The 57671-nt window shown below is 58.2% G+C and carries 47 protein-coding genes and 5 pseudogenes (2 of these 52 running past the window's edge); 16 read left to right on the top strand and 36 right to left on the bottom strand.

Annotation, left to right across the window (positions count from 1 at the left end; translation table 11 throughout):
• The 4 genes and pseudogenes from AKN84_RS11315 to AKN84_RS11300 form a co-directional block, all read right to left on the bottom strand.
• Nucleotides 1-43, bottom strand: the start of a protein-coding gene (locus tag AKN84_RS11315; RefSeq protein WP_050420777.1) for a 4Fe-4S dicluster domain-containing protein. The gene continues 191 nt to the left of window position 1, outside the view; 43 of the gene's 234 nt are visible here — the first part of the coding sequence; its start codon is at nucleotides 41-43; its stop codon lies beyond the left edge, outside the window.
• A gap of 17 nt (nucleotides 44-60) precedes the next feature.
• Nucleotides 61-1796, bottom strand: a pseudogene (locus tag AKN84_RS11310) (fumarate reductase/succinate dehydrogenase flavoprotein subunit).
• A gap of 9 nt (nucleotides 1797-1805) precedes the next feature.
• On the bottom strand, nucleotides 1806-2099 hold the full coding sequence (locus tag AKN84_RS11305) for a gamma-butyrobetaine hydroxylase-like domain-containing protein (protein WP_050420776.1): 294 nt from the start codon (nucleotides 2097-2099) through the stop codon (nucleotides 1806-1808).
• Nucleotides 2100-2168: 69 nt separating this feature from the next.
• Complete coding sequence (locus tag AKN84_RS11300) at nucleotides 2169-2798, bottom strand: ABC transporter permease (RefSeq protein ID WP_244485030.1); 630 nt, start codon at nucleotides 2796-2798, stop codon at nucleotides 2169-2171.
• Nucleotides 2799-2988: 190 nt separating this feature from the next.
• Between AKN84_RS11300 and AKN84_RS11295 the strand changes: the two genes are divergently transcribed.
• Nucleotides 2989-3306 carry a BrnA antitoxin family protein gene (locus tag AKN84_RS11295; RefSeq protein WP_050420813.1) on the top strand — a complete coding sequence of 106 codons (318 nt, stop codon included), beginning with the start codon at nucleotides 2989-2991 and terminating at the stop codon, nucleotides 3304-3306.
• A gap of 307 nt (nucleotides 3307-3613) precedes the next feature.
• Here the strand turns inward: AKN84_RS11295 and AKN84_RS11290 are convergent, their stop codons facing one another.
• From AKN84_RS11290 to AKN84_RS11215, 17 genes and pseudogenes are all read right to left on the bottom strand, one after another.
• Nucleotides 3614-4762, bottom strand: coding sequence for a nucleotidyltransferase family protein (locus tag AKN84_RS11290; protein ID WP_050420775.1), 1149 nt, complete (start codon nucleotides 4760-4762; stop codon nucleotides 3614-3616).
• Nucleotides 4763-5242: 480 nt separating this feature from the next.
• A complete protein-coding gene (locus tag AKN84_RS11285) occupies nucleotides 5243-5833 on the bottom strand; it encodes a DUF3363 domain-containing protein (protein ID WP_050420774.1) in 591 nt (196 codons plus the stop codon).
• 622 nt (nucleotides 5834-6455) lie between these two features.
• Nucleotides 6456-6917: pseudogene (locus AKN84_RS11280) on the bottom strand (YbgC/FadM family acyl-CoA thioesterase).
• A 379-nt stretch (nucleotides 6918-7296) separates the two neighbouring features.
• The gene (locus tag AKN84_RS11275; protein WP_128970671.1) at nucleotides 7297-9051 is read right to left on the bottom strand and encodes a phosphoenolpyruvate hydrolase family protein; all 1755 of its coding nucleotides are present in this window, start codon (nucleotides 9049-9051) and stop codon (nucleotides 7297-7299) included.
• Nucleotides 9052-9105: 54 nt separating this feature from the next.
• The gene (locus AKN84_RS11270) at nucleotides 9106-9564 is read right to left on the bottom strand and encodes an ATP-binding cassette domain-containing protein (protein WP_050420773.1); all 459 of its coding nucleotides are present in this window, start codon (nucleotides 9562-9564) and stop codon (nucleotides 9106-9108) included.
• The gene (locus AKN84_RS11265; RefSeq protein ID WP_050420772.1) at nucleotides 9536-10363 is read right to left on the bottom strand and encodes an HAD-IIA family hydrolase; all 828 of its coding nucleotides are present in this window, start codon (nucleotides 10361-10363) and stop codon (nucleotides 9536-9538) included. The genes AKN84_RS11270 and AKN84_RS11265 overlap by 29 nt, the downstream gene beginning before the upstream one ends.
• Nucleotides 10356-11126 (bottom strand): SDR family NAD(P)-dependent oxidoreductase, encoded by a 771-nt coding sequence (locus tag AKN84_RS11260; protein ID WP_050420771.1) that lies wholly within the window; start codon nucleotides 11124-11126, stop codon nucleotides 10356-10358. Before AKN84_RS11260 ends, AKN84_RS11265 begins: the two co-directional genes overlap by 8 nt.
• Nucleotides 11123-12064: a ribokinase gene (locus AKN84_RS11255; protein WP_050420769.1), complete on the bottom strand. Its 942-nt coding sequence runs from the start codon at nucleotides 12062-12064 to the stop codon at nucleotides 11123-11125. Before AKN84_RS11255 ends, AKN84_RS11260 begins: the two co-directional genes overlap by 4 nt.
• Before the next feature lie 16 nt (nucleotides 12065-12080).
• Complete coding sequence (locus AKN84_RS48895; protein ID WP_244485029.1) at nucleotides 12081-12329, bottom strand: hypothetical protein; 249 nt, start codon at nucleotides 12327-12329, stop codon at nucleotides 12081-12083.
• 1102 nt (nucleotides 12330-13431) lie between these two features.
• On the bottom strand, nucleotides 13432-14313 hold the full coding sequence (locus AKN84_RS11245) for a pantoate--beta-alanine ligase (RefSeq protein WP_050420767.1): 882 nt from the start codon (nucleotides 14311-14313) through the stop codon (nucleotides 13432-13434).
• Between the two features lie 166 nt (nucleotides 14314-14479).
• On the bottom strand, nucleotides 14480-15970 hold the full coding sequence (locus AKN84_RS11240) for a pentapeptide repeat-containing protein (protein ID WP_050420765.1): 1491 nt from the start codon (nucleotides 15968-15970) through the stop codon (nucleotides 14480-14482).
• Between the two features lie 859 nt (nucleotides 15971-16829).
• A complete protein-coding gene (locus AKN84_RS11235; RefSeq protein ID WP_050420764.1) occupies nucleotides 16830-18545 on the bottom strand; it encodes a dipeptide ABC transporter ATP-binding protein in 1716 nt (571 codons plus the stop codon).
• Nucleotides 18546-19409 carry an ABC transporter permease gene (locus AKN84_RS11230; protein WP_050420763.1) on the bottom strand — a complete coding sequence of 288 codons (864 nt, stop codon included), beginning with the start codon at nucleotides 19407-19409 and terminating at the stop codon, nucleotides 18546-18548.
• Nucleotides 19406-20362: an ABC transporter permease gene (locus tag AKN84_RS11225; protein WP_244485028.1), complete on the bottom strand. Its 957-nt coding sequence runs from the start codon at nucleotides 20360-20362 to the stop codon at nucleotides 19406-19408. Before AKN84_RS11225 ends, AKN84_RS11230 begins: the two co-directional genes overlap by 4 nt.
• 4 nt (nucleotides 20363-20366) lie before the next feature.
• Complete coding sequence (locus tag AKN84_RS48890) at nucleotides 20367-20582, bottom strand: hypothetical protein (protein ID WP_244485027.1); 216 nt, start codon at nucleotides 20580-20582, stop codon at nucleotides 20367-20369.
• Between the two features lie 44 nt (nucleotides 20583-20626).
• Nucleotides 20627-21982: an ABC transporter substrate-binding protein gene (locus AKN84_RS11220; protein ID WP_244485026.1), complete on the bottom strand. Its 1356-nt coding sequence runs from the start codon at nucleotides 21980-21982 to the stop codon at nucleotides 20627-20629.
• Between the two features lie 101 nt (nucleotides 21983-22083).
• Entirely contained in the window at nucleotides 22084-23424 is a 1341-nt protein-coding gene (locus AKN84_RS11215; protein WP_050420761.1) for an NtaA/DmoA family FMN-dependent monooxygenase, read from the bottom strand.
• Nucleotides 23425-23996: 572 nt separating this feature from the next.
• On the opposite strand from AKN84_RS11215, the gene AKN84_RS47270 reads away from it, so the two are divergent.
• Nucleotides 23997-24137, top strand: a complete 141-nt coding sequence (locus AKN84_RS47270; protein WP_157863279.1) for a hypothetical protein — start codon at nucleotides 23997-23999, stop codon at nucleotides 24135-24137.
• A gap of 1360 nt (nucleotides 24138-25497) precedes the next feature.
• Here AKN84_RS47270 and AKN84_RS11210 read toward each other — a convergent pair.
• Together AKN84_RS11210 and AKN84_RS11205 are read right to left on the bottom strand one after the other, a co-directional pair.
• Nucleotides 25498-26850, bottom strand: a complete 1353-nt coding sequence (locus tag AKN84_RS11210) for an amidohydrolase family protein (RefSeq protein ID WP_128970670.1) — start codon at nucleotides 26848-26850, stop codon at nucleotides 25498-25500.
• A gap of 129 nt (nucleotides 26851-26979) precedes the next feature.
• Nucleotides 26980-27873: an amino acid ABC transporter substrate-binding protein gene (locus tag AKN84_RS11205; protein WP_050420759.1), complete on the bottom strand. Its 894-nt coding sequence runs from the start codon at nucleotides 27871-27873 to the stop codon at nucleotides 26980-26982.
• 637 nt (nucleotides 27874-28510) lie between these two features.
• Between AKN84_RS11205 and AKN84_RS45010 the strand changes: the two genes are divergently transcribed.
• From AKN84_RS45010 to AKN84_RS11170, 5 genes are all read left to right on the top strand, one after another.
• Entirely contained in the window at nucleotides 28511-30238 is a 1728-nt protein-coding gene (locus AKN84_RS45010; protein ID WP_157863278.1) for a hypothetical protein, read from the top strand.
• A gap of 456 nt (nucleotides 30239-30694) precedes the next feature.
• Entirely contained in the window at nucleotides 30695-31000 is a 306-nt protein-coding gene (locus tag AKN84_RS45005) for a DNA -binding domain-containing protein (protein ID WP_128970668.1), read from the top strand.
• A gap of 502 nt (nucleotides 31001-31502) precedes the next feature.
• Nucleotides 31503-31736: a hypothetical protein gene (locus AKN84_RS11180; protein ID WP_050420754.1), complete on the top strand. Its 234-nt coding sequence runs from the start codon at nucleotides 31503-31505 to the stop codon at nucleotides 31734-31736.
• A gap of 30 nt (nucleotides 31737-31766) precedes the next feature.
• A complete protein-coding gene (locus AKN84_RS11175) occupies nucleotides 31767-32141 on the top strand; it encodes a hypothetical protein (protein WP_050420753.1) in 375 nt (124 codons plus the stop codon).
• A gap of 115 nt (nucleotides 32142-32256) precedes the next feature.
• Nucleotides 32257-33378, top strand: coding sequence for a type III polyketide synthase (locus AKN84_RS11170; protein ID WP_128970667.1), 1122 nt, complete (start codon nucleotides 32257-32259; stop codon nucleotides 33376-33378).
• Between the two features lie 156 nt (nucleotides 33379-33534).
• Here AKN84_RS11170 and AKN84_RS11165 read toward each other — a convergent pair whose 3' ends face one another.
• Together AKN84_RS11165 and AKN84_RS11160 are read right to left on the bottom strand one after the other, a co-directional pair.
• On the bottom strand, nucleotides 33535-33888 hold the full coding sequence (locus AKN84_RS11165; protein ID WP_283805502.1) for an HU family DNA-binding protein: 354 nt from the start codon (nucleotides 33886-33888) through the stop codon (nucleotides 33535-33537).
• Between the two features lie 292 nt (nucleotides 33889-34180).
• Nucleotides 34181-34444, bottom strand: a pseudogene (locus tag AKN84_RS11160) (GntP family permease); the annotation flags it as partial.
• A gap of 545 nt (nucleotides 34445-34989) precedes the next feature.
• On the opposite strand from AKN84_RS11160, the pseudogene AKN84_RS45000 reads away from it, so the two are divergent.
• Nucleotides 34990-35384, top strand: a pseudogene (locus AKN84_RS45000) (ATP-binding cassette domain-containing protein); the annotation flags it as partial.
• A 639-nt stretch (nucleotides 35385-36023) separates the two neighbouring features.
• On the opposite strand, the gene AKN84_RS11150 reads toward AKN84_RS45000, so the two are convergent.
• From AKN84_RS11150 to AKN84_RS11135, 4 genes are all read right to left on the bottom strand, one after another.
• Nucleotides 36024-36791 carry an amino acid ABC transporter ATP-binding protein gene (locus AKN84_RS11150; RefSeq protein WP_050420811.1) on the bottom strand — a complete coding sequence of 256 codons (768 nt, stop codon included), beginning with the start codon at nucleotides 36789-36791 and terminating at the stop codon, nucleotides 36024-36026.
• Nucleotides 36792-36844: 53 nt separating this feature from the next.
• Nucleotides 36845-37540, bottom strand: a complete 696-nt coding sequence (locus AKN84_RS11145; protein WP_050420749.1) for an amino acid ABC transporter permease — start codon at nucleotides 37538-37540, stop codon at nucleotides 36845-36847.
• The gene (locus AKN84_RS11140; protein ID WP_050420748.1) at nucleotides 37537-38328 is read right to left on the bottom strand and encodes an amino acid ABC transporter permease; all 792 of its coding nucleotides are present in this window, start codon (nucleotides 38326-38328) and stop codon (nucleotides 37537-37539) included. Before AKN84_RS11140 ends, AKN84_RS11145 begins: the two co-directional genes overlap by 4 nt.
• Nucleotides 38329-38539: 211 nt before the next feature.
• Nucleotides 38540-39700: an aminotransferase class V-fold PLP-dependent enzyme gene (locus AKN84_RS11135; protein ID WP_128970666.1), complete on the bottom strand. Its 1161-nt coding sequence runs from the start codon at nucleotides 39698-39700 to the stop codon at nucleotides 38540-38542.
• 205 nt (nucleotides 39701-39905) lie between these two features.
• Here AKN84_RS11135 and AKN84_RS11130 point away from each other — a divergent pair, with 205 nt between their 5' ends.
• A complete protein-coding gene (locus AKN84_RS11130; protein ID WP_050420810.1) occupies nucleotides 39906-40703 on the top strand; it encodes an IclR family transcriptional regulator in 798 nt (265 codons plus the stop codon).
• Between the two features lie 679 nt (nucleotides 40704-41382).
• Here the strand turns inward: AKN84_RS11130 and AKN84_RS48495 are convergent.
• Nucleotides 41383-41631, bottom strand: a complete 249-nt coding sequence (locus tag AKN84_RS48495) for a hypothetical protein (RefSeq protein ID WP_050420746.1) — start codon at nucleotides 41629-41631, stop codon at nucleotides 41383-41385.
• Nucleotides 41632-41647: 16 nt separating this feature from the next.
• Here AKN84_RS48495 and AKN84_RS48490 point away from each other — a divergent pair, with 16 nt between their 5' ends.
• The 4 genes from AKN84_RS48490 to AKN84_RS44990 all read left to right on the top strand — a co-directional run bounded on the left by AKN84_RS48490 (nucleotide 41648) and on the right by AKN84_RS44990 (nucleotide 45527).
• Nucleotides 41648-42316 carry a Fic family protein gene (locus AKN84_RS48490; protein WP_050420745.1) on the top strand — a complete coding sequence of 223 codons (669 nt, stop codon included), beginning with the start codon at nucleotides 41648-41650 and terminating at the stop codon, nucleotides 42314-42316.
• Between the two features lie 601 nt (nucleotides 42317-42917).
• Nucleotides 42918-44195, top strand: a complete 1278-nt coding sequence (locus AKN84_RS11115) for a hypothetical protein (RefSeq protein ID WP_050420744.1) — start codon at nucleotides 42918-42920, stop codon at nucleotides 44193-44195.
• Between the two features lie 343 nt (nucleotides 44196-44538).
• Nucleotides 44539-44736 carry a hypothetical protein gene (locus tag AKN84_RS11110; RefSeq protein WP_050420743.1) on the top strand — a complete coding sequence of 66 codons (198 nt, stop codon included), beginning with the start codon at nucleotides 44539-44541 and terminating at the stop codon, nucleotides 44734-44736.
• A 356-nt stretch (nucleotides 44737-45092) separates the two neighbouring features.
• Nucleotides 45093-45527: an SET domain-containing protein gene (locus AKN84_RS44990; RefSeq protein WP_128970665.1), complete on the top strand. Its 435-nt coding sequence runs from the start codon at nucleotides 45093-45095 to the stop codon at nucleotides 45525-45527.
• Nucleotides 45528-46121: 594 nt separating this feature from the next.
• Here the strand turns inward: AKN84_RS44990 and AKN84_RS44985 are convergent.
• Nucleotides 46122-46445: a hypothetical protein gene (locus AKN84_RS44985; protein WP_128970664.1), complete on the bottom strand. Its 324-nt coding sequence runs from the start codon at nucleotides 46443-46445 to the stop codon at nucleotides 46122-46124.
• Between the two features lie 310 nt (nucleotides 46446-46755).
• Here AKN84_RS44985 and AKN84_RS44980 point away from each other — a divergent pair.
• A pseudogene (locus AKN84_RS44980) lies at nucleotides 46756-46948 on the top strand (ATP-binding protein); the annotation flags it as partial.
• Nucleotides 46949-47398: 450 nt separating this feature from the next.
• Here the strand turns inward: AKN84_RS44980 and AKN84_RS11105 are convergent.
• Entirely contained in the window at nucleotides 47399-50812 is a 3414-nt protein-coding gene (locus tag AKN84_RS11105; RefSeq protein ID WP_244485025.1) for an autotransporter family protein, read from the bottom strand.
• Between the two features lie 224 nt (nucleotides 50813-51036).
• Nucleotides 51037-51186 carry a hypothetical protein gene (locus tag AKN84_RS47260; protein WP_157863276.1) on the bottom strand — a complete coding sequence of 50 codons (150 nt, stop codon included), beginning with the start codon at nucleotides 51184-51186 and terminating at the stop codon, nucleotides 51037-51039.
• A gap of 600 nt (nucleotides 51187-51786) precedes the next feature.
• On the opposite strand from AKN84_RS47260, the gene AKN84_RS11100 reads away from it, so the two are divergent.
• Complete coding sequence (locus tag AKN84_RS11100) at nucleotides 51787-52182, top strand: MFS transporter (RefSeq protein WP_157863275.1); 396 nt, start codon at nucleotides 51787-51789, stop codon at nucleotides 52180-52182.
• Between the two features lie 1696 nt (nucleotides 52183-53878).
• Here AKN84_RS11100 and AKN84_RS11090 read toward each other — a convergent pair.
• The 3 genes from AKN84_RS11090 to AKN84_RS11080 form a co-directional block, all read right to left on the bottom strand.
• Nucleotides 53879-55186 carry a type II toxin-antitoxin system HipA family toxin gene (locus tag AKN84_RS11090; protein ID WP_050420741.1) on the bottom strand — a complete coding sequence of 436 codons (1308 nt, stop codon included), beginning with the start codon at nucleotides 55184-55186 and terminating at the stop codon, nucleotides 53879-53881.
• Nucleotides 55186-55440, bottom strand: coding sequence for a helix-turn-helix domain-containing protein (locus AKN84_RS11085; protein WP_050399954.1), 255 nt, complete (start codon nucleotides 55438-55440; stop codon nucleotides 55186-55188). Before AKN84_RS11085 ends, AKN84_RS11090 begins: the two co-directional genes overlap by 1 nt.
• A 223-nt stretch (nucleotides 55441-55663) precedes the next feature.
• Nucleotides 55664-55864: a hypothetical protein gene (locus tag AKN84_RS11080; RefSeq protein ID WP_050420740.1), complete on the bottom strand. Its 201-nt coding sequence runs from the start codon at nucleotides 55862-55864 to the stop codon at nucleotides 55664-55666.
• A 1196-nt stretch (nucleotides 55865-57060) separates the two neighbouring features.
• On the opposite strand from AKN84_RS11080, the gene AKN84_RS11075 reads away from it, so the two are divergent.
• On the top strand, nucleotides 57061-57671 hold the 5' end (the start) of the coding sequence (locus AKN84_RS11075) for an MFS transporter (protein ID WP_050420739.1). The gene runs 721 nt beyond the window's last position; only the first 611 of its 1332 coding nucleotides appear in the window; the start codon lies at nucleotides 57061-57063; its stop codon lies off the right edge, out of view.

The raw sequence follows: 57671 nt of genomic DNA, 5'->3' as shown, positions 1-57671 counted from the left end.
CGACGACGACTGGAACAGCGGTTGGAGTATGAGCAATTGGCATGAGACGTCCGCTTCTCTCTAGGCGTGCTGCCGGATGCGCTGGCGGTCGTATGCCGAGCGCTCGGATTCGTCGATTGGCACAATATAGGGCGCGACCGGCCGCTTCTCCGCGGTCATCTGTCCGTCCCGCTTGCGCAGGATGCTGTGGCAGAACCAGTCGTGATCATTCTTCTCGGGATACTCGACCCGGTGATGATAGAGCCCCCAACGGCTCTCGGTACGAAACAGCGAAGCAAACGCAGCCATTTCGGCACAATCCAGGATCGACGCCGCTTCCAGTGAACGCATCAGCTCGTGCGCGTCACGCACCACCATCGCGCTCTCCATGTCCTCGCGGATTTCGGCGAAACGGGCCTGCCCCAGCTTCATTTTCGCGGTCACTTTCGGCGGCTGAAGATAGTCATTCACGAAGCGTCGCGTCTTGTATTCAAGCTGGTTAGGCGGAATGCCATCCTCCCGTCGTGTCGCGGCCAGCACGCGTTGCTGCTCGCGCACGACATCGGCGGCGTTGTAGTCGGCGAGGTCGATGTTGGCTGCAACTTCCGCCGCGTGCTCGCCCGCCACCGCTCCGTTGGTGAAGGCGCCGAGCATGTAATTGTGCGGGACGCTTGCCATATCGCCGGCCGCATAGAGACCTGGCACCGTGTACGCGCAAATTCGTCGACATAGACGCCCGAAGCGCTGTGCCCGGAGCAAAAGCCGATCTCGGAGATGTGCATCTCGATCATGCGTTCGCGGTAATTTGTCCCCCGATTCTCATGGAACCGTCCCCTTGACGGTCGCTCGACCTGATGCAAGACCGCCTCGATCTTGCCGATCGTATCGCTGTGCAGGTGATTAAGTTTCAGGAATACAGGTCCCTTGCCGGATTGCAGCTCGTTATAGAACTCCTGCATCATCTGTCCCGACCAGTAGTCGCACTCGATGAAGCGGTTGCCTTCGCTGTTGGTGGTGTAGGCTCCGAATGGACCGGCCACGTATGCACAGGCGGGACCGTTGTAATCCTTGATCAACGGATTGATCTGGTAGCATTCAAGGTTCGCGAGAGCGGCACCGGCATGGTAGGCCATGGCATAGCCGTCGCCGGAATTGGTGGCGTTCTCGTAAGTGCCCCAGAGATAGCCCGATTGCGGCAAGCCCAACCGGCCCGCGGCACCGGCGCACAGGATGACGGTCCTCGCACGCAACACCAGAAACTCGGCGCTGCGGGTGTTGACGGCGATCGCGCCGGCGATCTGCCCATCGCGTCCGGTCAACAGGCGCGTCGCCATGTAGCGGTTCGAGATCAGCACCTTCTCGCGACGCAATTGGCGATAAAGCGCCTTCTTGACGGTATCGCCGTTCGGCATCGGCAGCACGTAGGAGCCGAGATGATGAACCTTCTTGACGTCGAAATCACCGTTCTCGTTCTTCTGGAACTTGATGCCAAAGCCGTCGAGCTCCTGGATGATTTCAAAGCAGCGTGACGCATATTTGTACACCGGCGCCTGATCGCAGATGCCGTCATTGGCGATCGTAATCTCCTTGGTGTACTGCTCCGGCGTCGCGTAGCCTGGGACGACCGCGTTATTTAGCCCGTCCATGCCCATCGCGATCGCACCAGAGCGCTTGACGTTGGCCTTCTCGAGCAGAACGACGCGCGCTCCCGGACTATGGCGCTTTGCCTTGTAGGCCGCCATCGGTCCGGCGGTCCCCCCGCCGATCACCAGGATGTCGCAGACGACCTCCGTCAGGCCACTTTTGATCTCATCCATACCGTACCCTCAAGCTGGCTGCTGTCCGGCGAGCTCGCGCAAATAGGACCACGGGTAGATCCCGCGGTCGTGGCCGTCCGAGAAATAAAGCCGCAGTGCGTAATTCCCGATCGGTTCGAGCGCCGCGATGTGGAGATCCGGCGGGAGCGTCAGTTCGATGCCCTCGATCTGCCGACGGATTTCGCTGGCTGCACGGCTGGCTCGGCGCAGGGCCACCGCATCAACCTGCCGGATCCCGCAATCCGGCCAGGTCAGCGCCAATGCCGTTGCGTCTTCGCATAACTCGACCTGGGATGGTTGCACGTCGCCTCTCCTTCTTGCCACGGCTTGTAGGCCACGCCGTCGCCTCTGGCGCGCAATAAATTGCTTTCGCTATTTTGTGATCAGACGGCCGGAGGCTCGCTCGATTTGCGAGCCCTTCTGTCCTGCCTGCTCGGTGCCGTACCAGGGCAGCAACCTGCGGACCGCGCGTTCAAACAGAAGATCGGCCACAAAGCCCATCGCGCCGAGCACGATCAGCCCGACGAACATCTGATCGACCCGAAATACCTGTTGTGACATCTGGATCAGGTAGCCGACGCCGAATGCTGCTCCAGCCAGTTCAGCCGCCACCAGAACGACCAGCGCAACCGACAGGCTGACGCGAAGCCCGGCTATAATGAACGGCAGCGCGCCGGGTATGACGACGTAGGCGAAGTTGCGCCAACCACGCGCGCCAAGACTCGCTGCCGTTCGCCCGAGTAGCGGGCTCACGTCGCGCACGCCGATATAGGTATTGACCCAGACCGGGAAGAAGACGCCCCAGGCGATCAGGAAAATCTTGGACGTTTCACCAATGCCGAACCAGAAGATCGCCAGCGGAACGAAGGCAAGCGACGGAACGGCGCGAAACATCTGCACAAGGGGATTAATGATACCGTGTAACAGCGGCGGTTGCGCCATCGCGACGCCAAGTGCCACGCCAAGCGCCGCCCCACCAAGGAAACCGATCGCGGCCCGCACCAGGCTCGCGCCGAGATGCCTAGGCAAGCCGCATGACCACCTAATCCCGCACTTCGGTCTTGACGACTGTATATACATATCGTATGTACAATCGCATATACGACCGACGGTAGATCGGATCATCGCAGTGGTCTTTGACTTGGCGCAGGATTCAGCTTCGGGCCCCTTTCACCAACTCGCGCGAGGAAGAATGAAGAGAGAGAAAACCATAAGGAGAAGATGGGGCGATCGCCGAAGTGGCAAGTCCGACTGGACTCGTATTAATGCGCTCACCGACGCGGAGATCGAGGCTTCTATCGAGAACGATCCCGATTCGCAGGACCTCAAAGATATTGATTGGTCCGATGCCGTGCTGGCAGTTCCGCCAAAGAAGAAGGCTATTTCCATTCGCGTCGATGAGGACGTGCTCGACTTTTTCAGGAGCGAAGGCGAAGGCTATCAACGGCGGATCAACGCTGTACTGCGGTCCTACATGCAGCAGAAGACGAAGCCAACGAAGCGCGCGTGATGCGCAACGCTGTAGCCGAGCCGCGGGATTATGCGGAGTGCCGCGGTCAACAATGCGCCGAAAAAACCTGCGTTCACAGGATGCGACCCCGCATAACGCTTTACTCAGCATAATCTCCGCGGCCTTCGCCGGTCTTCGCCGGGTGCTTACGTCGCTCTGCACATTGCGGCTGATGATCGGCACGGTCGTGACGACACCGGACTTGTGCTGCCGCTGCTACTGCTGGTCATGAGGCTCGCCGACGACACACCCCTGGATCGCTGATGCTGGCGCCGGCGACTCCGGGCATCGGCCCCGCGCTCGCCAGTCATTTTGAGCGCGGCTGAGTTGTTTCCGCTTTGGCGAGCTTGTCTGAAAGATCGTAGCCGGCGGGGTCGGAGCCGAGTTCAGTCACCCCCTTGGCTAGTTCGGTGAGGAGCGAGCTCTGGAAGTCATCGTCATAGGTGGCGATGCTTGTGCGGATCGCCGCTCTCCACTGGTCGCCGCGATTCCATGCTTCCGTAAAGGCGGAAGCAATATCGGCATGCTGCCGGTTTGCAGTCATCGCCTCGATGATCGATCTGGCCTGAAGCCGATCCTTCGCGCTCTTTGTGGTCGCATCGCGATCCTCCTTGCGGCGGGATCCGACGATGAGCTTGTGGATGGCGTATCGTTCTGGCGACGGGACAAGGACCGGCACGCCGGCACCATGCAGCAGTACCGCGCGGACGGGCTGATAGATCAGGTAGTCGAGGAAGCGGAGCGGAGACGCCGCCGCCCCGCCGAGCGCCGGCATCGGGACAGGCTTTCCTGCCTGGTCGTCGGACCACTGGTTCGGTGTCAGGAATTCGACCTTGAAGTTATCCCTCGATACGAATTGCGTGGAGACCCTGCCGTCGGCCTGGCTCGGAATCTCGCGAAACGTCGGGTCGACCTGGCGAAGCACCTCCAGGATGGGTGGCATGGAGTCCTTGATGGCCACCGAAGTTTCGTGGAATTGCGCAAAGTCGGCGTCGCCGGTCTGCATCGCGACCGCATCAAGTCGTCTGCCGAGCACAGCGGAGTAGCACTGGTACGCAACGGTGCCGACTAGCACTCCACGCAAGCGAAAGAAGCCAGCCTTCGCTAGCCCTTCCACGACCTGGCCCGCGATCGGCAGAGGGCGCGGCAGATAGGCTTCACGGATCAACGTGGAGACGAGACGGCGACGTCCTTTCAGGTCGGCCTTCAGATCCTTGAACGCCTCGACCCTCTTGGTGATCTCGGGATCATCCACGGGACCGACGTAGCGGCGATCCTGTCCGCTGCCCTCAGGTTTGGGCGTGTCGAAATACCAGTATTTCTTGCCCTTGACCTCGACAGCCACGAACCGTCCGTTCGAGGAGAACTCCGAGGTGAAGCTCTCATCGAGGCTGCGCTGGACCAGTTCGGAATAGAGCGTCTGGTAGGTGATATCGAGGCCGTGGTTCGCCGGCATATCGGAACCTCGTTATACTATTTTCGCTAAAATAGTATAACTCTCGAAACGTTGGCGCAAGCCCGCTATACCATTCTCGCAAAAAAAGTATAACGAGCTTTAATTTCAGTAGCTTACTGAGACAACGCGCAGTTTCGCGCACGCTTCGCCCGAAAAGGAAATGAAAATCACCTGCCCAGTCCCGGGATGATCGGACTCAGGTTCCGGAAATAACGCGTATGAATCCGAGCGCAAGAAATCGCCTCTTTGTACCCGGAGTCATACGGTGCCCGATGACACAATTCCTTGGCCCGCTCCATGCACTCTCATGGGAGCCAGGATTTTGCCACGTCCTTCCTGGGGCCGGACCAACGCCGCATCGCATGTATTTCAAGCGAGCGGCGTTGTTGTTTAAAGACCAACGAAAATGACCAATCCCGACTGTCCTAATTTGGCAGAGCGAGTGTCCTAACTGGGACAGCACCCGAGAGATGTTCGATCTCAACGTAATGCGTCCACCCGTCGGCGCCATCGCGCACAACAACGGCGCTCTCTCAGTTCATCCGAAAAACCCTTCACCGACGACGCGTCCCACCAGGCGCTGGCTGGCCTGTTCCGGATCGAAGATGGTAGCTGCCGGGCCCCGCGATATTGCGGCATGGCGAGCTCGCGATGCATGGTCTTGATGATGTCGCCGCGCTCGCCCATGCGCCTGAGCCTTGTCTCAAGCTCGGCGCTGAGCCGCCAATGGCCGGGCCCGGCCTCTTCCGCCAGCGCCATCCGCTCGAGCGTCCGTAGCCGTCCCGTTCGGGCGGCCCGCCAAGCCGGTCCCTTGCCGGCTGCGCATTGAGTTCGAGAGGACCATTGGGGCGCATCGCGGAGGATTGCCCGGTCGAGATGCGTGAACCGCTCTGCCGTAACCTCCTGCTGCGGCTTGCGCACGACTTCAATTTCGGTCTCTGGAGCAAGCTCCCGCGTGATCGGATCCGCAGTCCGCGCGTGAATGCCGCGAACGATATAGTCGCGGGCGATCACGAGAGTACCGGTGGTGCCTCCGCTGATCAGAACGATCTTGCCGTCGAGCTTGGCCATGAACTAGTTTGCATAAATTGATGCTGAGGTAGATGGGAGCGCGCGTGTCGGGAACGATAGCTTGGCAACTTGATCCCAACCGGACATCGCCTCCGCGCATCAGCGCGCCGCGCTGCGGCTCCGGCTAGACTACGTCGTGCTTCGCCTCATCCGCGCCAAGGCGATAGTGATCACTATGTGTAGCCGCGCAGCAGGAGAGTGAAACCGCGTGTCGGACGGAGCGCAGCGGAGTGACCTCGCGGACGCTGAGACCGGTTAAAAGGGCACCCGATGACGGGGCAGTGATAGCGACGCCGGAATGCAATGACGGCGGGTCCGTTCAGCGAGTGCTCCCGGCGAAGTGTTCCTTTGGTCTTACGCAAGGGATCGAAGCCGGATGGCGTGCGCCGTTGTGGCGTGGAGAAGAAGGGAGTGTTCGAAAGAATGGAGCCCACTGGTTTGGCTCTTACCTACCCGACTTACCGGTGTCGGAAACGACTGAGACCTCGAAAGAAGAACGGGACCAGAGCAAGTCGGGAAACGTCTCAAAATCGGGCGCCGCAGCCCGGTGGGGGCAAAAGGTAAGGTGTCCATGGTGAACTCTGGTTTGACGATATCGCAACAAAAGTCTAACGCCTTGATTTCATTGGGTCGCTGGAAGACCGTAGCATGAACGAGGGGCAGATTTATCTGGGCCCTGTATGCGCTGCGCCTTTCCGCCTGAGATAAACGCCACGCGTACACGCGCCGTGACTAGGAGATCGTCTCCCCGCCTGCATTCCTGCAGCAAGGCGATCGACGCGCCCCTCACCTCTTGCGGGACCGTGACGACGTCGAGCAGGTCGTCCTAGGCCGCCGGTCTTAGAAAATCGATTGTCATCGAACGGACAACGAAGGCAAAGCCGGGCGCGTCGTTCTGCGTTTCCTCGAGCAGCGCTTGCTGATTGGTTCCGAGTAGGCGCAAGTAGTTCGTTCTGCCGCGTTCCATGAAGCGCAAAAAATTCGCGTGATAAACAATCTGGCCGGCGTCGGTATCTTCGAAATAAACCCGGACCTGCATATGATGGCGGCCGTCGCGAATTTCGCCATCAAGAGAGGCTGTCACAGAACGGTCCCCGTTAATGCGCATCTGAGACCAATTGTCTTGCACAGAGGCGCCTTCCTCAGCAAGCGCCAATCGTCTTGGGCTTGGGCGGCGCTATCCGCGCGCGAACCGAAAACTTCAGTTCTTTCTCATTCGCGCGAATAAGCAATGCGGAGAAAATCGTCGCCGAGTGCAGCCGAGCAACTGACAATGTCGATCAGAAGCGCGCTTGGCTCAGCGATGTTGCCCTCGGTGTTTCAGCCGAGATCAGCGCAGCTCCACAGCAGCAATCGGCCTAGCCAAAGAGAGAGCATCTGGTTGGTTGGGCCGCCGGTCGCCACGACAAGTATTCACGTCTCTGGAGGGGATCGCTTCGCTGAGCAGACTGAACGGCCGACTGCTACTCTAGGATCCGCAGCTTCTTGATTTTGTTGTAGAGGGTTTTTCGAGAAAGCCCGAGAGAACGCGCCGTCTTTCCGCGATGAAGCCTGTTTCGCTTCAAGCCTTCGATGATCCACTCCCGCTCCGAGAATGCATTTTTCGGCTTAGTCGGTGCGGACGTATTCAACAGTGGCCTCAGGATGCCTGCGCTGATATGCGCATCCGGAAGCGTCACCAGCTGGTTCACGATCTGGCGCAATTCCCTGAGGTTGCCGGTCCAATCATGGCCAGCAAGCGCCAAAAATGCCGAATTTTCGAGCGCGAGCGTCTGGGCGTTCGAGTCCCCCTTTGCCTCGACCGTGAAATGCTGAACCAGCTGTGGAAGGTCCTCCAATCGGTCTGGCAAGGCGGGGAGCTTGATGTCGAGCCCCGAAAACAAGCCGAGCAGGCGGGGACACAACACCGTTTGAAGGGCCGCTGCGCGTGCAACCGTGGCAGTTGCGATGATTCGAGCGCCAGAGCGCACAATGGATGCGCCGTTCAAGGGCGCGAAACTGCCGGTCTCGAGGTAATCGGCGAGCCGTTCCTGCCCATCACGCGAAAGCTGATCGAGATGCAGCAGCAATACAGTCGTATCGCTTGCACTTTCCAGCAGCGATAGTTGGCGTCTTCTGTTCTGGTCGCGCTCAGCCCCGAAAAGCGCACCGACCGTATCGATGGGCGGACCGGGTCGGCATTGAAACAGCGCTGCGTTCGCGTGCTTGCGATCGCTGAAGGCGTGGACCAGGCTGGCTATCCTTCGTTTGCCCGACCCGGGCTCGCCCCAAACGAGCACCGGACTTGAATGAGAGGCTAGACGCTTTGCGGTCTCAAGAACGCGTTTCATGACAGAGGACTGCGCGATGATGCCGTGCCTGAAGCCGCTCAACTGGAGTTGGCGCTCGAGGAGGTCGACCTTCTCCCGCAACAAGTGAAGAGTTTTAAATCCTGAGGTGATCTCAAGGACCGACATCTCCAGCGGGACGCGATCGAGCGAGGAGCCCCCGATGAAACCCTTGACGCCCGTCTCGCTGCAGATATCCAAGAGTTCGTCCGGCTTCGTTATCGGCCCGCCGCCAAGGAGGCAGATCACGTTTCGATCGACGGATTGAGCCACACGCGCGACTGCGCTCGTGCGCGCGGCAAGCTCCGACAGGCTGATCGATGGGTCAGATGCGCTTTCAACGCCACGGTTGAGATTGAAATTGATGCAGATGGCCTGAGTACCGGCTTCAACCATGCGCCTTGCTTCGGACTGGGTCCGAGTATAGGCGATGGTCATCAGGCCACGTTTTGCCGCCTTTACCAGCAGCTCTATTTCGCGGGCGTAACCCAGGCCGGCCTTCTCAAGCAATGATCTCCTGTAGTCATCAATGTGGATGACGGAAGGAAAATTAGTGACTCCCGCAAAACCCCATCTGCTGATCCGGTCGAGCCAACGATCCATGTCGAGCTGCGGATCAAAAGTACACGCGCCGAAGAATACCGGCAATTTCGTGCTGGGCAGGATCTCGGTCCGACCGAAGCCGGCCACGAAATCGTTGGTATTGCGGATTGGCAGGATTGAAGCGGGCGAAGAGCCGCCCATCGCGCGAAATCGACCGGCATTGAGCGCGAGGACGAAATCCGCTCCTGCTCGCTCGGCCGCTCGTGCGGCCATGCCGGATCCGATGCCCGCCCCCAACACAAAGGAACGGGAGTTCCGGAAGAACTGCTTGATACCGTCTCCCTTCACCTCACCCGCCCGTGTCTAACGACCGAGTTTGCTGCCGGCCAGCACCAGATAAAATTAGCTCCATTTTCCAGGCGCTTGCAACCGTCGCAGGGCTTTTCCGTTCATGATGAACAGATGGCGGTCCGCCGGGGAGGCCGCTAGGCGAACGTTGCCGGATCTATTGAGCAGCTCGGGGGCTGGCGCTTTTGTCACGACAGACTCTTTTCCGGCGCTGCCGTAAATGTGGGTGACGCTGCCGAGTCGAAGGACCATCCCGAGGTTACGATCAGCCGCGTCAACATCGTTGACGACTTCATTATCGATCAGCAACCGCTCACCGCAAATCCGCTCCAGCCCGCCAATCATGCGCAGCAACGTCGACTTGCCGGACCCGGATGGCCCGACGAACACGACGAATTCGCCATGGTCGATTGTCAGGTCGATATTCCGCAGGATCCGGATAGTCGCGTCGGCCTTGCTGACGCCTTCGAGATGACATCGGCCATCACGCTCTCCTCTGTCGCGGGGTTCCAACCAGCGCCGTCGGGACCTCAATCTCTGCCAGGCTCGATACGATGAAATCTGGTCGCGCGAGTGCGGGATCCTCTCGGGGCGGAACACCGGTCGTGACCAGCACGGTCGGAAGACCTGCTCGCTTACCGGCCTGAATATCCGTCGCAATCTGGTCGCCGATCATCAGTGTGGCGCTGCGCACCGTCCCGAGCCGGGAAAGCGCAGTTTCGATCATGTGCGGTTCAGGCTTCCCAACGATCAGGGGCTTGGTCCGGGCGGCAGCGGCCACCGCGGTGATCATTGCTCCTGCGCCCGGCTCGAATCCATTGGCGGTCGGCAAGAGGAGATCAGGGTTGGTTCCGATGAAGGCGGCCCCGTTCAAGATCGCCTCAACAGCAATCCGCATCTTATCATGTGTGATGTGGCGATCGAGGCCCATCACGACGATCTCCGGTTCTCGGTCAGTAACGTCCAGCCCAACCGCGGCGAGCGCATTCGAAAGCGAGGCCGCGCCGATCACATATACCCGTTTCGCGTCCGGGTAATTCGTCCGCGCGAACTCCGCGGCCGCAATTGCGCTGGTAACTACTTCGTTCGGTCCTATCGCAAGCCCAAACCCTTCCAGCTTGCGGACGACGTCCTCCGGCGTGTGAGTCGAATTGTTTGTCACGAAGCAGAACGGCAGCCCGGCCGCTTGCCATCGACGAAACGCTTCTACGGCATCAACGATTGCGGCATCTCCACGATAGAGGACGCCATCGAGATCCGAAATGACCCCCGCGATAGGCGGCCAATTGAGATGAGAGCTTGGGCTAACCATTCATCAGCATCCCGCCGTTCACATGAACGATCTGCCCTGTCATGTAGGAAGCTGCAGGACTAGCAAGGAACACGGCAAGCCCTGCGATATCCTCGGGCACTCCAACGCGTCCCAACGGAATGCGGCCGCTGTGGCGCGCTTCGGTCTCCTCCCGCGGGCGACCGTGCATGGGAGTATCAATAATGCCGGGCGCGATCGCGTTCACATTGATGCTAAGGGGCGCGCATTCATAGGCAAGCAGTTTGGTCACGTCGTGAACGATTGCCTTCGAAAGACAATAGTCGCTTCCGCCAGCCTGATAGTTGAACACTGCGCCTTGCGAGGACAGCGAGGAGCCGACATTGACAATCCGGCCGCCCCTGTTTCTCATGAAGCGCTCAATAACGAGCTTTGAACAGCGCAGGACAGCGACCGAGTTGATCTGGATCGTACGTTCAATTTTCTCGGAGTTTCCACCGAGCAGCGCCTGGGCGGATTTAATGCCTGCATTATTGACCAGCACGTCCAGCCGACCAAAGTGTTTGGCAATGTCTTCCAGGACCCGCCCGATGTCTTCCTCGCGCGCGACGTCCATCGCCATGGGAAGTATTCCGTTACCATAGGGCAGCCTTGGCAGAGTGTCTCTGAGGTTCTCTAAGTTGGCATCGGTGGCGACGACGTTCGCGCCCCCCTGGCGAAACGCATTGGCAATGGCAGAGCCAATACCGCCGCCGGCGCCGGTGACGAGCACCGTTCGGTCGGAAACTGAGAACTGTTCGGTCATTCCAACTCCAAGATCGTTTGAGACTGAAGAAACTCATCGACTGCCTCAGCTGTCGGCATTGAGCTTTGAGCGCCGCGCCGTGTTACGCACAAGGCTGCAACGGCTAGCGCCTTTCTAACTGCTTCCTTAAGAGGCAGCCGTTGAGCGAGCGATGCTGCGAATGCTCCGTTGAAGGCATCTCCCGCGGCCGTGGTATCGACTACCTTGACCGGAAAGGCTCGCAGAGAAAAGGAGCCTGTACCGTCGGCATAGTAAGCTCCCTGAGCTCCGAGGGTGATCAGCGCGGCGCCCGGCCCGAGATCAAGCAGCTTTTCCGCCGCGCGTGCAGCGCTCTCGAAGTCGCAAACCTCAATGCCGGTTAACTCGAAGGCTTCCGTCTGGTTCGGCGTGACGAAATCAACGCTTCTCCATGCAGCCGATGGAAGACCTGGCCTCACCGGGGCCGGGTTGAAAATAAGCTCGAAGCCTTTCTCACGCTTCATCTCGAACAGTCGATTGAGTGCGGCGATCGGCATACCCATTTCTGCGACGACGATTGCATCGCTCTCTATGAATTTGGTTGCGCTCTCGATCATGTCAGGCCCCACCTTCGAATTGGCGCCCGGGTCTATGACGATCATGTTGGAGCCGTCGTCAGCGACCATAACCACGGCCAAGCCCGAGACTTCGCCTGCACAGACCGTAATTGCCTCAGTGCGAACGCCAGCTTCCATAAGCGATTTTAAAAGCGACTGACCGGCATCATCATCACCGACATGCGTGTAGAAGTGTGGTTTTAGGCCGAGCCGGGCGGCCGCGACGGCTTGGTTGGCGCCCTTTCCTCCGGGGTGACGGGTCAACGCACCCATCAGGCTTTCACCCGGCGATGGAAGCCGCTCGACATTGAAGCACAGATCGAGATTCGTCGTTCCAAAGAACATCAATGGCCTGGCATTCATTTTACCGCACCGAAGGTTAGGCCTCGTTCGAGGTGATGCCCGTCAGATTCTCGAATTCCGGCAACTGGACTGCCACCGCGCCGGCATACGGATGAGTGTTATAGGCCCAGACAATCGCCGCGACTTCAAACTGACGCCAGCTGATCTCGTCCGCCTTGACTTGGGTGACTCCTATGACCGTTCCGGCCAAAGGCGCAACGCAGATGAGAACGTTACGGGCAAGCCCCATGTAATAACCGCGAAAGGCGGCGAGCTTCCTTGTCATCATTCCCTCCTCTGGGCTCGTTGGCCCACAAACCCACGCGCCCTCCTCGTCCAAGGCCGGGGCGCAGGGATGCTAATCCGTCATTTTTTCGCCCTGAGCGGCTTTTCAAACGAACGTTGGGTAACATTGGGTAACCATCCAAGTTCACGCTTGATGCCGACAATGGACCCACCTGGGGACGTTCGGCATCATGGTCGCGTTCCGTGATACACGTCTCTTGCCGGAGCCGGGCCGCCGAGACCATTGTGAGACCATCGACTTGGTATGATACTTCGTGGCGCCGAGCCCTCGCTCGAGGTCATGTTGCGCGTGCCAATGATAGCGCGCACCTTTGCCGCGAGCCGCTCTCTTGCCTCGACAAGACCGCGCGGCTAAGCCGACCCGAGGTTGCCGCCACCTCCACCTCACCTGTGCTCACCGGCAGGACTGGAGAACCACGTATTCCCAAGCATTCTCGAAGCTTTGGAAGCCGACAACAGCGCCATCGCAATTCTATCTTTTTGGCGTACTGAGATATCTTGGGTAGGACTAGGCTTCCGCGAACATTCCTTTCTCGGGGTGGGCGACTTCGATCGGAGCGCTTAGGAAAGCAGCAGACATGGCCCAATTGTGCCGAGACGTAGAATGTCAGTTGGCAACGAGCGCTCTACCTATCTTCGCCGTCGCGAATTGACCTTCTGTTCATAACCGCTCGAGCGAATCCATATACTGCCGTCGTGAACGCGTTTGGCCTCGCTTACACCCGGCTGCTGGCGCGATATGGCATCCATGCTCGCTCATGAACGCTCGTTCCGCACAGATTACTGCTTCTCGATTTCGATCCCAACAGGTCGCGATTCAGCGCTTAGAGTTGCCCCCCGGGGACAGGGCTACGAGCGGATCAATCGAGAGCATCTCCAAATTGCAGCTGAAGCATTCCCACAAGATCCAGCAGCAAAGATCACATTGGCTTCCCGAACCGATGATGTTCGGCGGATGGCGATGGCTTAACCTTATGGTCGACCAATGCGCCTGGGCTGGAGGCGACGTAAACCGAGGTAATATAAGGCGCCTGCGTCCAGTACGGCGCAGAGTAACTAGTTTTTCCCATACGTACGCGTGGCTACCGCTGCTCGGGCAAATCAATCCAGATGTCCGGAGGACCATTCAGGAGCGTATCTTGATCTGGAACGTAAATGCTATCAAAGACCCTGAGGTCATGAGCCATTGCCGCCGCGATCATTATGAATGGGAGCTTGACCTGCTCCAGATCTTCAAAGCTGTCAGTGTCAACGATCCGGATGAAATCGAGTTTGAACGTTCGGAACGCTACCAGAGATGCGGCCGACGTTATCAGGTCCTTGACGAGCGAGACTCCTCGGGCGACCTCTTTCCTCGAATGGTCGAGCGCCATGAAGAGACACGACAGCTCATCAAGCTCGGAGCGGCTAAATCGCCTCAAGCGTGACGAAACTGGCACTCCGTTCTTGTATCTCACCGTCGGCACAAACCGTATCTCGCTGTCGAGAAGTAGGTCTGCGACGGCGCGCTTCACCAGAAGCGCCTGACCGATATCCTTAAGGCCGAAGTAGCTGCGAGTTGGGCGCGCATAGCAGATCCAGCGGATTGCGCCGGTAACAGCTTCCTTCAAATACGCGTCAGGCCCATCTAAGCGCAAATGATAGTCTCCTTGCGATATAAACGTTCGGTAGCCAGTCGGAAACATTTCGGCGTCGTTCGAGGAAACCACGGCTGTTGCTCCCGCACGCAGGGCAAGGCCAATATCATCATCCAAATTGAAATCGTAGTTCCCACCCGGCCTAAGCTGGATCTTGTTCGGATACACCGTGACAATTGCGACGTCATTCTCTGATGCCGCTCTTCTGATTAGTTCTGCATGCCCAAGATGCAGGGCGCCTAGAGTGTGCACTGTCCCAATAGTTTGACCCGTTCTCGCCACCTCCCGGATGAAGGCTTTGCCTGCTGAAAGACATGCCAGATGCATTTTCTCGCTCCAATTTCTGCAAACGCACAAGCAACCCTCTGACCAGTCAGATCGCAGAAGGTCAGCCCTTGGTGTCCATTAACCGCGGATGCCAACGGGTTGCCAAAGAGGTTAACGCTCTCTCACTGCGCGGACCACGCGGCAATCTATTCCAAGCTGCCGGACATCAGGTTGAGCCTTCGCGATCACGTCCCATCAACGCAGAGAAGTTAGCCAAATAGCTTGATGACTCGCGCAGCTGATCACCCTTGAGACCGGCGTGAAGTCCGGGACACCGGTCTGCAAAAAACGGTGGCTCGAATGTGGTTATCTCGGCGCCCGAAAAGTCGACCTTTACGAAGCTCGCCTGGAACGGGGATATCCCGCTCAGGTTCGCGTCGCGTAAGGACGATTGATTCATGCGAATGTATGCGACGCGCGCTGCCTCCAGATTGCTATTGGTCAGTCCCGCCGCCAGATATGCCTGAACGAGATTGGCTCCTTCGAGATTTGCGTGATCCAATGCCATTGATTGCGGAGGATCACCGGTAATCATCGATCTGTAGAGGTACGCTTGCGATAAGTCTGCATTCTCAAGGTCGCAGTCGCGCACAAACGCGCAGCGGCCACGAAAGCCCATGAACTTGGCGGCTCGCATCGTGCTTTCTGCGATCGAGATGCTTTCGCCTGATGCCCCGGACAGGTCTGCTCCATCGAGCTGGCAGGAACGAATAGATGCACCGTTCAACACGGCACCGACGAGGTTCGCGTCGGACAAGTTTACGAACAGAAGTCGCGCATCGGTCAAATCTGTCTGTTCAAGTTCCGCCCTTGAAAGATTTGATAGGTGCAGATCAGCGAATGGGGCGCTCAGTGCTCTTGCCGCAATCCGGCCGCTCACCTTTGAGAGTCTCAGATACGGAAGATGAGCGCCTTCCAGGACAAGGCCGTCGACCGAGGTGGGACGCACGATCGATAAGCAGTCACCCTTTGACTGCAAGAACGAGCAAGCCGCCAGATACGCCTTCGTGATCGTGACTTGGCTCAATTTGGCAAAGCGAAACGAAGCGGAGGGAAGGAAACACTCATTAAGAGTCGAGCCTTGCAGTTCCGCCCCATCGAATACAGCATGACTCGCGTCGCACTGATAGACGAGAAGTCCACTGAGCATCGCGTTGTCAAAGCGCGCTCTTTTCATGCTGCAACCATGGAACAGACCGCCGCTCGCATCAACTACGTTACGCAGACTGGCATCATCAAAGTTGCACACCTGTGCCGCGATCGCGTGCATATACGCAAAGTCCAGCTTTGCCCCACGGAAACTTGCTCGCTCTAGCCCAGGACAGATCAGGTTTGCTCCAGAAAGGTCTGCCCGATCCAGCTTTGTTCCGTAGAGTTGCGCGCGATTGAGAGTACAGCGCCGCAACGGAAAATGAGATAGGTCGAGACCGCTGAAGTCCTCTGAGGATAGCTGCAATCCAATCCCCGTCCTCCTGATCACATCCTCAGTTCGTCTCCCCACCGCCGCCACCGCACGCAGCCGATCAGCAGCCCGGCTCCAGTATCGAACGAACTCTCCATCCGATGAAAAATTGTCTGTCGTCCCGCTCTGGACTTGCGATGCTTGCGATTCTTGATTCGCGCTGCCCTCGCAGTTAGCGTCGATGGTTTGCGACATGTCGACGATTTCCGTCTTACCCCGATTACGAGTCGGCTTATTTAGTACTTGTTACTCGGCAAACGGCGGTACGCCACGCGATTGGTGCCACCGCCATCCGCCAAATCAAAGCCTCGACGTGCCGATGACGTAGCAGGTTCGCGGCGAGCCTGCGCAGCCGTAGGCCGTGTGCTCGTCGACTCAATTTATCATGGCCGTCCACCACCGCCTTGTTGCGATTGTTACTCACCGGGGCCGCCGAGGTCGGCGGCGCAAGCTCGTTGACTTTGCTGCTGCCCAAACGCGCGATCCGTCTCGATACGCCTCTCCCAATCGAATTCATCCGTCAACCGAATGCAAGAAGCTCTCAATCTTGCTTCTTTCTCAGAATGAAGCCACGGCTTGCGGCCGAAAGCGATCGCTTATGTAGTGCCGTACTCGGCATTTACCTCAGCAATGACCGTGCCAGCCAATCAGCTGCAATAAGGGGCTGAATAAATGCGATGAAGTCGAGATCGTCGGATCGACGCCAAGTGTTTTGAACCGGACAAAAGCTGTCTCTTGTCGGGGATCGCACCAGGTTTCGCAAGGACATCGTAAAAACCAAATTCCAAGCTCGCTCGCGAGACGGCGAAGGCCGAGAAGGCTAAGGCACATCGCCAAGGAATTCGGCACGTTCCAATCGTCGAGTTCGCGAACAGGGAGTGTACGAGCTCGACTGGCCCGCTCCGCGGGCCGGCCGACCTACCGCGAACCACACAGTTGCTGGCGGGGCGATGAACGAGCGCGCAATCTTGACCAAACCGGCGCTCAAAAAGGGTGATGCTTCCGCGACCAAAGATCAGCTATTTATGATCCAGAAAGTCGAATTCGGCAGCATTCACGCGACGCCTCTTTCGAAAATCGTTGACGAACGACTAATCTCAGGATCGCACACAAAACGGGGCATGGCAGCGATAAGGCTCCTGGTATATTCGGATCGTGGATTGATAAATATCTCTTCAGTCGTGCCACAGTCGACAATTCTCCCCTCGCGCATCACGATGATGCGATCGCTGATATGACGAACAACAGCGAGATCATGGGAGATGAAGAGATAACTCATGCCGAGGTGGCGCTTCAGATCGCCGAGCAGGTCCAGGACCTGGGCTTGGATCGAGACGTCGAGCGCCGAAACCGGCTCATCGCAGATGATCACGGCAGGATTCGGCGCAATCGCGCGGGCGATCGCGACGCGCTGGCGCTGACCGCCCGAGAGCTCGATCGGTCGCCGGTCGAGCAGGGTCTTGGATAATCCGACTAGATCGAGCAACTCGAGGACGCGCTCCTGACGCTTGCGCGAAGTCTGGACGTTGCTCGAAAGGCTGTCGGATAAAATGCGACCGACCGTCCAGCGTGGATCAAACGAGCTAAGAGGATCCTGGTAAATGATCGATATCGACCGCCGGCGAGGCTGCCGTTCGCGCTCGGCAAGCGTGGTCCAAGCCCGGCCCTCAAACTGAACGGCTCCCTCGTCGGGTGCCTCAAGCGCCAGGACCATGCGCGCCACTGTGGACTTTCCTGACCCGGACTCGCCGACGATGCCCAAAGTCTCGCCGGATCGCAATTCAAAGGAGACTCCGTCGACAGCCGCCCGTAAAGTGCCATCTGGACCCTTGAAGCGCTTCACCAGGTTTGTCGCTTCGAGCACGATGGGGCGAGATGTCGGCGGGGATTGCACGGGTGGTGGCTCCGTTTGCTCGCCAATGGTCGATGATGAGAGACGTGAGCCACGCGGCCGGCGTGACGGCACGGCGTCCAGCAGCTGGCGAGTATAGGAATGTCGCGGATCTCCGAATATCTGAGCGGCGGTACCGCGTTCGACGACCTCGCCTTGACGCATGACAAGGACCTCATCCGCCACGCGGGAGACCACTGCCAGATCGTGACTGATCAGGATCAGAGCTTTACCTCGCGTTTTGGTTTCCTCGAGCAGTGCCAGCGCCTGAGCTTGCGCTGTCACGTCGAGCGCGGTGGTCGGCTCGTCGGCGATGAGGAGATGTGGATCGAGCGCAAGTGCCGCAGCGATGAGAGCCCGTTGTCGTTGACCACCGGACAATTGATGCGGCATTTGCTGGGCCTTGATTTCGGGCTCAGGGATGCCGACGAGCTTAAGGAGAGCAATCACGCGCTGGGTGAGCTCCTGGCGTGATGACACGGCACCATGCAGGCGTAATCCCTCGCCAATCTCTTTGCCGACCCGCCGAAGCGGGTCCAGCGAGACGAGTGCATCCTGCAGTACGAAGCCAATCCCATTGCCGCGAACGCGCTGCCAACCACGATCGTTAAGGCCGATCAGGTCCGTTCCGTCGAAGCTCAGTTGGCGTGCATGGACCCTGGCGTGGCGACCGGCGAGGCCTATGAGAGCCCGCGCGGTCACGCTCTTGCCTGAGCCGGACTCACCGACGATCGCAAGGCACCGCCCTGGTCGTAAGGAGAAGGAGACATTGCGCACGACCGTTTTCGCGGAGATGTCGAGCCCGAAGGAAACACTCAGAGAATCGACCGTGAGGAGATCTGCCTGCTGCCAGACAGGCTTGAGATGAACCTGCAGCATTCAACTTTTCCCTTCCAGGCGGTCCTGCAGATGGCCTCCGACAATGGTGAGGCTGAGGGCAAAAATCGTCACGGCCAGTCCGGGTATGATCTCCAGCCACCATGCATAGATCACATAGTTGCGGCCGGCATTGAGCAGGGCGCCCCATTCAGGGGCCGGGGGAGCGACGCCAAGACCTAGAAAGGCCAGGCCGGACGCCCAGATAATCGCCTGACCGACGCCGATCGTCACCATGGCTGTCAGCGGGCTCATCGCGTTCGGAAGAATATGCCTCCAGACGATACGTGGAAACGGACGTCCGAGGGACTTGGCTGCCTCCACGTACCCGGTCCCCTTGATAGAAAGCATCTGGCCCCTGATCATGCGCGCATAGCCAGGCGCCGTTCCGATTCCGACGGCTATGACCTCAGTCGGCACCGACGGCCCAAAGACGGTCACGAACACCAGGGCGAGCAAGAGCGTGGGAATTGCGAAAAGCACGTCGAAAATCCTGGTGAGAATGCTGTCGAGCAGGCCACCGGCAAGTGCGGCGGCGACGCCGAGAATGAGCGCAACGGACATGCTCAGCGCGGTCGCACCAAGTCCGATGGCAAGCGATTGTCCAGCCCCCTCAAGCACACGGGAATAGAGATCTCGGCCCAATTGATCTGTACCCAACCAGTGGACGATCGAAGGCGGCTGCAATGACGAGCTCAAATCGATAGCGAGCGGGTCGTGCGTCTGCAGCGCCTTTGGCGCGATGGCCGCGAGGAGGAAAAAGCCAATGACGGCAAGCGCGGCAGCAACTCGGAAGGGAATATGGTAGAGGAATTCGAGGAGTTCTCCGAGCGGCCGAGACACCGTGAGTTCTGCGGATCTGCTCATGTCAGCTCCATCCTCGGATCGAGCATCCGATAAGCCAGATCGACAATCAGACTGACAAGGACGAAAAGGCCGGCAGAGATCAAAACAGCTCCCGAAACGATCGGAACGTCCCGCGAGGACGTCGCGGCGACGAGAACTCCACCCAGGCCTTGACGGGCGAAAACGACCTCTATCAAGATCGCCCCCGAAAGAAGCTTGCCAAGAGCCCAACCTGACAACGTAATGCCGGGCAATGCGGCATGACGCAGGACATGGTGAAGCCTGACGCCTAAATCACTCATACCTCGAGCTCGCGCGGACGTAACGAAGGGTTGCTCGAGCACGCGCGTGAACTCGTTCAGAACGACTTGTCCGAAAAAGCCCGACAATTCGAGCGCCAGAGCAAGGGTTGGGAGAACGAGCCCCATCGGCGAATTTTCCCCGACAACGGGAAAAATCCGCAAGTTCACCGCAAAGACGACGAGCAGAATTGTAGCTAGCCAGTAAGGCGGCACGGTTGCCAGGAAGATTTGCGCGCCGCTGAGCAGCTTCGACCATATGTTGTCTCTGCCGGCGATCAACAGGGTGGTCAAGATGGCAATAATCCATGCCATCAGCAGCGCGGCGAGCGCCAGAGCAATAGTCGGACCAATCTGCTCTGCGATGATCCCTGCGACCGGTCGATGCTGCTGGTATGACTCACCAAGATCTCCGTGCAGCATTCGCCATATGTAGTTGGCGTACTGAACCACGAGCGGTTGATCAAAGCCGTATTGTGCATTGATGGATGCGAGCTCTGCCGGAGCCGCTGATCCGACGTTACCACTCCGTACATTTATGATGATCTGCGCGCGATCGCCGGGCAGCAAACACTGAATCAGGAACGCAAACGTCGCTGCAGCCCAGACGACAGCCGCGCCGGAGAGTATGCGGCGCGCGAACCAAACAAGCGGATTGCGGGCTATGCGCTTCACGGCCTCATTTCCGTTCATCAAAATGAGCGTCGTAGAAGACGGGCTCGCCCACTGACCCGTGATCCAGCCACACATCTTTCAGATTGGGGCTGGTGGCCAAAGTCACGTCCAGCACCGTGAAGCCAATCACAGGAGCCTCATCCACGATCTTCCGTTCCGCCTGCTGATAAAGACCGGTACGTTTAGCACTACTGAAATCCTGCTCCGCCCTTTGGATCACCTCCCAAAGCGCCGAATCCTGGAAGCGCGATGGGTTGAATCGATTTAGTTCACCATTCTGGTCCGGCTTCCATGAAATCCGAAATATCTCGCGCCGGGTGCAACCCAATAGAGCAGCACGATTTCATAATCATCGGGGCCAAGATTTCTTCCGGCGAAGAAATCAGCGGGATTAGTGGGTTGAAGACGTACGTCAAAACCGGCCGCCCTTGCCTGTTGCTGGATTACTTGCAAGGCTTGCTCGCCATCGGGCTTCAGAAAAGCGCTCGAATAGGAAATGCGTACCGTCAGTGAATTGCCGTTCTTGACACGGACGCCGTTACGGTCGCGCTCGGTCCAACCCGCCTGATCAAGCAGCTGATTGGCTTTCCGAATATCGTACGCATAGGCCCGCCCGAGTTCGTGCAGGTATTCCGGCGAGCTTTGACTTAGCGCACCGTTGCCTTCAAATGGCAAAGAGCCAAGGAAGGATGTGTCAACCGCGGCCTTTCGATCGGTAGAATAAGCAAAAGCCTTGCGGACGAGTACGTCGTCAAACGGCGGCCTGGCCGCATATAACGCTAGGCGCAGAGGGGTCCCGCCGGTGATATGCCGCAATACTGCGAAGCGGGAATTGGCGTCTTTCCATGCAATGGCCGGGATGTCATATATGGCATCGGTCTCGCCTGTGATCAGCGAGCCGTATCGGACAGTCTGATCTGGCAGAAACTTCCAGCTGATTCCGTCAACGTAAGCCGGGCCCTGGTGTTTCGCGGTGGTCGGCGCCGAATTGTAGTCAGGATTACGGCGGAAGGTGACTTCCCGCCCATGGCGCCACTTGTCGACGATGAAAGGACCCGAGCCGACCGGGTTCTCGCAATTCACCGCAAGCCCACGTTTGAGGGCGGTTGGCGACAGAATGCCTTGTGACGATTGGGCGAACACGTTGAGCAAGGGCTCGAACGGCACCTTCAAGGTTACCTGCAGCGTCAGGGGAGCGATTGCCTTTGCCGATTCGAAGCTGTCGCCAAGATAGGGAGCGGCAGTGGGATTGCGAAGATCGGGATTATTGCTGAGCCACCCGTTGATATTGTCAGCGATGGCCTGCGCATCGAGAGCAGTCCCGTCCGTGAACTTCACATTTGGCTTTATCTCGAATGTGTACACCTTTTTGTCGTCGGAGATGGTCCAGGACTCGGCCAACCATGGTGCAATCTTGCCGTCGTCGCTGCGAGCAACCAGATTGTCGCTGTACTGGCGTTGCAGGTACCATTGCTGCACCCACCCGCCGAACAGGCAGGCTGGCTCTTGAAAATGCCCATAACGGATAACGCCTCCCCGCTTCACCGTTCCCCCTTCTTGAGCATGAACGCTGGGTACCCATTGAGACAGGCCTGAGAGCACGGCAAGAGTGGCCGCCATCTTTCTTGCCAGACGGTTCGACGGGCCAGTGAATCGCCTCGAAGGTCGCGCAGTCAGTAAAAGCATATCCAAGCTCCGGAGCATTTGGTGTTGAGGAAACGTCACAGTGGTGAGCTAGCTGCGGCTCTTGCCAGCTCGAAAGGAATCGAAATCCCGAAATGCTCCCGCAGTGTCTGCCCCCGATATTCTTTGCGAAACAGTCCGCGCTTCTGCAGGATGGGCACGACATTGTCGACAAAGGCCGGCGTGCCATCCGTCAGCACGTCCGGAATGATATTGAAACCATCGACCGCGCCGGCGCGGAACCATGCCTCAATCGAATCCGCGATCTGCTCGGGTGTGCCCACGATCAAGCGATGCCCAAACGCCTGAACGCCACTGATGATCTCGCGGACCGTCCGGCCTTGGCGTGCGAGGACTTCAATCGTGCGATGGTGGCCCACTGAAAACGGAACCTTATCCGCATCGGGCAAAATTTCCTGCGGGATCGTCCCTTCGAGGCTGAGCTTCTCGACCGCCACGCCCATGCTTCGTGCAAGAGCGGCCATGGCCCGCTCCAGATCGAGTAACTCGTCCAGTTGCTCTTTGCGGCGAGCCGCCTCTTCCTCGGTTCCCCCGATGCAGGTGACCAGCCCTGGCAGGATGAGCGGAGCCGCGGGCCGATGGAATTGCCGAGAGAGCGCGCGCAGCCGCGCGGCCTCCTGCAGCGCCGTTGCCAAGTCCCCGGCTGCCGCAAACACGACATCTGCACTGCGGGCACCAAGCCGTAATCCGGGCTCCGAACCGCCTGCCTGAACAATGACTGGATGACCTTGCGACGAAGCGGGATGCGTGAGTGGGCCTCGGATACCGAAGCTGTTCGTAGTTGGGTCGAGTAGCCGGAATTGCCTCTGATCTGCGTACACTCCCGTAGCCTGATCGGCGATCATCATCTTGTCGCCCCAGCTCAACCAGAGAGCACGGACGGTTTCAACGAAGTCCTCGGCGCGTCTGTAGCGATCCGCTCGCGCGATCTCTTGACCGCCAAAGTTGGCAACCGTTGCCGGGCTCGAGGTCGTGACGGCGTTCCAGGCGACGCGGCCACCGCTGATGACATCGAGAGATTGGAAGCGCCGGGCGAGATTGTATGGCTCATTGTAGGTCGTCGACGCGGTCGCGATCAGGCCAATCCGCTCCGTTTCGCGGGCAATCACAGAGAGAACCAGCGTAGGCTCGAGCCCATTCAGCGGCGGCTGGTGCGTAATGTCGTAACTTATCGCGGGCGTGTCGGCGAGGAATACGGCATCCAGCAGGCCGCGCTCCGCAAGCTTCGCAGCCCCGACGTAGTGCTCGATATCGAAAAAGGCGTTTGGATTTGTGCCCGGCCAGCGCCACGCGGCAGAGTGCCCGCCAGCCCCATGAAGATTCAAGCCCAGATGAAGCATGGAGTTCAGCGAAGACATCACACCTCCGAATGCGACGGCCTCTGAGCCGATCGCCTGGTCTTGAAGACAAGCCGATCTTCGTCTGCGATTTCGGCGCCCTCCCCGCGCTTTCGCGCGGGGCCGCCCGGAATGTGGCCGAGCAACCTATTTGAGAACGCTGATAACAAGCCGCCAATTGGTGCCAGGCGGGTATCAGCGAAGAGGCCTTGGCCAGGCCCTGTGATGTTCTCGGAGCCGGCGCGCCTCAGAACCGCTTCGGCGACGATAGTTGCCGAATGACGGCGAACCCTGTGCAGCTTTTTTGCAATCCCGATTTGATTCCACACTGCACTCACATCGGCTCTCCACTACTCATCAAGAAGGGCGCTTCGTTCTCAGGAACGTGCTGTCGACGCGCCCATTTGCGATCGTAATATTTGGACCGACCGAGCGAGCTCAAGCCGGACGATCTGTAGAGGTCAAGAGTGGCCAAGCGCAATAGTTGAGTATTTCAATCTAACATCCTCGGCTGGCATCCTCTTCTATTTCGATACTTATCTCATTGCTAAACCAGATTGGTCTCTGGCCAGGTCCGCCGAGCAAGTCGATGCATGATTACAGCGACTTCAAGCGGCAAAGCCGGTGCGCAGCTAACAACACGATTCGATGCGTTCGACGACACTGAGACATTCGCAACAACAATTTTGACCAACCGCTTTCTGCCGCGCTTCAAAGTTAAAGCCGGCCAATGAGGTGAAGCCGAGCCAATCATCCAATAATGCGATTAAATATTCCAAATTATCGATGCCTCTGTGACACAACCCTGGCAGCCGAGATTGCTACTGGGGTCACGCGCGCCCCAGGCCGCATTCCTTTGGCGGGCTTAATCAGCGGTTTCAGGAATCAGCCTCAATCTGCACTCGGCCGACGCGTGCTGAACCGGTACAAACGCCGGTGATGAGGTCGAAAAGAAACTGTGCAACACCGGGCCTGCAATTCCGCATGAAACGTCGGCAGGCGAATGGCGCTAACGTTTAGACCAGCGGCAACGCCCGAACGAGATTGAAGTTTGTTGCTGTTCGTCGGGTCAAGGGTCACATTAATAGTGAACTGAATCGCGTGCGGAAAGACAGAGTTGATATTGCACGTAGATGCTTCTGCCGGCTGCGCGATCTCAATCTCTGCCGTCTTGGGATCAGGGGTGCCAGTTGGCCCCCATATCGAACTTGATGCGCACGCGCCGCACTGCGCGCAATTCACGATAGGACATCGCCATCAGACAACGAGCGGCACCTCCCCTCTTGGCCTTGGCGCCGGCCCGGGCGCCCCCCGTGCGCATCGGAGCGTCCCGCCAGCGCATGATGGGACGAAGGCACACGCAAATCGTTTACGTGACAGACAAGCGGCCTGTCCGCGACAAGGCCGACGCCTTGCTGACGTTCAACAGGATAATGGAGGTGGACCTCCGGCGTCGCCGACAACAAAATGGCGAGCAGGCGCTGGGCTCGTCGCGATGAATGGCCGCTGTGGAGACGTTCTGAATCTGGCCGGTCGCGACCAGTTTACCCAGTTCATCCTGATGAACGGCTCGAAGATGGATGCGCGCCTCGGCGATCGTGTGGGTCTACCACAAACTCCCGGCCGCGGAGATCTCAAATCCCGGTAGCTTCGTTGGCCTTAGACTTCGGTCAGGTATTTGCGAACAAGGGCCGCGGCAGGTGCTTGATTGTGCTTGAACGAACTGGCACTCACGAAATGCGTAGGGCGAAAACAGTCTCGCGAACTCGCCGGGAGTAACGCCCGCCAAGGTATCGTTGCCTGGATCGTCATCATGCTTTTATCGGAGAAGTTTGCCGAGCCCGCAGGCTGTGATTCGGGTTCAGGCCCAGCGGGTCGGATATTATCTACTTCGCGCGAACGTAGAGAAACGCGTCGCGGCGATCGATGGGCGTCCGCTCCCCCTTCTTTACTCGCCTGACCGTCCGTACATCCAGGCCGTTCACCGAAAACCGAACATCGGCCGCCCAATCCCCCTCAAGCGCTGGGCGCGCTACCACCTTCGCATCGCTGATGGTCATGGACGTTGACAAACTTCAAGGAAGTGTCCGCCGATCACCGCTGCGTCGTATCTACCCGATGCGCTTTCTGAAAGAACTGAAGCGCGTTGCCGCGCATGATGCGGTCGATCAGGTCACGGGTGCCCTCGAGCGCGATCCAGCCTTCGGCCACCAATTGCGAGAGAGCTTGTGCGATTCCACGGCGCGCTACGCACGCATGGCCATAAATTGGCTCGACAGAGACATAGTCGCCGCCGAAGGTGAATATCTTGTTGGACGGAACCGCCATCAAAAACTCCTTCAAGAAGCGAACGCCCGCCACCGGATTGATGATCCATGCCCAACACATGTCGATCGCCGCGTTAGGATAATGTTTGGCCAACGCGATAAACTCGTGCTCGTACGGGTAGCCAATATGCATGAGGACGAATCGGGTTTCGGGAAAATCCTGCAGCAGACGGCACACATCTGCTGCATTGCTGCGAGTACGCGCGAGTTGCATCACGCCGTGGCCCGCCAAAATGCCGGTGTGCAGTTTCACCGGCAAGCCGTACTCGCCGGCCTTGCCGACGCAATAGCGGAATAGATAGTCTTGCAGCGCCTTAAGATCCTCAGGACCGAGGGCGTGCAATGCGCCTACCCTGTCAGCATGGTGCGGGAATAGTCTTGCGGCATGCGCCTTGGTGACCGGCTCGAAATCGAGAGCGCGAGAATAGGCGATTTGCGATTTTACAGCCACGGCCTTGGCGCCGTAAGTCGCGAAATAAAAGTCTATAACCCCGAGCCATTCATCGAGAGTGGTCGGGCGTCTGCCCGTCTCGGCTTCCACCCACGCAAAGTCAGCAGCACTACACCGGCTCAATTGAAGGATGCTTATGTCGTGGTCCAGCAACCCTGGCTGCTCAGTCTCCATAAAGATGCGCTGTAGCGAATTGACGTGACAGCCTTTGATGTTTGCCAGTTGCAGTATCCGTGCGTAAAAACCCGGCTGTACGGTTTCACGGTATTTCTCGGCGATCCGGGGCAGGCTTTCGGCGGTCAGGTCCTCTTCACCGTAAACGCCACGAAACGTATGGCGCAGCGCCTGGGCGTAACCGGTGTGGCGGATGCGTTCCCAATAGGGCGCGATCAGCCGATATTTGTCCTGGCTCGTAAGGTCAGGCCCGAGAAACGCCCGTAGGTCGGTCGCTGGCAGGCCCGCAACCACCAGGTCCTCGGCAGCATAGGATCTGAATAGATAGGCCCAGTCATTGCATGGCAATGTCCGTGGATGGATTGCTCCGGAAAGGCGCTGGCTTTCCTCGATCAGGTGTTCATGGGTGTCCACAAATGGCGTCTGCTCTACCCATTGCGCGATTTGTCGATCCGCATCCGTCATCGATTCCCAGCCAACCGCTCCGCTTGTCATTTCACGCTCCCTTTAGGTGACGATAGTCGCTTGCGTCCGCATTCGCGATCATAACCAGCATTGGACCATGCCGTAGATCTGGCGTTGACGTCCTATCGCCGCGGCGGCTTCGGCTCGCCGCGCTCAAGCTCAGTAATTGACGACATCACTGGGGTGAGCGACGCGCTCCTTGAGCGCATCGGTCATTGGGAAGTTCAGATTGATATTTTTCGGCGGGATCGCAGCCACGAACCATTTGTCGTAGATTTTGGTGAACTCGCCGGAAGCCATGAGTTTGGAGAGCACGTCGTCGACTATCTTCTTGAAGTCGGGATCATCCTTCGAGAACATCAGGCCATAATAGTAAGTGGTACCGTAGTTTGCTTTTAGAAATATGAGGTCGGTTGGTTTCGAATAATCCGCCTTCATACCGGCCAAGAGAATGTCGGCTTCCACCCACGCCGCCACGCGACCGGTCGTGAGCAACAACAGTGATTCCGCATGGTCTTTGGCTTGCGCGATAGTCAGATTGAGATCGTCCTGCTGCGAAATGCCTTTGGCAATGCCGAGAGCATCGGAACCCTGTGTTACAACAACGGTCTTCCCTTTCAGATCGTTCGGCGTCTTGAGCCCGCTCGAGGCCTTTGCGAGCCAAGCCGTTTGACTGGCGAAGGTCGCAACGCTGAATGAGACCTGCTCTAGACGCTGCTTACTGCTGGCAGTGCCACCGCACTCGATGTCGATCGTGCCATTCTGGATAAGTGGAATACGATTGGACGAGTTGACGGGCGTAAGCTTTGTCTGAATGTTCGGAGTACCGAGATCAACTTTCAGACGATCGACGACGTGCGCGCAAAGGTCGAGAGAAAAACCAACAGGCTTCTGGTCAGCGCCGAGATAGGAAAAGGGTATCGACGCTTCGCGATACCCAATGGTGATTGCCTTTTTCGATTTGATGTTTTCGAGGGTTTGGCCCGCTTGGGCCGTGGAGATCGCGATTAACGTGAACGCAGTCGCTGAAAGCAGCGCAAGCACTTTAGCCATGGGAATTCCTCTGCTTCATATAAAACGCGGCTTTTGCGCTTTTGATCTGGGCAGCGCGTGCGCTGCCAGGCGACACGTGCGCGGTCAGCCCTCGCTAAATCACCGCTTCCAAACGCCGGCAGACGCCTGGTCCCCGAGCTAGGCAGCGTACCGTGCCTCCGCACCGCACATAAACCGGGCAATATCCAACCATGAACAAATGATAGGCCGAGGGGCTCATCGGCACCACATAAATGTCGATTTGCGAGCGTTTTAATTTCGAAATATGATAATTCATCTACAGATAGGACGCCGAGCGCGACGGCTGGCTTTCCCACCCGCGATACGTTCCAGCGCGTGAACATGGCTAATTTGGAAACACGCGACCCACCGGCCGGCTCGTTGAACTCCTCGGCGTCGTGAACCACCTTGAGCATGGGCGTATCTTCCCGAGCCGTCGCTCCAACGCCGACCTGATCGGAGTGACGGATTGCAGATCTTGTTCGGAAGGTGCGGCCGCTTCACGTCACCCCGCCGATGGCCAGCCACAGGTTCTGATCATTGCTCCATCCTGCCGCGGCTCTACGTGGCCTCGTCAGCTTCTCGAAAGCTCACGCGACTAGGGGTCTGCTCAGGTGATCTTGGACGTGAGGCTAGCGTGGACCAGCAGAACTTTGTCCCATTCAACGTAACACCTTGGTCGCAGGTGCAGCACGAAGTCTCGAATGAGCCACGGGCGGGCAAGGCCGGGCAAGAAGGCTTTGAGCAGCAATTGGCGGAGGCAAGTCAGGCCGCTCCTGCCGCCCCTAAGCGGGCTAATCGCGATTACCATCCGCATTTGTCTCAAGATGACCGGGACCTTATCGATAAAGCGATTGCTCAACGGGCGGCTCAGAGGAATCTAAGCCCGTCCTCGGCTTCTATTTATATTCAAGCACTTCGCAAGCTCGTCAATGATCTCCGCGCTCGTGGCCAAACGACTAGTTTAAAGGACCATCAATCCCTGATCGATCACGTCAACACTTACTTTTCTAATCCCAGCACCCGAAGCACTATGTTGGTTGGGTTGAACGCCCTTGGTGCGTATCTCAATCCGGCCCGTAGTCGCTATCCACATTTGTCTGAAGAAGAACAGGACCTTATCGATAAAGCGATTGCTCAATGGGCGGCTCAGACGAATCTCCGTCCAAAAACAGCTGGCAATTATACTTCTGCACTTCGCCAACTCGTGAATGACCTCCGCGCTCGTGGCCAAACGACTGATTTAGGCGACCATCAGTCCCTGGTGGATCACGTCAACACTTACTTTTCCAACTCTCCCGTCGGAAAGACTATGTTGGCTGGGTTGAACGCTCTTGGTGCGTATCTTGATCCGGCCTATGTCGCTTGTCGCGCCGGACGGCCGACCATTGCCCCCTCAGCGGCCGACGCGCAGCTCTTGGATCGGCTTGATCTCAGCGGACTCGCCACGAACAGCGTTGCTCTGTATGATTCAAGTTTTCGCAGATTCTCTAAAGCGCTTAGCGTTGCGGGCCATACGATATCCGGGCTAGACGATGCTGCGCGCGTGGAATTCGCTCGGAAGTTGTTCCCGCGAGACAGAAATCTAGTGCCGGCGCTAAAAAGGGTTCGGGATGCCGAGCACGATTCCGGTGCGGGCGCCTCTCAGGAGCCGGCCGGCCATGCTGTCCCGTCGCCCAGATTAGATGGGGTCCCCGAGGAGCTCTGGCTGCTGTTCGATGATGAAGCCCAGGAGTCGGCGACCGATCCATCGGAACTTGAGCGGCTGGAAAATGAGCTTCGCGGGGAAATTCAGAAAGAGCGAGATGACCGTCCCGTTCAGCCGCCCTTCCTCACGTTTAATTCGGAGGAGTTCCCTCCTGTGAAAGTTCGCCGATTGCTGGATGATCAACCCGCCCAGCCAGCAGTCCCCGTCAGCCCAAAGGACCTCAATACAGGCGCTGGCGTGCTGATGCATGCTCCCCTCCACGAATTGGAGAGGCAGTCTACAATGCAGCAAAGCGGGCACGAACAAACTGCTGCACTGAGCAGGAGCAGCGTCCTGCCGAGCGAGGACAGCCGACCGACCAGCTTGGTGATCGACACTGACCATTACACGGCGCTATTTGTGCCCGCGGGGATGACCCGGCAGAGCACCCCACTCTATCCGCCTAACGCCGCCAGTGAGTTCGGATCTCGATCGGAAAACGCTTCGCAGCCTAGCGCGCTGTCGGGGAAACAGGCCTCCCCAGCACTGCCTTCACGCAGGATGGAGCAAGCCGCCCCTGCGTCCGACAGGGCTGAGGCAGTATCCCCAGCGCTCGGCGAGACTTTTGATGCGTCTTTGTCCGTTGATCTTCCTCCGGCTTGTCAGCGGCGAATTTGAGGCTTCACGACGCTCGCGCTCGCGAACCTCTCGGCACTGCCCGCAAGCATCGGGTTGGCTTTGCGATCGCCCACCACTCTTCCATCAACTCGAACCAAATATATCGCATGCTGTTCTCGGCAATGTTGCGACGATCATTTCTGCCGGGTCGGCGCCGGGACGGCGCCAGACCTTGCTGGCGAGTTTCACTCCCTTTCATTTCGTTGATTTCCCCAGCCTCGAGAATCATCACATGTATCTCAAGCTCATGATCGATGGCATGCCACGTCGGCCATTCAGTGCAGTGACAATAGGGGTGTAACAGTGAAGCGTTTCGGATGTCGTTGCGTAAAGCGAATCACCTGATGTGCTTTAGGCATCACCAAAACTATTCCACAATCGGAGGATACTGCGACTGCGCACCAAGCTCGCGACGATCCCCTTCGTTGCCCCTAAAGCTGCCCGGGAGACCCATCAGTGCAGGAACCGCTGCTCGATTTGACCGTCGATGACGTTGCACCATCGGGCGCAAGTCTGACCGTCTATGACGAGGAGCACTTGGCTACATACTGGCGGCTGCTTGACGCTGATGCTGAGGGTACAGATTGGCGCGAGGTAGCGCGCGTTGTTCTTCACGTTGACCCTGCTCACGACTGGGATCGGGCGCGTCGCGCTTTTGACAGTCATCTCGCTCGGGCAAAGTGGATAGCAGATGATGGTTATCGGCAGCTTCTTCGCAGTGGCGCTCGGAGCCAGACGAGTGTATCAACTCGCAACCCATGATGCGTCAAGCTGGCTGAACCGCAACATCGGCCTTTAAAGAGCCTAACCCAATCAATTGAGCTCCAATAGGAAGAACGATCGCTGTCTCCTAGGTCCGCCCTAGCACGGCTCGGAATGCCCTTACTGTGAGCCCTTGCGGCCTGCACTAGGCACCTGTTCCGGCGGCTTTGCGGATGACTGGATCCTGACAGGCTCACGGCTCGTGGCGGGCATCGCCAAAATACTTCACGACGACCCGAGCCGATTTGATCCGACTGTCAGCTATGCGAAATCCCGTCAGAATATCCGACGTCTGCCAGGCATATCGACGATGGCAACACGGCTTGCCGCGACAAACTCATATGAGTCCGCACAGAAGAAGACGGGCTATTCATTCGCTGAGGCGGACACGTTATTTCCAGTCACCTACTAACCTTATCAATTGATCAAGAAGACAGACGCATGGCATGCATCCGCGTCTGTGAACCCTCAAGAACGTTGAGCTCGGATTGGGTCGAGAAGAATGAAACTGCTGCTCCTGGGCACGATAGTCGTCATCTTGCTGGTCGCGGCTGTCGGCGGTCTGGCCGTGTGGCTCCGCGAGCGAAGCGGTTCTGATATCGGCCGCAATCGCGGCGATGGCCGTCGATGCTGGGAATTCGTCGACGCCGGAGATGTGGTCCGTGCGCCACTTCCTGCCCTGACGTGCCCTGGTGCAACAGGAAGTCCGCTCGGCGGTGAAATCGGCTTCTGCTAGCAGATCGCCAAGTCGGTGTCTGGAATCGCGATGAACGGCAGCTGCGCCAGTCCCGAAGGCTCTAACGCTAGATTCATTGTGCCGGGCCTTCTGGCTGCACGCAAAATTGTTACCCGCGGCCCCGTTGAGGACCCGCTCGGTTACGCCTGGAAGGACGTCCTGCTCTACGCAAAAGGCGCCACTGCGGCCGCCCGCAATAAATATCAGACCTACGACCTTGCGACCCCGCTGCCGCTCGTCAACGCCAGCGACGGCCAACAGCGCTGTCCAGCAGGCGTGGACATAAAGGCTTCTTTTCTGCCCAGCTGGCCGTCAGCGCTGAGTACGATTGCGTGCTCATCGGCCCTCCGATCGATGGCTTTTGCTCAATCGGAAGCGCAGGCTTTTCAACGAGCGGCCTCGTAGGAACTGCCCGCGTTGGGCCGAACATCAACGTCGGCTTGGTCCACGCGAAATAGCGGCTGGATGTCGCGGGCGTCCTTGTTCGGTGTAAATCCATGTCGAGCGACAAGAGTCACTGATGTCCAGAATTTTGGCTGTTGGGACGGCTTTGCCACCGTGTCGGTTCTCTCAGGCCGACCTCAAGGCTCTAGCGGGTCACCACTTTGTCTCCAGAATGGAGAAGCTGAGGAGATATCTTACCGTATTCGATCATGCGCTGGTCGATCAGCGCTTCTTTTGCGTTCCGCCCGAATGGCTTCTCGGCGAGCATCGCATAAGTGAGACCAACCAGATATATTTGGATTGGGCGAAGGAGCTCGCGTGCAAAGCGACGGTGAACTGTCTCGACCGGGCTGGCGTTAAGCCCGAGCAAGTCGATCGGGTTTTGTTCGTCTCGACGACAGGGATAGCGACGCCTAGTCTCGACGTGGACCTGATCTTCAAGGTCGGGTTGCGACCAGATGTGGGACGGACGCCGATTTTTGGCCTCGGATGCGCTGGGGGAGCATCAGGAGTTAGTTTAGCAGGAGCCCTTTGCCGAGCAACGAATGAACGCATTCTCCTCGTTGCTGTGGAGCTGACTTCCCTTACATTCCAACCGAATGATCTCACGCCAAAGAACGTCGTCGCCTCAAGCCTCTTTGGAGATGGCGCTGCCGCGTTATTAATCGCGCCAGCTGAAAGCGGTTCTGGCAAGCTGGATATCGTGAGAAGTACGAGTTTGCTTCACCCGGACTCGACTTCTCTAATGGGCTGGCATTTTGGCGACGCGGGATTTGAAGTCGTGGTCTCCGAGCGCATTCCGTCAATGATTAGGGAATTGATGCCACGTGCTATGAACTCGTTGCTCGCGGAGGCTGGCATCCTTCCTGGCCAAGTAAGGGGCTTTATCTTTCATCCTGGCGGGAGAAGAGTATTGGAAGTTTGTGAGCGGGGCCTTGGCAGGCCCTCTGAGAGCTTTTTTTCCAGCTATGAGACACTTCGACTTCATGGAAATATGTCCAGCGCAACTGTGCTATTCGTGCTGGAACGCGTGCTGGCGCATGAGGAGCAAGCGCCTGGATTATACGGCATCTTAGGCGCCTTCGGACCAGGCTTCTCAGCCGAACTGACGCTACTGAAATGGGCTGACACGGAAGCAGCACAGCCAAAGCCCGCCCACCTCGAGCAGCCGGGCAACCAATTGAAGCGGGTTGCCTAGTCGTGATCGGCATCATCAAACTGACCGCTTGGTGCTGTCGAGCGCTCGCGTGGCCGAGATGCTGCCGCTGATCAGCTCTGTTCCACGGCACCCAGCAGCGTCCGCGAGACCGCTTGCAGTTACAGCGTCGCTGCTGCACCGATCCGGCTCTCCCTCTTAGGTAACCTCAGACGGCGAGTTGATCAATATCGAATCTTCGCGACGGTTTAATCGCTCATGCACTGCCCTGCTGGCCTTGAAGACCGGAAAGCGCTTTTGCTCGATTTTCAGGTACTCGCCCGTTCTTGGATTACGGCCTGTGCGAGCCTGCCGATGGCTGACCGAAAATACTCCGAATCCCCTCAATTCGACCCGGCCACCGCGCGCCAACCCCTCGACGATCTCATCGAGGATTGCGCTCACAATATTGTTGACGGCGCTTTGATAAAGATGCGGGCAGTTCTCGGCAATACGTTGAACGAGCGTGGACTTGATCATTGACACCCGCTGTTGCCATTGGGAAGTCGCCATTTGCTCGAAAGCATTGGCAACTGTCAAGATAACCCTATGCCGGCACTGAGCAAGGAATGTCATCGCGCGACGAAGAACCAGCGTTTGCTAGCTGCCTCGCAGACGAGCACGACATGTCCTCGACCTACGTCTGATCGGCACACGGACATTCAATGCCGCCCCCGAAAGATCCATAACGTTGCGCGGCGGCGGGGCACCTGTTGCGACGACCCCACTATCGACTGCTCAAGCTCAAGCCATTCGCCAGCAACGCTGCATGTCTTTGTGTTGGTCAGACCCCGGCGCGGGTTAACTAAAACGATCCGAGCACCGAACCCAAAGCGATGACGATGGCCAAGGCGATGATCGGCCCAACGATATTGGCCATCACCATGTCGGAGTAGCTCTTGCGATGGGTCGAGCCGCAGACCGCGAGCAACGTCACGACGGCGCCGTTGTGCGGTAGACTGTCGAGGGTGCCGGAGGCGATCACGGCGACCCGGTGCATGAGCCCCGGGTCGACACGGGCAGTCTGCGCAATTCGCAGGTACGTGTCACCAAGGGCATCGAGCGCCAACCACGCGAAAGAAACCGAAGGGGCATCCTTGCAGGTGCTGACGTCTGCCGAACTGCTGTCTGAGGGAAAGCTCTCGACTGAAGCACGAACTGGACAGCTTCCTAGTCGGGATTCAAGCCGCTTAGGTTGACGCGTCAATATGTAAACTATCGCTGAGTTACCCGGCAAACGAGCTCGAAAAGATCGCTTCTAACCGATTGCTTCCGATTTTCGCACGAAGTACAGCATGGACGTAACGAGCTCCCCTCTGCAAGATGCGAAACGGTACGTTTCGTACGAGAGCGAAGACGCCACTGCCGTATTCTTAGTTTCGATGCACCCGGCGTCGTGCCACGAGCGGCGGCGCGCCACATAGACTTGCCAGTGTTCTTCGCTTGCGCCATGGTGCTGGCCTACAGCCGCGGGCACACCGAATGGGCCACGCTGATGCTGTTTATCGCCTGTTACGCCTCATCCTGCATCATGAACGCAATCCGATGTTCGCTAACGTGGCCACCGCAGAATAAAGTGAATTTCGGACAATGGCGCGCTCGTCCAGTTCGACGATGGCACCCGCAGCGCTAATTGCCTACGTCCATGTCGGGAAGAGCGCTGCCGGCGGTCACGACGCTGGACGCATCACAGCCGTCGACGATATCTCGCTCGATATTGCCGCGGGCGCATTCCTGGCGATCGTCGGCGCATCCGGCTCCGGCAAATCCGCCTTGCTGCGGCTCGCCAACCGCCTGCTCGACCCCGACAGCGGCCGTGTCATCGCGGGGGCGAGGATGCGCACAACGTTGATCCGGCGCGCTTGCGCCGGCGCATGGGCTATGTGTTCCAGAGCGGCGGGCTGTTTCCGCATCTGCGCGTCGTCGACAACATCGCCGTCACGCCGAGTCTGCTGGCCTGGTCCGCCGCTGCCGATATCACTACGCGGGTCGATGAGCTCCTCGACCTACGAGCGGACGTAAATGGGATGGATACATTAAACCAAATCCTGCCCAGGATCGAAGTCGGACCGGTTCGGACCAAAGATCGCACCCGCCGTAAGGTTGATGTCAGCTAGAAATGTCTAGATTGGTTGACTGCAACATGGAGACGACAGTTATCGCCGGCGGTCTGGTCGCCGCCGGGCGTTCTTCGTTCGGTGTGCTAATTCCCCTACAGCAGTCAACCGTGACGGTTGCGAAACGCCCCCTTTATGTCAAGTCTAGGTACAATGGATCAAGACAATCATGAATCAATGATGCCAGTGCTGCGCCGCAGCTATGCTCGCATAGCGAGTTGGATTGTGCGCGGCAATCGAACCCCAGAGCCGAGCCGTCAGCCAGAGCCAACGCGCACCGAACCCCCCAACCGATTCCCGCAGGCCTCGCGGCAAACAGAACCGCCGAGGCCGTGATAGCGCCGCCAAGGGCGCGGTCAGTGAGTTTGACATTCTGTCAAACCTAGCTCTGCGCGGCCGGCGAGAACGATCTTCTCTGCAACTGTTATGGGTCGCCCAAATTGATCGGCCGCGACAATGCACAACGCACAACATCGTCGTCAATGGGTATGCTGACGCGGCATTTCAGGGACGACGGCGCGGGCCGGGATCTCAGTGAATGATCCGGTTGAGGAAGGCCTTCGCGCGGTCCGTGTTCGGCGCACGAAAGAAGGTGCTCGGATCGCCCTCTTCCACGATTGAGCCGAGGTCCATGAAGACCACACGATCCGCGACTTCGCGCGCAAAACCCATCTCGTGCGTGACGCAGACCATCGTCATCCCGTCCTGCGCGAGCTCAACTATGGTCTCGAGCACCTCCTTGACCATTTCCGGATCGAGGGCAGACGTCGGCTCGTCAAAGAGCATGATCTTGGGCTGCATGCACAGGGCACGGGCTATAGCGACACGTTGCTGCTGGCCGCCCGACAATTGCGCGGGATATTTGTGGGCCTGATCATGGATCCGGACTTTCCTCAGCAGCGCCACCGCCCGCTCATGCGCCTCAGGCTCAGCAAGGCCTCTCACCTTCATCGGAGCCAGCATGCAATTTTCGAGCACCGACAGATGCGGAAACAGATTAAAGCTCTGAAAGACCATGCCGACTTCAGAGCGAATGTTGTTGATGTCGCGAATCCGGTCTGTCAGTTCGATTCCATCGACGACTATACGTCCCGAATCGTGCTTTTCGATATGATTGATGCAGCGGATGAGAGTCGACTTCCCGGAACCCGATGGCCCGCAGAGTACGATCTTTTCTCCTTTTGCGACTTTGAGGCTGACGTCGCTCAGGGCATTGAAACTGCCGAACCGCTTGACGAGGCGCTCGACGATAACCATCGGGAACGGGTCAGCTGGGCCGACGGTGCACTGTTGTTGCATGCTGATCTCCAGATTGTAGCCCAGGGAATGACGGGCCATGGAATTATGATTGACTATCGGCGAGCGCCCGCGATCGCGTACTTCTTTCGGAGCGAGGCGACGAATTGGGACGCGGCGCAGCTTATGATGAGATAAACAACGGCCACGGCGAGGTACATCTCGACGAGACGACCATGGAGCTGTGCAAGCTTCGAGGCCGCACCAAGGAGATCAGTGAGCGATAGAACGTAAACAAGGGACGTATCCTGAAACAGGATAATGGTCTGGCTCAGTATTATGGGGCTTGCGACCCGAAACACCTGCGGAAGGATGACATGGCGATACGTGTCGAATGTCGACAGGGCGAGAGCCTGGCAAGCCTCGAATTGTCCTTTGTTCACTGCGCGCAATCCGACACGGATGATTTCCGAATAGTAGGCGGCTTCGAATAGGCCGAACGTGATGAACGCTGTATAGGTGGCACCGACTGGAACCGGGCGACCGTTGCCTGACAAGTGCCCCAGAACGATGGGCACCAAGAAGAAGAACCAAAACAGGACTAGAATGAGCGGAATCGATCGCATCAGGGCGACATAGCTACGGACGAGCTGGCTCAGAACGCGGAGCTCAAAGTGCTGTACGAGGGCGAAGAGCGTTCCAAGAAACATCCCAACCAAGAAGGCGGCTGCCGTCAAGGAAAGCGAGAACAGCAATCCTGACCACAGATAAGGCCATGCCTGTAGGACAATCGAGAAATCGAGACTGTTCATTTCACGATCTCCATACCTTTAGGCACGGGGTTTTCCAGCTTCACAGCGTCGAAATCTGACCCGTCGGCCTCCCGACCGGGTGCGGCACCGGGTATGCGCACGGCTTTGTCGATAAGCATCATCGCCTGGTAGGCGATCAAAGCCAAAGCGAGATAGATGAGTGTGGCGGCACCGAATGCCGCGAAGGTTTGGAACGTCGCATCGCTGATTTGGCGCGCTTGGGCGGTCAGCTCCATCAGACCGATGGTTAGAGCAACGGATGTATTCTTGTAGATGCCCATCACCTCGCTTGTCAGGCTTGGCACGATAAGGCGAAGTGCCTGCGGCAAGATGATATGGCGATACGTTACATAACCGCTCAGGCCGAGTGCGGCAGCGGCTTCGTCCTGCCCCCTGGGCAAAGCTTCGATGCCTGCGCGAACCTGTTCTGCGATGCGTGCGGCGGTGTAGAGGCCCAGGCACCACAGGGCCGGAAAGAAAGTGCCCCAAGGCGGAGGTATCTGCTTTATCCAATCGCCCATGGTCGTTGGAAGAAGCTCGGGCAGGACGAAGTACCAGAGAAACATCTGCACGAGAACGGGGATGTTTCGGAAGATCTCAACGTATAATCGAGCTAGGGCCCGGAAGAACGGGTTCTGCACAGTTCGACCTATGCCGACGACGACTCCGACTGCGAATGCAATCCACCAGCCGAAGAAGGCAAGCGCCAACGTCCAACCGAGACCCGAAACAAGCCAGTCGATGTAACGCTGGCCATCCACGGTCTTTTCAAGAAGAACTGTGAACATCGCGAACCTCACGATTGCGGGTGTGCACGACGACCACACTCGGCATGGTCGCTCATCGTGCGCGTTGTGTCGGTACTAATCGACCGCGTCATCTTAATGCACGATCCTCTCCTTCAGCGTATCGGCAAGCGGAAAGCCATGACCTTCGCGCTTTGACCGATCATACCGTCCGCTTCGCGCGCTTTTTCTCGAACTTCTCCCATGCTTAATCCTACGCAGCCTTGAATGATTTTTTTGACAGCCGTCCGCGGATAAGATGCACTAAGCGATCCACATCATCGATCGTATTGAACATGCCGAACGAAATACGGATGCCGTCACGCTCTGGGGACACACGCACGCCATTCTCTTCGAAGTAGCTGAGCCATTCTGTCGCAGGAAGACCGACGACGTAGATGTGAGGCGATCGATGTTGCCGCTGACGCGGACCGATGAGACTGACGCCGAGATCGTCCAGCTGGGCGAGCAGATGATCACCTAAATCGAAGCAATGGTTCTGAATGTTCTTCACGCCGATCTGCTCGATCATATCGAGCGAGGCTCCGAGCGCATGAATTGCAGGAAGGTTGAAGTTGCCTAACTCGAAGCGTCGCGCGGTCGGAGACGACGCCAGGCGATCGGGACGGGCGATAAGGTCGTCAGGAATTTCTGCCAAACTGGCAGCGGCAAGATAGGCGGGCTCCAGCTCCTTCAGAGTCTGGTTCCAATAGAGCAATCCGAGACCTTGAGGGACGAGCAATCCCTTGTGACTTCCGCAGCCCACGAAGGTTGCCTGAATGGCCTTCACATCGATCGGAACCACCCCGATTGCCTGCATGACGTCGACGACGAAGTAGAGCTTCTTATCCGCGCAAAGAGCGCCGATACTCTCGATATCGAAGCGATGTCCCGCGTGGAAGGTCACGTGCGACAGCGAAATCGCGCGAGTCGTGTCGTCGATGTAGGGAAGAAAAGCCTCGGCGTTTACGACATCCGTCATGGGAAGGAAGTCGATCCGGACACCCTTCTTCTTCAAATTGAGGAAAGCATAGGTGTTGTTTGGATGATCGCCATGGATCATCAAAACGCTATCGCCGGCTCGCAGAGGCAACGCGTTCGCCGCGATGTTCATGCTTTCCGATGTGTTCTTGGTGAAGGCAATTTCGTCGGCCGACACCCCAAGGAAACGGGCCACTTTGGCACGCGTTTGCTCAACCCGATCGAGCCACACGCTTTTCGGCCCGGCGGTCTCCAAGCCTTCACGAAGAAAGGTTTCGATGGCGGCCATTACGGGACGGGCGAGCGGCGCCTGAAACCCGGAGTCGAGGTAGACTATCCTTTCGGCAGCAGGGAACTCCTTGCGCACAGCTTCCACGTCGTAATGACGAGACATTCCCACTCCCCTTTCAAAACGCGTCGCCCGGACTGCCAAATTTCCTGGGCTTGATCGCCATACCGAGCCCGTGCAGCGCACAAAAACCGATCAACGCCCGACGGCGCCCACGATATGAGCAAACCTGAGCCCGATCCAGATAATTTTCATATTTCAGTAGCAATAATTCCAAATAATGATAATTTGCCTCCACCGGGAGATTGCGATGGCCGACCAAAAAAAGACTGCTGGGCCCCTCGACCGAGCGTTCGCCATAGTTGGCCACGTCGCTCATCAGACAAAGGCCGTCTCGGTCGTTGAGATCGCGAACGCCCTTTCGTTACCCGTTCCGACGGCCCATCGGCTTGTCGGAAATCTGGAAGAACGCGGCCTTCTTCAGAAAGCGCTTGGATCAAAGCGCTACGTGGTAGGCAATCAGCTGGTGATGCTGTCCGCCAGAGTCATCGGCGCGGCTTTCCGCACAGCGCGGCGCCATGCGGTGCTGCGCGCGGTTGCCGGCGAGATCGGCGAACAGTGCGAGATCGGCGTCGTGCGCGACAACCTCGTCACTTACGTTGATAGCGTACGCGTGTCCCAACCACAGGGGCTTCAATTCAATCCCGGCGAGGCGGCTCCACTTCACTGCACCTCGACCGGAAAGATCTACATGAGCCGACTACCCAAGAGGCCGCGTGAAAAGCTATGCCGCTCACTCGCTCTGACCCAGTACACTGATAACACCATCGTGGATTGCGAGACGCTTCTGAAGATTCTCGAGGAGACACGCCATCATGGGTGGGCCAAGACCAATGAGGAATACGTGAAAGGCGTGGTCGGCTGTGCGGTCCCCATCGTTTCTCCGGACCGCGAGCTGATAGCATGTCTTGGCGTCTCGGTGCCCGCGGCGCGAGTCAGCTTCGCAGAGCTTGACCGATTCATTCCTCCACTCCAAAGAGCCGCCGCACTCCTATCGCAAACCATCCTTCAAACCGACAGCGAGGATGAAACGCTTGAGGATACTTGAGGAAAAGGATCCCTCGGCTTCGCCCCTTCTGGTCGGGAGAAAGCATGAATATCTTGGGAAACGATCACCGTCTCCTTCGGTATAAGTCGTTGCGGCAGCACTTCTAGTCTCCACAAGATTGGAGCCATCAGAGCTCGAACTGCGCCGCAGCGCCATCGTCAACTAGCATGTCTAGTGGTTGATTGAGATGGAGGATATGCGTCCCGATGCGGAGCGCGCGCCGAGGTTGACGGTCCATTCCCGGAACAGCGCCGCGTCGGCGAGCGTCTCACGCCAGAGGCTAGTGCCAACGCCGGTCGAGACTCAAGGGCCCGATCGAGCGCCTTGTGATTTATGAAGCAAGCCGCGAGTCTGAAAGTGTCGTCAGGTCGTGGCCATCCGCTTTAGTGCCAATCCCTAGAAATCGGGCATGTCGCCCGCGATGTGGAGGGAGAGAATTTGCCGCTTGACATTTTCGAATATTTTTTTGGAGCGGCAGGCAAAGCGGCTCATGATTGAGCAACATTGGGTGCCGAGATCGCCTTCGCGAACAATGGTCGGCCGCTTTCACGCACAGCCTGCCCGAGGGAGTTCTAATCTCCCTGGCCAGGCTCGTACGCTCGACGAATTGCTACTACAGCAACCTGATCGAGTGGTACGACACTCACCCGGTCGATATAGAACGCGCGCTCAAGCACGACTACAGCGCCGCCCCAAGAAACGCGACCTGCAAAAGGAAGCCATCGCCCATATCGCCGTACAGAAGTGGATCGATGAGGGAGGCCTCAACGGTCGCGCGACGACGCAAGACGGCATCATCGAAGTCCATCACCGCTTCTGCGAACTGCTCCCGGCAGAACTGCTTTGGGTCGAGAATCCGGACACCGAGGAACGGATCGAGGTCGTCCCCGGCAAGCTGCGCGACCGCGACGTTGCGGTAGGCCGCCATGTGCCGGTCAGCCCGGGTGCCCCTGCCGCGCTTCCTCACCCGCTTCGAAGAAGCCTATGCAAAGCTCGGCAGGACCGACGCAATCATCGCCTCGGCCTGCGCCCACCACCGCCAGCTCTGGATTCACCCGTTTCTGGATGGGAATGGCCGCGTTGCGCGGCTCATGTCCTATGCTATGCAGCGGGAAACCCTCGACACCGGCGGCATATGGTCGATCGCGCGCGGCCTTGCCCGCAACGAGGCGGCCTATCAGCAACACCTTACTGCCTGGGACATGCAGCGCCGCAACGATCTCGACGGGCGCGGCACACTGAGTGAAGAAGCATTGGCGGAATTTTCAATCTTCTTTCTGCAGACCTGCATCGATCAGGTCGCCTTCATGCAAGCTCTGGTGCAACCCGATCAGCTCCGTAACCGCATCCTGATCTGGGCCGAAGAAGAAGCACGGGCCGACCGCCTGCCCCAAAAATCAGGAGCCGTTCTGGAAGCGATCCTCTTCCGTGGTGAACTTCCGCGTCGCGATGTTACTGCTTTACTTCAAATAAGCGAGCGCAGCGCCCGCAGGGTTACATCGGCCCTGCTTGAAGCGGAAATTCTAACCTCCGAAAGACCGCGAGCGCCGCTACACCTCGCCTTCCCGGCAAGGCTCGCGTCCCGTTGGATGCCGGGACTGTTTCCCGGGTAGGATTGCGCGGCAATGGCAGCGATAGAAATCAGTTACCCCGCATGTACCGACTACCGCAAGAAAAACGGGCTCGACCCGCTAGGCAAGCAGGACAGCAGCCTCGCTCTCGCGACGCGCAACATGCCGCACGTCGGTCCTCCTTTACATCGGTCGCGGCTGAAAGAATTCCTGCACCGTCCGCACCGCGACACGTGCCAAGATTGGTGGATCCGATTGACCCTCTGCGGCCAGAGTCAAGACCTTCGGCAAGGCATGCCTTCAACAAAGAGGTCCGCCTCAGTTCGGGCACCATCCCGACGGCATAGTCAGAACATTTCCCGGCTCAGTACACACTTTATTTTAGGACGATTTTGTAGGTCCCATCACGCTGCTCAAAATAAATCTGTTCGCCGGCTCCGACTCACCCAGCCAGTGTTTCCGAAAAATGCAATCCGGCATTCCTTCGCATCCTCGGGTGAGTGTCGCAGTCAGTCAGGCTGGCCAATTTGGCTCTCTTAGGTCTCTAAGCGCGTCAGCTTGTCGACAGCTGATCCCAGTAGAGCGAGAACCAGTGAGCGACACTATCTGTTCGGGATTGCGAACCGACTCAAACGGAGGGGACATGGACCCATTTAGCAGCATCAACTCATTCAACCAAAATCGCGCTGCTCACAACGCCGCGGAGCTGCAACAGCAGCAAGTGGAGTTTGAGCCGTACTTGGATGAGGTGGCGCAGCTTGATACCAGTGCGGTCGCAGGGGTTGGCGCCGCTGCGCAGCACAGCGCGCCGCAGGAAGCTTTAGGTTGGCCGAACGAGCTGACTGCGGAACATCACGGTCAGGATCCGCTGCGAGGGATGATGGGCGAAGCCATCCTAGCATCGTCTCTCATGCCAACCGCGCGCGATCACCAGGCACCGGATCCCGGAGCCGTGCATCACTTCAGCTGGAGCGATAGCTACCAGCCGGCTCCGACCGAATTGACCGGGAGCTCCCCCCTTTCAAGGCTCGAGGTCCTCATGGATGAGGATTACGCGGGGCAGTTGAGGCCTGCGAAGAGGCAGAGGACGCTAAATCAGCTGGAAGGGGATGCCATTGAGCGCCAGCTGAGCGAGTCCGGCAATTCAGTCGCTCGTGTGCTGATGGAAGACGCCGGCGCACCGTCGCCTTTCGGGCCAGCGGTCGGTTCGCCGTTCGTCCTTCCCGCGGAAGATTACGATCAGGATCTGCCGTGGGCGATGATGGAAGACGCCGCCCCATCGTCCTCTCGCGAGCCGACCGCGCGCCATCACCAAGACCTGGATTTAGGAGAGGCCGTTCGTTCCTTTAACTCGCGGCAAGGCGACCAGCACGTGCCGGCTGCCCTTGACGGTAGCAGCGTGCCGCCGAGCCAGGACAGCCGGCCCACCCGTTTCGTGGTTCACAATGACCGCTACACCGCGTTGTTCGTGCCCGCCGCCGAGATGAGGCGAAGCACACCAATCATTCCGCCAGGCACTGGCATTCGTCTCGGATCTCGGCCGGGAAACGTTCCGCAGCTCAGCGCGCGGCCGGCAAATCGAACCTCGTCAGCGCGGCTTGGACGGTCGATGGAGCAAGCCGCTCCGTCGTCCGCCAGGGCTGCGACGACATCTCCGGCGGCCCGCGAGATTTATGCTGCATCATTCGCCGTTCCCGAGGATTTTTCGCACGGCACCCAACCCGCCTCGGCCACGATGCTCTCGAAGCTCGGCCGCTGGGGTCTCTTGCCGGACGCGGCGCAGCCGGTAAAACAATACGACATTCGCGGCGAGCGCTACTTCGCCATCATGGGGCCGGGAGGGCCCAATGACGTTCGGCTCATCCATGAACCACGAATGGCGCCGACGGACACTCCCGACGCTAGGAGCCCGTCCAGATAGCTCTGGTATCGGGCTTGTTAATGGACGATAGCTTGCTCCAGCGACTCTTACGAGCTTGGCGACCTTATGGGCGGTGTAGATGAGCGCTACCCGTCCCGATGAACTTGCGCGCATCATCGCTCAGCGACTCCTCGTTCAACCGAACGGCCATCGTCTCTTGTTATCGAAGAGCCGGCCGCCGAAGCTGCGAAGAAAAACCTACGGTGTTCTTGACCGCACGTTTGGCGGCATTGCCCTTCGTAAGCCCCTCCTCAAGCCCCGAAATAAAGGAAGCATCCTCGGAGTAAAGAGGCTGCTTCCTGCGTCCCATTGAAACCCCAGTCGACTGAATTGGTGCCAACTGATGACGACGGTTCTGGTGGTCCATCAACCCCAGATGCACAACCTGGTCGTGGCCTTCCGCAACTCCTCTGGCCAACGCCGTGCTGCGGCGTCGTCGATTCGCCTCGAGTCTATCAGTGCGGTATCTTCGGGATCAGCAATGGTCGGGATACCGGGTGCGATCGCCGTCGCTTTTGCGCCGACTGACTTCCGCAGCTGAGCCAGTGGTGCGCCGACGTTGCCGCCAACGCCAGTGTCCTGGTTATAGCTCTTGATATCAGTATCCAGCGCCTCTGCGGAAAGCCGGCCAGCAATGCCCTTCCTATTTTTTGAGGCAGATAGTCGCTGAAAGCTCTGAGAGCAGTGCATAGATCCTCCCAACTACGCCACCGACGCTCGCTCAGTTCGTTGAGATCCTGATCCGACAATAGGAGCACCGAAAACAAAGCAGAGATCGAAGAAAAATCGAACTTGTGGCGGAGGCGCGATTAAACGACCCTGCCAATTCTTGCAGGAGATTTGCGGGACTTAGGTCAGTTAGCTTGCTGGGTGTTAGTCACTTTTGGAGATATTTCAGTGTTGATTGTTGAAACCATTTTGAAGCCAGACCGCTTTGGCGGCATCGGACTTTTCTCTGCTACTCTTTTACCTAAAGGCACATTGGTTTGGATTCATAATCCAATCGTTGACATTGCCGTGACGCCTGAACAGTACGAAGCCCTACCTCCAACATTTCAAGCTCTACTTGACAAGCATGCCTATCCGAGAGACCGCGATGTTGATGATGGTGTTGTAGAGTACAATGCTGACAATGCCCGCTTCATGAATCACAGCAGTCAGCCAAACACATATGAAGACGATCATTGCCGAATTTTCACGGCCCGTGACGTACAACCTGGTGAAGAACTGACTTGCGATTACTTGTCTTTCGATCCAAGGTGCGACTTATCGTGGGTTAAAGAGCTAGCGCCGAATCCTGGGGCTGGAAGGCGCCAGGCGGCGTTGGATTGACTTTGCGGTCTGGCGACGTTGATTCCGTCGGCGAATTTGCACCGGGGAGAGTTTCGGCAGCGGTTGTCCCCATCGAGACGACGCAAGTTGAAGATCATCGTGAGCGCGGTCTTTCGACGTCCCTTGGCGCGCACGAACGCGCTTTCGATGACGTTGGTAGCGCCTACGTGGAGTTCACTACATCTGTTGCGCGAACCAAAGGCTTCGCCACTGACTCGCTAATGTCCGCAACGCGTCCTGGCAGCGAAAACACTGGCTGCTGTTACGATTCCCTCCTGAGTCTTTAAAGGAATTGGTGAGGCGCTCATGAAGAAGCAGATCGTGGGAGCGGACGCTGCTGCCAGAATGCCTCGACGACTTGATTGACGAGAGCAGCCCGGTTCACGTGATCGACGTATTTGTCGATGCGCTCGGCTGAAATAGGCTTTGAGGTTGCGGAGCCGGCGGCGGTTGGCCATCGTACCATCCCTCGGTGCTCCTCAAGCTTTACATTTACGGCTATCTAAACCGGGTGCAGTGGGCCGGCGGCTGGAACGAGAGGCCGGGCGCAATGTCGACGTGATGGATGTGGCTGCTGGTTCGGCTCGCTCCCGATCACAGACGATTGCGGACTTCCGCAAGGACGACGGCCTGGCGCTGCGCAAGGCGGTTGCGAGCTTCGTCGAACTCCGCCAAAAAACGGGTCTTCTGGCGGCGGCCAGCCGTCGCCATCGATGGTAGCAAATTCAAGACCGCGAACAACCCGGACAGGAACTTCACGCGCGCGAAGATGGAGCGACGGCGTGCTCTGTTGGAGGAGAGCGGCGCGCGATCTGAGCCAAATTGACACGGCCGAAGCCCGGAGCCGACGAGCCGCTGACCACGAAGGTGAGGAGACTTACCCACAAGCTGACAAAGCCGAAGGAAGGAAATGGACATGCTTGCTTTCTGCGAGAGCTTGCTTCACCAAGTGACCTGCCACTGAACTTTCATCCAGCAGCGGTTAGGTACGCCAAGTGGCTTGCAGTGAGACCGAAGTTTGGACCACCCAGAACTAGAGTTTTGCGCTTTGCTCACGTTGGCGGGCTGGTTGCGCCGACATGGTTTTGCAGCAAAATCGGCGGTCGATTGCCGATCGCCCCGTGAGCGACAGGTCCGCCATTGCAGCCACCGCACTTTATTGGCATCGGCGAGGCGTTGATATGGAGCTTTGAGTGCAAACTCGGCGCTCCCCGCCGCAGCCCGCCACGACCTCCTCGAGGACCGCTACGGCCGCCGCTCCACCACCGTCACCAGCCAGCTCCCCGTCGAGCAATGGCACGCGCTGATCGGCGATCCCACCTACGCCGATGCTGTCCGACCGCCTGGTCCACAACGCCCACCGGATCGATCTCAACGGCGAGAGCCTGCGGCGAACCCGCAAACCCGATCGAAAGGCCTGAGCCAGTGGGGCTGTGGACATGCCCTGCGCTTGGACAACGCAAAGAGCGTTGCCCACATGCCCACAGCAGACCAACAGCAGACGAAGAAGGGCCTCAAGCCGCGATTCAAGTTGACCCCGCGGCTTCACCGATGCCAGAAACCAAACAGCCAGAATGCCTCGCGCCCCGGGCGACATCAAATCGGAATGGTGGGCGAGATCATCTCGGAATCCTGGGCGAGATCAAATCGGTACACCCGGGCGAGATCATCGGAATCCGCAGTCAGCGTTGATAAAAATGCTGCTTGCCCTCAAGAGAGTTCGCTCCGACATCCCGCGCGGACGTCAGCACCGGCGTTCAGGCAGGCTAGCTTCGATCGTAAGCGCCCCCCCTCTTGTCGAGGAAACCTGGATTGAAATAACGTGATCTCATTGCTGTGCAGTACGCGGGCCGAAATGCATTGCGTGCGTATCAGAACTTCACATTGAAGGTGGCATTCAGTCCGTTCTGGGTGATGCCTGAACCGAACTGACCCTGGTAGGCGATGCCAAGGGTGCTGTTGCTCGAAAGCTGGAAGTCCAAACCGGATTCGACGAGTGCCACTTCCTTTCCAATGGATAGGCCTGAAGCTGCAAAAGGGCTGGATCCCGCAGCAAAGCTGGCTGTCGACAGCGGAATGAGGTCGCCTATGGCACGACGCCAGCCAATATCGGCTCGCGCAGTCGTGGCGATCTGGCCAAGTTGAAAACGGGTGGTTGCGTAGACGCCGAGAGTGGAGAGCGTCGTATCCATCGTGTCAGCGCGAACATTAAGCGCCGCCCCGTTCAATCCCCTTTCGAAAATCCCATCGGTCGCGACTCGAAGATGGGCGAGACTGGCATAGGGCTCGATGACGGAAGACTTGCCGAGATGGATTTTGTAACCCAGTTCTCCAAAGATCTGGAAAGTGCCGGCATCGTAATCCGAGATCAAGTTGTCGTTGAACCCTGGGAACCTAACGTTGCGGGTCATCTCGAGATCGTGCCATGTATAGGCAAGGCCTGAGCGGAAGGCGATGGCTCCTTCCGGCACGGTCCACTCGGTGCCGGCATAGGTCCCGAACGTGTAATTGTCGCTGCGGCCTGACGAGGAAGCAGCGCCAACCTTGAAGGTGGAACGGCTATAGCCCGCAAGGACACCGACGCGCCAGTCATCAAATATCGGCGTGTCGATACCGGTCATGAGGCCGCTAATGGTGGATCTGGTGCTCGCACCATTGCTGTCGCCCGATTGGGTCGTCCATCCGCCAAAGGCAGAAGCCCACGCTGCATACCCCTGCAGGTCATAGGAGGGCGGGCCAGAAGAAGCCGGGCCGACCAGGCCTGTGGCAGAGGCAGAATTGCCGCGCGACCTCCTCTGCTCAGGACCATAACCCATCACCGCCATCGCCGAGGTTGGCGCGCCGCCAAACGCCTGTTCGAGACGGTTGTAGACTGCCGAACGCGCGTAGAAACTGTCGTTGACACGTCTGCCCTGCTCCGACGCATAGATGGACGGCGAAAGCTGACGCAGCCCAGATGTCACCGCCGTGCCGTCCGGCGCGGAAAAGTCGAGCGCCGCGACGAGTGGGTGCAGCCCTATAGTCGCGTTGCCAGCTACTCGATCGAGCGCCGCGCCAACCTGGCGGCTGTTGGCGTCGGCCCCATAACGCGAATAGGCATCGGATGGGCGGGAGAGTGTCAAGGCGTAGGTGTTATCACCTTGAGCCGTGGCACTCGCCAGCAAGGTGGGCGATTGCAGGGCTGTCGTCACGTTCGCGAACGAGCCTGTGAGATTTGTTGCATTCAGCCACTGGTCGGAGGAGACGTTAAAGCCGTTACCATACCAGCCACGCTGCGGGGTGATCGTGAGCGTACCATCGAGCGTCGCATTGCCATTCACCACAAGATGGCTGAACGCGCCAGCATCGTTTACGGCGACCTGCAAGCGACCGGTCGAGGTTTGCAGATAGTCGCCATACACCTTGATGCTGTTGTCAAGGCCGCCGATGAGGGGCGCGACAGCACCGCTATTGGTGAAGCGACCACTAGCATTGAGCAGATAACTGCCGTTACCGGACAGGGTTGCAGCTTGCGCGACACTTGCGTCATACACCTCGTGATTGCCAGTCAACGTCGTGGCGCCACCGCCGAACTGCAGCGAAAGATTGTTACGTCCGACGATATTACCGTCGTAGCGGGTTGCAAAATTTGCGTCGGGCTCCTGCGTTGAGTGACCGTTCGCATCAGGCTTCAACCCGAACGTCAATTTGGTCAGACGCGGAGCACCATTCTCGTCAACCTGGTTGTAGTCAGACAGGACGTGCCCCGACAGCATTGCGCCACGCATCACATTGATCTCGCCGACGTAACCATTGTTCGACATGTACATCGCTGCATGATTGCCAGCCAGGCGCCCGGTCAGATCGAACTTGCTGACGAGCGGACCGTCGATTTCGCTCAGCATCGGGGCCGGTTTGGTGCCAATCGTGCGAATATACGAACCACGATATTCATCGTCATTGCCCATCGCATTGTTACCAAAATCGAAACTTGCCGCGATGCCATGCTCACCGAGAGCCTGCACATCGCCACGCTGAGTCAGCGTGTGATCCTTACCATAGGCGAACATGACGCCGCGCCCATAGGCGCCGTCGGCGTACACGCGGGTCCCGGGCGGGACCATGATGTGATTGTTTTCGCCGTCGACGCGGATGCCGGCGCCCTCTGCTCCTTTCGAAAGCAGGTCGGCGCGCTGGACCACAGTATTGCCGCTGCCATAGACGTGCAATCCCAGTCCGCGCGAAGCCGTATTGTACGTATTTGGCAGATAGGCGGTACCGTCAGCATTCCGAGCGAAGAACGGATTGTCGTTGATCAGATTCTGGCCGTTTCCGTAGATGGAGTACCCGAACAAATTGCGCCGATCGATACTGTAACCTATATCTTGAAACGCGGCGATCTCCGCTTCCATTAGGGCGGTGTAGTTCCGGTATTGCTGATGGCTCATCAAACTGTTCTTCAGTTCGCTATGCGAGACAAAGGGGACATCCAGCCGGCCGTCCTCAGTCATCACTCGAACCGGAATACCTGGCATGGCACCGGCCAGCACTTCACCCACATGCTTCCCGGCAAAATAGCCCCGATCGTGGCGCAGGTCGAAAACGTCCTCAGCCGCAGGATTCAGGCAGGTGGAGCAATAGATCACCTGCCCCGGCCTGGCTTGCTTGCCGTTGTCGTCATACAAATGGTTAGTCCAGGCATTCATCGCTTTAGGGAAATACGGTGATATCGGCTCGGTGCGCCCACCATCATAGCCGTCAATGGTACTGGCCATTCCCAGCTGATGAGCGAACTCATGAATCATAACAGGTGCCAGGCCGATCTTCGGCGTCATTGGCAATTGCGAAGGAATGTATGCTTCGGATGAAAATCCCATTTCGCCGATCGCAATCATACCGTGTGCGCCATGGTTCAACTCGCCCGGATTCTGACCGGTGACTGCCGCCTGCACCTTGTTCTCGCCATCAGGCGACGTCTGGACTGAGGCCCATGCCGTGTTGCCCTGAATTCCGCCGATGTTGACGACGGCCGGCGACTGCCCGGGTTTGACCCTTATGATTTCGGCCCAATAGCGGATCGCTGCGAGCGAATGGTCCTTTTCCCATTGCGGCAGATCCCGAACTGAATACGCCGGCTCGTCACCTCCGTCACAACAGAAAGGGCCATCTCCGGGACCGAATATTCGTGCTCGGATGAAGGACACGCCGTTCGAATCCCTAACATCGTAAGTTTCAACCGCTCTACTGGGAGAATCCAGCAAGGCACTAGCCGCAAGCACGATGGTCGTAATTGTCTTCGTCTTCATTTACAGATTCTGTTCGAGGTCTTGATTGCCGGCGTGCTTCGCCGTCCAACTTGGGGTGCGCGTGCACGCAGATGCGCCAGCGAAGCGCAGCCGTCATTGATCGGACATCGGCCTTGCGCCTTCGTAGCCCGAGTCTGACGGTAGAACTTCAATTCAAAAGGAAGGCTAGTTCTCTGCAGGGAAGTCAGCCTTGATGAAGTCGAGTCAACTCACAAGTATGTCCCTCATTGCTGGTGACTTTTGATTTCAACTTCCTCAAGCTCAAGCTCTGGCACTTCACGCTTGCCATTTGCGATCCGCCGAGCCGCGGCTCGCCTGAGCGTAAGATGACCGCCCAATGCTTCGCGGCCGTGGCCGATGTCGAGCGTTTTCATGGGCCCCGTTAACAATGCGAGCTCCTATTGTCTTTTGATCGCAGACAGATCCTGCATTCCGCAGCGCCAATCCCGACAAAGCAGGCGACTGCACGCAACTAACAAGCAGCGGAGCAAAAGCCGGGCCAAATCGCCTGATGCCTTCGCCGTGCGCAAACAGATGAACGCAGCAACGCCGCGCGGCGGCCCTTCTGCGTGAAAACGGGCGATGCCTGTTCGTCGCCCGCCAATGTTGTCGCAAACTCGCCATTGCACAGGAGCAAAACGACAGCCCCGCTCGACAATTGCAGCGCGCCCCGTTCATCTTTGCTGGCGATCGCCGTGATCGGTTCAAGGTTTGAATGGGGCGCAAGAGGCAGGCATTTTTGTTGCACTTATCGTCGTGAACTTCGCCCTGGCATGCGTCAGGCAGATGTAGAGCACCGGGACGTAAGCCCGGCCACCTCAAGCTAGACGACGCGTAGGGCAACTGAAATGCAGCGTGCGCGACCTGACTGGTCGAAATGCTCGGCCGGCGATTGAACTCCAGACGGATCGAGGATGGCTAGGCAGTTTACTGGGGAGAAGCCGGAGCCCGTCCTCTTTCCGGCAGACGAACGCTTGACCGGCCGCGCCGTGTGGGGAGCAACCATCGGCAATATTCTCGAGTTCTACGACTTCGGAACCTTTAGCTTTTTCGCCATCCAGATCGGTCATGCATTCTTCCCGGCAGGCGACCGGCCGATCGGGGCCATCCTGCTCGGCTCGTACTCGGATCGGGCCGGCCGCAGATCCGCGATGAGCGCCAGCTTCACCTTGATGAGGGTCGCCGTCCTCGTGTGCACCTACGCCCTCGTACGAGACAATAGGAATTGCCGCTCAGCTGCTGGTCATTTCGCGCGTTTAGTGCAGGGCTTCGCGCTGGGCGGGAAGGTTGGTCCGACAACCGCCTATCTGATTGAAGCGGCCCCGGCCGAAGCGCGCGGTCATGCCCAGGCTCTCGTAGCGCTGGGCTAGCGCGTTGGCCGGCATACTTATCATCTGCGCGACCGCTTGCTCGCCGACCTGGGGCGTCTGCCAGACCTGCGCCAGATCGTGCCAGACGTAATCTGGGTCGAAAGCGCCCAAAATATCGCTCGCCCAGGATCGTATAGGAGCGGGATAGTCCATTGCGACTCGCATGACATGTCCCCGCGCCAGTCTCCACTCTGAACTCAACAGTCTGTGACTTTGACGACCTCTCTACGTCTCCCAGAGCATCTGTGGAGCTACATCTTCCCAAAAAGCCGGCCGCGGACGCTTGCCATTAGAACAATTCCTGTTGATCCTCCGACGCACGGACGCGTCACGCTGGGGCGAAGCTCTCGTTCAGCCGAGCCGCTCTTTTGGGCCTACATGTGAGCCGGCGCCTTCCACGATGCGCACTGCGTCTCATGGCTTGAAAACATCCCGCCAGAAGGATGCTTTGAAGGCGGCTTGCAGCGTATCCGCCGACATTGGCGCGATCCAGGGCAATCGCCCGAATCACCGCACCCGACCGATATCGCAAAATTGCTCTAACAACATCCGAACTAGTTTCGACAACGAAAGCCATAGAATGTCGATCTGGCGTCGTCGGAGCGCGTCTATGGACAGCAGTGAACGATTGATCGCTCCCAAGTTGTGCTCGCCCAGAGCACGACAGGAAGTCGCCATCTCCCCAAGACATCAATGTAAAGCGAACCGCAATTGAGCGGCCTCCATGAGCCCGCCGGTCCCCTCGATCACTAGCGGCTGCCCTCCAGGGTCTCACACATTCTATATGCTGATGACGAAAGCAAGACGGCCGACGGCGCTCACATGCGCGTGAGCGCGCCTTCGATCTCGCCTGCCTCGATAGCCAGGGATCTCGCTCGAAGAAGCCCTTGCCGAGATGCGCGTCGTACTGGATTCGGTTCAGTGCTGCTGCTCCCAACGCGACCGGCGCTTCCAATAGAACAAAGCCGTCCGCCATTGTCTTGCACGAGCATGGCAGAGTCCTTTGGCAACTCCTTTACTGTTGTCGCCGTGACGCCAGACAATGTCTCGGCGGACGGGCCAGAGCAGCGAATCTGGATCGCATTCGCCAAACCGAGCCAGGCCTCGACATTAGTGCTCACCGCTGTCCCCGAAGGCTGGACAGCGGAGGTTGTGGACATGGAATTGACGGACAAACAGCGATGAACGTTCGAGGAACTTAACGTCAAGCTCGGCGATGTTTACAGATTGAGGAAGTATAGCCTGCTGCATCGCAGCTACCTATTCAACGCTTACGCCGTTTGCTCTCAGCCTGTTCGCGGCCTTAGGCTGGTCTACGATGTGATCGGAGATGTCGCCGATTTCAGCTTGCAAGTCGGCCTGGATGTTCGGAAACCGAGCCCGCAATAGCGAGACTCAGCCCGTTCGTTGAATATCTCAAGTGCGGCCCGAATCGAGCTCCTCTGGAGCGATCGGGCCATCATAGCGGGAACACCCTGGAGCGCGCGGGGCTGGCGTTGCTGGTGACCATGATCATCATCGGCGCGCCGATCATCGCGTTCCGGCAATTCTGGCGCCGGCGCCGCCGACGGCGATCATGGGCGCGATGATCGCGCTGTCGACATTGATACCGACGCCGACGATCCTCATCCTGCTGGTGCCGATGTTGGTGCCGCCAGCGCTGGCCCGCTCGCACGCAGCCCTTAGGCTGAAAGTGTCAACGGTCGTTTATAAGACCGATGCGGCGAATAGCGGCGACTCTTATCGAGTCTGCCAATTTTTTGGGAAAGCCCTTCGGGAGGCCCTTTATCACTTTTGCAAAGGCTGCCTCGCAGTTTTCGACGAGATCCTCAAAGATTGCGTGGACTACGGCCGGCCCAACGCCGGAGATTTCGGCGGTCTGTAGGAAATGACGCGGCAAAATATCAGTCATTCCATAGTGGCGATTTTTGCCGACCGACATTGCAAGTTTAAAAGCTTTGCGCTGAATTCGTCCGGCGTCGAGGCTTGGTTGCGCGCTCAAGACATCATAAAGCGGCGTGAGTCGGAAGCGGCCGCCGGGGCTCAGGAATAGGCTAAAATTCTTGGCGTGTCCGTCGGTTGCGCCGATGAGCCAGAACACGATGCTGGCCCGCAAAAATGTCGCGATGTCTTCGGTCGGTTCATCGCTCCCCTTGAGCAGTTGCAGGATGTCTTTCATGCCGGGGCCGCCATCCGATTGATATTTCCGGGTGGTGGGTACGGATAGAGCCTGGCAGCAATCTTCCTGAGGAAGGCGCAGCAACCTTTTATCATTGGTCCAGCGCCTATCGAAGCGTTCGACAATCAACGTGCGGCGACCACCAAAATCGGCGATCTCGACGTTCGCCGTTGGCACGCCAAGCGCGGCCAGCAACTTAAGGCAGAAATATTCGTTCTCGACGCTGTTCGAGAGACCGATCCCGTTCGGCAAACGACCGATTTGCGGTTTGAGAATGTGCGTCGTCGCCGTGGTACCAGTCGGCTTGTACCATTTGCCATCTCGCCGCAGCAGGGCGGTCTTCTCCTGGGCACCAGCGATGGAAATCCGGAAATCGTCGTCTTCCCCCATCCCAAGTGGAGCGCTCGCAAGGTTCTTGATGATGGCGGCGACATCGCGGTCGGTGACAGCCTTCCCTTCGATCGTACCGGCAGGTGCAGGATCGACACGCTGTGGAAGAAACTGGAGTGCACCAACGCAATCATGCCCGAGTGCAGAGAGCATGCTGTAGGCGTCAGTACCTTTTGCCCCCACCCGCTCCGCGACTCGTTTGCGCATCTGTTCGCTATCGGGCAACAGGTTGTCAAACACGGCGATTACAGGTGCGCCGATATAGCGGTCTTCGCGCAAGGGCAGCGATAGCGAGATTGGGAAGGTCGATTCCCAGGAGAGCCATTGCGGAGTGTAACGAAAATCGATCGCACCGCTGGACTCGCGCCGGAGCATGCCTGCCAGGCGTGCGTTGACGAACACATTCAGGGGCGCGTTTGCTGGAGGCCGGCCCATCAGAAAATGTCCTCAATGTCAGTCGAGGTGGCCTTGCTGCGGGTACGGACCACCAGTTCAAGATTGAGCGCGGCCAGCGCCTCCATGAGGGTGTGGAGCTGAATGGCAGGCTCGCCCGCTTCCAGTCGGGATACGGTGCCCTGACGCAGATGGATCTGCTTTCCTAAGCCTGACTGGGTAAGTCCGGCCTGTCGGCGGGCCCGCCGTAGAATGGCGCCGAGTTGCTTTTCCGTACGAGCAATATGCTGCGTCATGGGAATCTCCGCGCTCAATATACGCGAATCCGTATATATTGTCAGTATACGCAAATCCGTATATCAAAGTAATATACGCGCATGCGTATATAAAACAGATATACGCGATCGCGTATCAGCTATTCTCGATTGCGGGCCGTGCGGGGTGGTGCTTGGCAAGCCAGTGCAACATTCCAAAATGTCATCGATCGCCGCCATCAATGCTGCCGTACTCGAGGCGTGCTTATCCGTCGTGCCAGATGGTCGCAAAGACGCATCCGCTGTTGGGATCGGAAAATGCGGCTTGCTCGTCCTTCTTGATCTCCTTGCGCTTGGCCCGAAGCAACTGAGCGAGACAGCGTCCCTCACCCACATTGACCAGAAAGTAGCCGGTCGGTTTGTCCTTGGGGACGCGTACGGGTTCGACGACAGGAATTTGCAGCATGCCGAGGATGCGATACTGGCGGCGAGAGCTTCGACTTCAGCCTTTCGAATTTGGCATCTTACGAGCATTCTTGGGCGACTTCTTCAGTTTGCCGCGCGGCACCATCACGACGGGCTGCGGCGGAGGTCTTGGTTCTGTTGTTTTTCTCCTTAAGGCTGAGTTTGTGCGCGGCAAAAAGCCGCCATAACCCCTTCCTCGCAGCGCGTAGCGAGGTGTGCAAGGCGTAAGGGCTGAAGGAAGTTGGAACAACTTTTTTGGGGCACCGCGGACCGTGGGGGGAGCCAAAACCGAAGGCCTGTCCTTGCGCCGCGCTGAGGGGCGACGCCCCTAAGCTGCTGCCGCGGCAGCGGCGATACAATGCTTTATACAACTAAAGGCGCGCAGGGCTTGGGAATGGAAGTATTTCCAAAGCCTCGGGAGAGTGGCGCTCCGGCGGCACCGGCCTTTGAGCGGCACCCGTCTGACGCGGCAGCGATAGCGACGGCGGCTGACCGCCGGACCGCTTCAGCGAGTGCCCCGGCGAGGAGAACCTTATGTCTTGCGCGAGTAATCGTGACCCGAGGCCGAGACAGCATACTCGGTGAGCTGGCGCATAGACGAGGTCGTCACCGCGTGTAATGGCGATCTGCGCAGCGCCCTCAAGGTTCTCTTGCTCGTCAATGAGCAGTTTGAGCACATTCTAAACTGTTTGAACGCCAAATTGAACGAGCATATGCGGCGGCATCATCGACAGCAGGCGTTGCATTGCAGCGACAATCCCGACAAAGTAGGTGGCCGCACACAATTGGTAAGCAGTGGAGCAAAAGCCGGGCCAATGCCTGATCCTTTGCGCATACGCGCGCCGGCTGAACCCTGCGTGCATGCGCGGTCATCTGTGTGAAAGCAGGCGCCTTCCGTTCGGTGCCCACCAATATTGTCGCAAACTCGCCATGCACAGAAGCACAACGAGCGCCGCGCCCGACAATTGCAACGCGCTTGCTCATCTTTGCCGACGATTGCCGCGATCCGTTCAAGCTTTGAAACGGGCAGCAAGAGGCAGGCATTCTTATTGCATTCATCGTCGTGAGCTTCGTCTGTCGGGACGCGGGCCCAGCCCACCTCGAGCTAGAGGACGTGCAGAGCAAGTGGAGTGCAATGCGCCTGAACTCGCTGGTCGAAATGCTCGGGCCGGCGATAGTGCCTCAGACGGATCGAGGATGGGCAAGCAATCTACTCGGCGGAAACCGGAGCCGGTCCTCGTTCCGGCAGACGAATCCTTGGCCCGGCGCGCCGTGTTGGGTGCAACGATCGGCAATATTCTCGAATTCTACGACTTTGGGACCTATAGCTTTTTCGCGATCCAGATCGGACAAGCGTTTTTCCCGGCAAGCGACCCGTTCGCCAGCCTCATGCTGTCGCTCGCAACCTTCGGCGCGGGTTTTGTGACCAGGCCGATCGGGGCCATCGTGCTCGGCTCGTATTCGGATCGGGCCGGGCGCCGGCCCGCGATGACCGCCAGCTTTGTCCTGATGAGCGCCGCGATCCTTGTGTTAGCGCTCACCCCCTCATACGGGACAATAGGAGCTGCTGCTCCGCTCCTGGTTATTGTCGCGCGTTTGGTGCAAGGCTTCGCGCTCGGCGGTGAGGTTGGTCCGACAACTGCCTATTTGCTGGAAGCGGCGCCGGTCGAGGGGCGCGGTCTTGCTGTCTCGTTTCAGCCTGCCAGCCAACAGATCGCTGCAACGGCCGGGGCGCTTGTTGGAGAAATACTCTCCCTGACCATGACAAGCGAGGCACTCAACGCGTACGGATGGCGGATCGCGCTCTT

It is taken from the genome of Bradyrhizobium tropiciagri (assembly GCF_001189845.1).
GTDB lineage: Bacteria > Pseudomonadota > Alphaproteobacteria > Rhizobiales > Xanthobacteraceae > Bradyrhizobium > Bradyrhizobium tropiciagri.
The sequence above is the reverse complement of the archived record's forward strand: the minus strand, read 5'-3'. Positions and strand labels throughout refer to the sequence as shown.

Bases quoted from the DNA above. Each gene is read 5' to 3' on its own strand.
- AKN84_RS11170 (WP_128970667.1), top strand. From the start codon at position 32,257: ATGTCCAGAATTTTGGCTGTTGGGACGGCTTTGCCACCGTGTCGGTTC.
- AKN84_RS11220 (WP_244485026.1), bottom strand. From the start codon at position 21,982: ATGGCGGCCACTCTTGCCGTGCTCTCAGGCCTGTCTCAATGGGTACCC.
- AKN84_RS11240 (WP_050420765.1), bottom strand. From the start codon at position 15,970: ATGTCGCAAACCATCGACGCTAACTGCGAGGGCAGCGCGAATCAAGAA.
- AKN84_RS11235 (WP_050420764.1), bottom strand. From the start codon at position 18,545: ATGCTGCAGGTTCATCTCAAGCCTGTCTGGCAGCAGGCAGATCTCCTC.
- AKN84_RS11080 (WP_050420740.1), bottom strand. From the start codon at position 55,864: ATGCTGCAAATTCCTGTCGTCGAACCCGTACGCGTCCCCAAGGACAAA.
- AKN84_RS11290 (WP_050420775.1), bottom strand. From the start codon at position 4,762: ATGCCGGCGAACCACGGCCTCGATATCACCTACCAGACGCTCTATTCC.
- AKN84_RS11210 (WP_128970670.1), bottom strand. From the start codon at position 26,850: ATGACAAGCGGAGCGGTTGGCTGGGAATCGATGACGGATGCGGATCGA.
- AKN84_RS48495 (WP_050420746.1), bottom strand. From the start codon at position 41,631: ATGGCGGCCTACCGCAACGTCGCGGTCGCGCAGCTTGCCGGGGACGAC.
- AKN84_RS11085 (WP_050399954.1), bottom strand. From the start codon at position 55,440: ATGACGCAGCATATTGCTCGTACGGAAAAGCAACTCGGCGCCATTCTA.
- AKN84_RS11150 (WP_050420811.1), bottom strand. From the start codon at position 36,791: ATGCAACAACAGTGCACCGTCGGCCCAGCTGACCCGTTCCCGATGGTT.
- AKN84_RS11180 (WP_050420754.1), top strand. From the start codon at position 31,503: ATGAAACTGCTGCTCCTGGGCACGATAGTCGTCATCTTGCTGGTCGCG.
- AKN84_RS44985 (WP_128970664.1), bottom strand. From the start codon at position 46,445: ATGTCCATTTCCTTCCTTCGGCTTTGTCAGCTTGTGGGTAAGTCTCCT.
- AKN84_RS11165 (WP_283805502.1), bottom strand. From the start codon at position 33,888: ATGGCGACTTCCCAATGGCAACAGCGGGTGTCAATGATCAAGTCCACG.
- AKN84_RS11105 (WP_244485025.1), bottom strand. From the start codon at position 50,812: ATGAAGACGAAGACAATTACGACCATCGTGCTTGCGGCTAGTGCCTTG.
- AKN84_RS11255 (WP_050420769.1), bottom strand. From the start codon at position 12,064: ATGAATGCCAGGCCATTGATGTTCTTTGGAACGACGAATCTCGATCTG.
- AKN84_RS11090 (WP_050420741.1), bottom strand. From the start codon at position 55,186: ATGGGCCGGCCTCCAGCAAACGCGCCCCTGAATGTGTTCGTCAACGCA.
- AKN84_RS11110 (WP_050420743.1), top strand. From the start codon at position 44,539: ATGACGACGGTTCTGGTGGTCCATCAACCCCAGATGCACAACCTGGTC.
- AKN84_RS47260 (WP_157863276.1), bottom strand. From the start codon at position 51,186: ATGAAAACGCTCGACATCGGCCACGGCCGCGAAGCATTGGGCGGTCAT.
- AKN84_RS11245 (WP_050420767.1), bottom strand. From the start codon at position 14,313: ATGCATCTGGCATGTCTTTCAGCAGGCAAAGCCTTCATCCGGGAGGTG.
- AKN84_RS47270 (WP_157863279.1), top strand. From the start codon at position 23,997: ATGATTACAGCGACTTCAAGCGGCAAAGCCGGTGCGCAGCTAACAACA.
- AKN84_RS11205 (WP_050420759.1), bottom strand. From the start codon at position 27,873: ATGGCTAAAGTGCTTGCGCTGCTTTCAGCGACTGCGTTCACGTTAATC.
- AKN84_RS48895 (WP_244485029.1), bottom strand. From the start codon at position 12,329: ATGACAAGGAAGCTCGCCGCCTTTCGCGGTTATTACATGGGGCTTGCC.
- AKN84_RS11140 (WP_050420748.1), bottom strand. From the start codon at position 38,328: ATGTTCACAGTTCTTCTTGAAAAGACCGTGGATGGCCAGCGTTACATC.
- AKN84_RS11215 (WP_050420761.1), bottom strand. From the start codon at position 23,424: ATGTCTTCGCTGAACTCCATGCTTCATCTGGGCTTGAATCTTCATGGG.
- AKN84_RS11260 (WP_050420771.1), bottom strand. From the start codon at position 11,126: ATGACCGAACAGTTCTCAGTTTCCGACCGAACGGTGCTCGTCACCGGC.
- AKN84_RS11175 (WP_050420753.1), top strand. From the start codon at position 31,767: ATGAACGGCAGCTGCGCCAGTCCCGAAGGCTCTAACGCTAGATTCATT.
- AKN84_RS11230 (WP_050420763.1), bottom strand. From the start codon at position 19,409: ATGAGCAGATCCGCAGAACTCACGGTGTCTCGGCCGCTCGGAGAACTC.
- AKN84_RS11115 (WP_050420744.1), top strand. From the start codon at position 42,918: ATGGACCCATTTAGCAGCATCAACTCATTCAACCAAAATCGCGCTGCT.
- AKN84_RS11295 (WP_050420813.1), top strand. From the start codon at position 2,989: ATGAAGAGAGAGAAAACCATAAGGAGAAGATGGGGCGATCGCCGAAGT.
- AKN84_RS11285 (WP_050420774.1), bottom strand. From the start codon at position 5,833: ATGGCCAAGCTCGACGGCAAGATCGTTCTGATCAGCGGAGGCACCACC.
- AKN84_RS11265 (WP_050420772.1), bottom strand. From the start codon at position 10,363: ATGGTTAGCCCAAGCTCTCATCTCAATTGGCCGCCTATCGCGGGGGTC.
- AKN84_RS11145 (WP_050420749.1), bottom strand. From the start codon at position 37,540: ATGAACAGTCTCGATTTCTCGATTGTCCTACAGGCATGGCCTTATCTG.
- AKN84_RS11135 (WP_128970666.1), bottom strand. From the start codon at position 39,700: ATGTCTCGTCATTACGACGTGGAAGCTGTGCGCAAGGAGTTCCCTGCT.
- AKN84_RS11130 (WP_050420810.1), top strand. From the start codon at position 39,906: ATGGCCGACCAAAAAAAGACTGCTGGGCCCCTCGACCGAGCGTTCGCC.